Origin of the sequence: Nucisporomicrobium flavum (assembly GCF_016464385.1) — a bacterium.
In the GTDB taxonomy this organism is placed as follows: Bacteria; Actinomycetota; Actinomycetes; order Mycobacteriales; family Micromonosporaceae; genus Actinoplanes; species Actinoplanes flavus_A.
The window spans coordinates 113,136-159,430 of record NZ_JADMLH010000018.1 but is presented as its reverse complement, the minus strand read 5'-3'; the positions used below and the strand labels follow the sequence as shown (position 1 = coordinate 159,430).

The 46,295-nt window shown below is 68.0% G+C and carries 47 protein-coding genes (1 of these 47 only partly in view); 28 read left to right on the top strand and 19 right to left on the bottom strand.

Annotation, left to right across the window (positions count from 1 at the left end; all coding sequences use genetic code 11):
• Positions 1-432 precede the first annotated feature (432 nt).
• The 5 genes from IT780_RS32985 (at position 433) to IT780_RS32965 (ending at position 4,534) form a co-directional block, all read left to right on the top strand.
• On the top strand, positions 433-1,227 hold the full coding sequence (locus IT780_RS32985) for a hypothetical protein (protein WP_199515744.1): 795 nt from the start codon (positions 433-435) through the stop codon (positions 1,225-1,227).
• A 112-nt stretch (positions 1,228-1,339) separates the two neighbouring features.
• Complete coding sequence (locus IT780_RS32980) at positions 1,340-1,798, top strand: hypothetical protein (protein WP_199515743.1); 459 nt, start codon at positions 1,340-1,342, stop codon at positions 1,796-1,798.
• Positions 1,799-1,872: 74 nt separating this feature from the next.
• Positions 1,873-2,505 (top strand): hypothetical protein, encoded by a 633-nt coding sequence (locus IT780_RS32975; RefSeq protein WP_199515742.1) that lies wholly within the window; start codon positions 1,873-1,875, stop codon positions 2,503-2,505.
• A 192-nt stretch (positions 2,506-2,697) separates the two neighbouring features.
• Positions 2,698-3,843, top strand: a complete 1,146-nt coding sequence (locus tag IT780_RS32970; protein ID WP_199515741.1) for a DUF932 domain-containing protein — start codon at positions 2,698-2,700, stop codon at positions 3,841-3,843.
• A 145-nt stretch (positions 3,844-3,988) separates the two neighbouring features.
• The gene (locus IT780_RS32965) at positions 3,989-4,534 is read left to right on the top strand and encodes a hypothetical protein (RefSeq protein ID WP_199515740.1); all 546 of its coding nucleotides are present in this window, start codon (positions 3,989-3,991) and stop codon (positions 4,532-4,534) included.
• Positions 4,535-4,781: 247 nt separating this feature from the next.
• Here the strand turns inward: IT780_RS32965 and IT780_RS32960 are convergent, their stop codons facing one another.
• Complete coding sequence (locus IT780_RS32960) at positions 4,782-5,027, bottom strand: hypothetical protein (RefSeq protein WP_199515739.1); 246 nt, start codon at positions 5,025-5,027, stop codon at positions 4,782-4,784.
• A 299-nt stretch (positions 5,028-5,326) separates the two neighbouring features.
• Here IT780_RS32960 and IT780_RS32955 point away from each other — a divergent pair, with 299 nt between their 5' ends.
• From IT780_RS32955 to IT780_RS42880, 14 genes are all read left to right on the top strand, one after another.
• Positions 5,327-5,791: a hypothetical protein gene (locus tag IT780_RS32955; protein WP_199515738.1), complete on the top strand. Its 465-nt coding sequence runs from the start codon at positions 5,327-5,329 to the stop codon at positions 5,789-5,791.
• Between the two features lie 220 nt (positions 5,792-6,011).
• Positions 6,012-7,790 carry a ParB/RepB/Spo0J family partition protein gene (locus IT780_RS32950; RefSeq protein ID WP_199515737.1) on the top strand — a complete coding sequence of 593 codons (1,779 nt, stop codon included), beginning with the start codon at positions 6,012-6,014 and terminating at the stop codon, positions 7,788-7,790.
• 528 nt (positions 7,791-8,318) lie between these two features.
• Complete coding sequence (locus tag IT780_RS32945; RefSeq protein ID WP_199515736.1) at positions 8,319-8,522, top strand: hypothetical protein; 204 nt, start codon at positions 8,319-8,321, stop codon at positions 8,520-8,522.
• Between the two features lie 729 nt (positions 8,523-9,251).
• On the top strand, positions 9,252-10,172 hold the full coding sequence (locus tag IT780_RS42310) for a Mom family adenine methylcarbamoylation protein (RefSeq protein WP_233413888.1): 921 nt from the start codon (positions 9,252-9,254) through the stop codon (positions 10,170-10,172).
• A complete protein-coding gene (locus tag IT780_RS32940) occupies positions 10,100-10,480 on the top strand; it encodes a hypothetical protein (RefSeq protein ID WP_199515735.1) in 381 nt (126 codons plus the stop codon). Before IT780_RS42310 ends, IT780_RS32940 begins: the two co-directional genes overlap by 73 nt.
• Entirely contained in the window at positions 10,473-11,459 is a 987-nt protein-coding gene (locus IT780_RS32935) for a phosphoadenosine phosphosulfate reductase domain-containing protein (RefSeq protein WP_199515734.1), read from the top strand. The genes IT780_RS32940 and IT780_RS32935 overlap by 8 nt, the downstream gene beginning before the upstream one ends.
• 430 nt (positions 11,460-11,889) lie before the next feature.
• Positions 11,890-12,759 carry a hypothetical protein gene (locus tag IT780_RS32930; protein WP_199515733.1) on the top strand — a complete coding sequence of 290 codons (870 nt, stop codon included), beginning with the start codon at positions 11,890-11,892 and terminating at the stop codon, positions 12,757-12,759.
• A 696-nt stretch (positions 12,760-13,455) separates the two neighbouring features.
• Positions 13,456-13,866, top strand: a complete 411-nt coding sequence (locus IT780_RS32925; protein ID WP_199515732.1) for a hypothetical protein — start codon at positions 13,456-13,458, stop codon at positions 13,864-13,866.
• A gap of 56 nt (positions 13,867-13,922) precedes the next feature.
• Complete coding sequence (locus IT780_RS32920) at positions 13,923-14,273, top strand: hypothetical protein (protein ID WP_199515731.1); 351 nt, start codon at positions 13,923-13,925, stop codon at positions 14,271-14,273.
• 67 nt (positions 14,274-14,340) lie between these two features.
• Positions 14,341-15,003 (top strand): GGDEF domain-containing protein, encoded by a 663-nt coding sequence (locus tag IT780_RS32915; RefSeq protein WP_199515730.1) that lies wholly within the window; start codon positions 14,341-14,343, stop codon positions 15,001-15,003.
• A gap of 81 nt (positions 15,004-15,084) precedes the next feature.
• The gene (locus IT780_RS32910) at positions 15,085-15,663 is read left to right on the top strand and encodes a hypothetical protein (RefSeq protein WP_199515729.1); all 579 of its coding nucleotides are present in this window, start codon (positions 15,085-15,087) and stop codon (positions 15,661-15,663) included.
• A gap of 176 nt (positions 15,664-15,839) precedes the next feature.
• The gene (locus tag IT780_RS32905; RefSeq protein ID WP_199515728.1) at positions 15,840-16,202 is read left to right on the top strand and encodes a hypothetical protein; all 363 of its coding nucleotides are present in this window, start codon (positions 15,840-15,842) and stop codon (positions 16,200-16,202) included.
• A 54-nt stretch (positions 16,203-16,256) separates the two neighbouring features.
• Positions 16,257-16,898, top strand: a complete 642-nt coding sequence (locus IT780_RS32900) for a hypothetical protein (RefSeq protein WP_199515727.1) — start codon at positions 16,257-16,259, stop codon at positions 16,896-16,898.
• 39 nt (positions 16,899-16,937) lie between these two features.
• Positions 16,938-17,069 (top strand): hypothetical protein, encoded by a 132-nt coding sequence (locus IT780_RS42880; RefSeq protein ID WP_267910205.1) that lies wholly within the window; start codon positions 16,938-16,940, stop codon positions 17,067-17,069.
• On the opposite strand, the gene IT780_RS32895 is transcribed toward IT780_RS42880, so the two are convergent.
• Complete coding sequence (locus tag IT780_RS32895) at positions 17,053-17,547, bottom strand: hypothetical protein (RefSeq protein ID WP_199515726.1); 495 nt, start codon at positions 17,545-17,547, stop codon at positions 17,053-17,055. The two genes, IT780_RS42880 and IT780_RS32895, sit on opposite strands and share 17 nt — an antisense overlap.
• A 193-nt stretch (positions 17,548-17,740) precedes the next feature.
• On the opposite strand from IT780_RS32895, the gene mobF reads away from it, so the two are divergent.
• On the top strand, positions 17,741-22,054 hold the full coding sequence (gene mobF, locus IT780_RS32890) for a MobF family relaxase (protein ID WP_199515725.1): 4,314 nt from the start codon (positions 17,741-17,743) through the stop codon (positions 22,052-22,054).
• A gap of 69 nt (positions 22,055-22,123) precedes the next feature.
• Entirely contained in the window at positions 22,124-23,155 is a 1,032-nt protein-coding gene (locus IT780_RS32885) for a hypothetical protein (RefSeq protein WP_199515724.1), read from the top strand.
• Positions 23,156-23,187: 32 nt separating this feature from the next.
• On the opposite strand, the gene IT780_RS32880 is transcribed toward IT780_RS32885, so the two are convergent.
• Complete coding sequence (locus IT780_RS32880) at positions 23,188-24,204, bottom strand: DUF4238 domain-containing protein (RefSeq protein WP_199515723.1); 1,017 nt, start codon at positions 24,202-24,204, stop codon at positions 23,188-23,190.
• 323 nt (positions 24,205-24,527) lie between these two features.
• Here IT780_RS32880 and IT780_RS32875 point away from each other — a divergent pair, with 323 nt between their 5' ends.
• The 3 genes from IT780_RS32875 to IT780_RS32865 all read left to right on the top strand — a co-directional run bounded on the left by IT780_RS32875 (position 24,528) and on the right by IT780_RS32865 (position 26,174).
• Complete coding sequence (locus IT780_RS32875; protein ID WP_199515722.1) at positions 24,528-24,941, top strand: hypothetical protein; 414 nt, start codon at positions 24,528-24,530, stop codon at positions 24,939-24,941.
• Positions 24,942-25,059: 118 nt separating this feature from the next.
• Positions 25,060-25,383 (top strand): hypothetical protein, encoded by a 324-nt coding sequence (locus IT780_RS32870; RefSeq protein WP_199515721.1) that lies wholly within the window; start codon positions 25,060-25,062, stop codon positions 25,381-25,383.
• Between the two features lie 119 nt (positions 25,384-25,502).
• Complete coding sequence (locus IT780_RS32865; RefSeq protein ID WP_199515720.1) at positions 25,503-26,174, top strand: AbiTii domain-containing protein; 672 nt, start codon at positions 25,503-25,505, stop codon at positions 26,172-26,174.
• A 52-nt stretch (positions 26,175-26,226) separates the two neighbouring features.
• Here the strand turns inward: IT780_RS32865 and IT780_RS42305 are convergent, their stop codons facing one another.
• Positions 26,227-27,294 carry a hypothetical protein gene (locus IT780_RS42305; protein WP_233413887.1) on the bottom strand — a complete coding sequence of 356 codons (1,068 nt, stop codon included), beginning with the start codon at positions 27,292-27,294 and terminating at the stop codon, positions 26,227-26,229.
• Positions 27,295-27,411: 117 nt separating this feature from the next.
• Here IT780_RS42305 and IT780_RS32855 point away from each other — a divergent pair, with 117 nt between their 5' ends.
• Positions 27,412-27,633, top strand: a complete 222-nt coding sequence (locus IT780_RS32855) for a hypothetical protein (protein ID WP_199515719.1) — start codon at positions 27,412-27,414, stop codon at positions 27,631-27,633.
• Between the two features lie 468 nt (positions 27,634-28,101).
• Here IT780_RS32855 and IT780_RS32850 read toward each other — a convergent pair whose 3' ends face one another.
• The 4 genes from IT780_RS32850 to IT780_RS32835 form a co-directional block, all read right to left on the bottom strand.
• Positions 28,102-28,800, bottom strand: coding sequence for a DUF981 family protein (locus tag IT780_RS32850; protein WP_199515718.1), 699 nt, complete (start codon positions 28,798-28,800; stop codon positions 28,102-28,104).
• Positions 28,801-28,824: 24 nt separating this feature from the next.
• Entirely contained in the window at positions 28,825-29,328 is a 504-nt protein-coding gene (locus tag IT780_RS32845) for a MarR family winged helix-turn-helix transcriptional regulator (protein WP_199515717.1), read from the bottom strand.
• A 268-nt stretch (positions 29,329-29,596) separates the two neighbouring features.
• Entirely contained in the window at positions 29,597-30,715 is a 1,119-nt protein-coding gene (locus IT780_RS32840; RefSeq protein ID WP_199515716.1) for an alpha/beta hydrolase, read from the bottom strand.
• A gap of 730 nt (positions 30,716-31,445) precedes the next feature.
• Positions 31,446-31,679 (bottom strand): hypothetical protein, encoded by a 234-nt coding sequence (locus IT780_RS32835; protein WP_199515715.1) that lies wholly within the window; start codon positions 31,677-31,679, stop codon positions 31,446-31,448.
• A gap of 142 nt (positions 31,680-31,821) precedes the next feature.
• Between IT780_RS32835 and IT780_RS32830 the strand changes: the two genes are divergently transcribed.
• On the top strand, positions 31,822-32,928 hold the full coding sequence (locus IT780_RS32830; protein ID WP_199515714.1) for a hypothetical protein: 1,107 nt from the start codon (positions 31,822-31,824) through the stop codon (positions 32,926-32,928).
• Positions 32,929-32,995: 67 nt separating this feature from the next.
• A complete protein-coding gene (locus IT780_RS32825) occupies positions 32,996-33,424 on the top strand; it encodes a hypothetical protein (RefSeq protein WP_199515713.1) in 429 nt (142 codons plus the stop codon).
• A 51-nt stretch (positions 33,425-33,475) separates the two neighbouring features.
• Here IT780_RS32825 and IT780_RS32820 read toward each other — a convergent pair whose 3' ends face one another.
• From IT780_RS32820 to IT780_RS32775, 10 genes are all read right to left on the bottom strand, one after another.
• Positions 33,476-34,468, bottom strand: coding sequence for a VldE C-terminal domain-containing protein (locus tag IT780_RS32820; RefSeq protein ID WP_199515712.1), 993 nt, complete (start codon positions 34,466-34,468; stop codon positions 33,476-33,478).
• A gap of 528 nt (positions 34,469-34,996) precedes the next feature.
• Positions 34,997-35,275: a hypothetical protein gene (locus tag IT780_RS32815; RefSeq protein ID WP_199515711.1), complete on the bottom strand. Its 279-nt coding sequence runs from the start codon at positions 35,273-35,275 to the stop codon at positions 34,997-34,999.
• Positions 35,275-35,667, bottom strand: coding sequence for a hypothetical protein (locus IT780_RS32810; RefSeq protein ID WP_199515710.1), 393 nt, complete (start codon positions 35,665-35,667; stop codon positions 35,275-35,277). The genes IT780_RS32815 and IT780_RS32810 overlap by 1 nt, the downstream gene beginning before the upstream one ends.
• Positions 35,664-36,278 carry a hypothetical protein gene (locus IT780_RS32805; protein WP_233413886.1) on the bottom strand — a complete coding sequence of 205 codons (615 nt, stop codon included), beginning with the start codon at positions 36,276-36,278 and terminating at the stop codon, positions 35,664-35,666. Before IT780_RS32805 ends, IT780_RS32810 begins: the two co-directional genes overlap by 4 nt.
• A complete protein-coding gene (locus IT780_RS32800) occupies positions 36,278-38,134 on the bottom strand; it encodes a type IV secretory system conjugative DNA transfer family protein (RefSeq protein WP_199515708.1) in 1,857 nt (618 codons plus the stop codon). Before IT780_RS32800 ends, IT780_RS32805 begins: the two co-directional genes overlap by 1 nt.
• Positions 38,134-39,702 (bottom strand): putative type IV secretion/conjugal transfer ATPase, encoded by a 1,569-nt coding sequence (locus IT780_RS32795; protein WP_307831506.1) that lies wholly within the window; start codon positions 39,700-39,702, stop codon positions 38,134-38,136. The genes IT780_RS32800 and IT780_RS32795 overlap by 1 nt, the downstream gene beginning before the upstream one ends.
• Positions 39,699-41,216, bottom strand: coding sequence for an SCO6880 family protein (locus tag IT780_RS32790; RefSeq protein ID WP_199515707.1), 1,518 nt, complete (start codon positions 41,214-41,216; stop codon positions 39,699-39,701). Before IT780_RS32790 ends, IT780_RS32795 begins: the two co-directional genes overlap by 4 nt.
• 27 nt (positions 41,217-41,243) lie before the next feature.
• On the bottom strand, positions 41,244-43,322 hold the full coding sequence (locus IT780_RS32785; protein ID WP_199515706.1) for a hypothetical protein: 2,079 nt from the start codon (positions 43,320-43,322) through the stop codon (positions 41,244-41,246).
• Positions 43,319-43,690 (bottom strand): hypothetical protein, encoded by a 372-nt coding sequence (locus tag IT780_RS32780; protein WP_233413885.1) that lies wholly within the window; start codon positions 43,688-43,690, stop codon positions 43,319-43,321. Before IT780_RS32780 ends, IT780_RS32785 begins: the two co-directional genes overlap by 4 nt.
• A complete protein-coding gene (locus tag IT780_RS32775; protein WP_199515705.1) occupies positions 43,690-44,538 on the bottom strand; it encodes a MinD/ParA family ATP-binding protein in 849 nt (282 codons plus the stop codon). Before IT780_RS32775 ends, IT780_RS32780 begins: the two co-directional genes overlap by 1 nt.
• A 608-nt stretch (positions 44,539-45,146) precedes the next feature.
• On the opposite strand from IT780_RS32775, the gene IT780_RS32770 reads away from it, so the two are divergent.
• Positions 45,147-45,992, top strand: coding sequence for a hypothetical protein (locus IT780_RS32770; RefSeq protein WP_199515704.1), 846 nt, complete (start codon positions 45,147-45,149; stop codon positions 45,990-45,992).
• Positions 45,993-46,080: 88 nt separating this feature from the next.
• On the opposite strand, the gene IT780_RS42300 is transcribed toward IT780_RS32770, so the two are convergent.
• Positions 46,081-46,295: the end of a PLP-dependent aminotransferase family protein gene (locus IT780_RS42300; RefSeq protein WP_233413884.1), read on the bottom strand. 256 nt of this gene lie beyond the right edge of the window; 215 of the gene's 471 nt are visible here — the last part of the coding sequence; its start codon lies off the right edge, out of view; the stop codon is at positions 46,081-46,083.

The window sequence follows — 46,295 nt, the reverse complement described above, 5'->3', positions numbered from 1 at the left end:
CGGTTCAGGCTTTGATCGGTGCGGCCTGCGGCCGCGCTGTCCTTTGCCCTTTCCCGGCCACCGGGACGAGCCCGGCAGTGTGGGTCACGTGCGCCGTCAGTCAAATCCGGGCCGGGCAGGTAGAACATCATGCACACCCCGCATGATCTTCTACCCGAAACCCCCGGCCCGGATTGGACAGCCAACGCCCGCAACCGGTGCGAACAAGTTCGCCCCCGCCGGCCAAGAAAGGGCAGGACGCCTACCAGGGAGCGGCGCGACGGGCAGGACTGCGGCTCATGGCCGGAAGCAAAGGATCTTGAGAAAGACCTGTTCAGGGCGGGATCCGAGGTGGACACCCAACCCTGAGCAGTGTATATTTAGATGTGTCGGGGAGGTTGGGCAAAGGCCAACCCGACACCCACATCACCACCAGAGCTTGGGAGCTCCCTCATGCAACAAGTACGCCGAGGCGACCTGCTAGTCACACAATCAGTCGAGCCTAACGACGGGCTTCGCACCGTCGACCAGCGCAGCACCTACCACCTCGCGCTCGTCACGTCGGTGACTCGCGAGCGACAGCTCAGCAGGGCGCGCCGCATCACGGGGCAGGACACCGATTCGGTCTACCTCACCGCAGGCACTCTCGCGCCATCGTTCTGGACGATCCTGCCCGCCGCCACGCTGCATGTGGCCGACGCCATCGCCGCCATCACCGCGACCCGCAGCAGGCCGGGCGACGTGCTGCTGCCGCCGTACACCTCGCCGGTTGAACTCGCGCGCGACCTTGCGCCCTGGCGACGGGGCGATCACAACCTCGGCGAATTGCGTTCCACCGCGTACCGGTTCCTGCAGGAGGACGACGACAAGAGGTGCGCGCGGTGCGGCGTGACCTGCCGTGACCGCACCCGCATCGAGTTCGACTCCAACGACTGCCCTGTCGCCTTCTGCGACCCGGCTTGCCCCGTCGGCGTCGCCTTCGTGACCGACTACCCAGTCGGCACCCAGGTCCAGATCACCCATGGGTTCGCGGCCGGAGCGACAGTCGCCATCGAACGGGTGGCGGACTCGTTCGTCAACGAGCCGTTTCGCCCTCAAGATCCGCCGGAGTATGTCGGCCGCTCCTACGTCGTTGACCTTCCCTACTGGGGCCGTCGGCCGATGACCGAAGACATCGTGCGCCCTGTCGACGAAGCCCTCGTCGACCAGCACGCGGTACGCCGGCCCGCGCCTCGCGTCGAGAGCTGACCTGCCCTCCGCTCGACGAACCCCCTCGCGGCGATGAGCTGCCGCTCATCGCCCACCCCTTGCTCTAGCGGCCGCACACGAACACCCCGCCAGACATCCCATGGGAGACGACATGGACAACCCGCAAGCCAACATCATTCCCGCACTGTTCCAAGGCGACCTGGTGGTGATCACCGAGGAGCACCAGCGACCGGGCGATCGAGGACTCGTTTTCGAGATCACCAGGGTCAATCCGGTCAACTGGTCACTTTCCCCGATCAACGGCGACCGTCCACTGCGATGCCCGCCCGAGCTGCTGCGCAAGGCGACCGCCGAGGAGATCGCCGGCGCCCAGGCCGCGCCGCCCGTCGCGCCCGTGCACTGCGGCACGGTGGTCACCGTGCAGGGACACGGCTGGAAACAGCCAGCCGAACAGCTGTGGTGCGTACTGCGACTCAAGGGCCAGCACCACGCCGAACTCGGTCGCCTCGGCGGGTCCACCCGGATCTACCCGAAGGTGCCCCGCAGCTACCTCACCCCGCTGACCGACGACCAAGTCGCCGCCATGATCCAAGCCGTCGAAGCCGCCTGACCAAACCGACGACCCCCATCAGGAGACACCCGGCGCCTCGCGAGGCGCCGGGTGTCAGCAAGGAGCGCATTCCCGTGGACGCTTTGCGCCCTCAACTTCGCCTCGCCGATCCGCACGCAGCGACGGCCCTGATCGCCGACCCCGCATGCGCCCAGGAAGTCAACGCCGCGAACCAGTTGCATCACCGGATCGCGGTACGCCGAGCCGCCACCGCCGCCCGCCTGTTGCTGAGCCTGTTTCCGACCGCCGAGCACTTCACCGTGCATCGCCGAGACGACGGGGACGGCCTCGAATACACCCCCGCGTCGATCCGCGACGCGGACGGGCGGCTGCTGTGGTTCAACGCCAGCCATTTCGGCGACGAGCCACCGGAGCCCGACGACACTGGACGCGATGACCACACCCGCCCGGCTTCGGCAGCACTGGCCGGCCGTACGGACGCCCTGCCCTATGTCGAGCCGCAGACAATCGATGCGATCAGCACACTGATCGACGTCACGGATAGCTGGGATCCTGCGATTCTCGACCCAGCCGGTGAATACGTCCAAGACGATCTCATCGACGACGGGGATCTGCGCGTGCTGCGTATCCGAGAGACCTTGACAGCGGCTGCCCAGCTCGACGTATGCCCCGGCCGGCCTCCGGCACGGCTGCCGTTGGCCTCGCCCGCCGGACAGACCGACCGGCCGGACCAACAATCCGGCTAGCCAGACCGGCTGTGCACCCTCCGACCGGATCGCACTGCTTGCCGCACGAGCCGACTGCAGCGCAGAACGGGTTCCGATTTCAGCGTCCCGGATGGACATCCAACCAGTTACAGTGTATATTTAGATGTGCTGGGGGGGTTGGGCAAAGGCCAACCCGGCACTGACCATCACCACCGCAGAAAGGCATCAGCCATGACCAGCGCCATCGACGGCATTCAGCTCACCGCCCGCAACGTGGATCTGCCCACGCTGGGCGGAATTCTCGACCGTCAGCAGGCCCGCAAGTTCGATGTGGTCGTCCCGGCCTCCCGTGTCAGCGCCAGCCACGGCAACCTGCACGTGAGCGGCGCGCGTACAACCCTGTCGCTGGACGGCGTCACCACCAGCGACCAGATCTTCCGGCCCTCCGACATCTGTGACGGCGGCATCAGCGAGAAGCTCGGTATCCCGCGCCAGTACCTGCGCAAGATGCGCGAGCAGGCAGTTGACCTCTACGACGCCAACGTCAACGGCTGGTTGCGGCGCGCGGACGACAAGAAGTACCTGCTGCGCGGGTTCACCAGCGACAACGACGACGAGACCGGCGTCGGCCGGGCACTACTTTCGGACGGTTACCGGATCATCGACAACCTTGACGGGCTCACCGCGCTGCTGCGCGGGCTGCGCGACTCCGGTATGAAGGTCACCGTCAGTTGCGACCTCAGCGAGCGCCGCATGATCGTGCGTGTGCACTCCGAGGAGATCCGTTCTCTCGCGCCCGCCCTGCTGAGCAACTACAGGTCGCCGTTCACCGGGAAGACCGGCGCGGACAACCCGGTCGTCTTCGCCGGATTCGTCTTCACCAACGGCGAGACCGGCGGAGGTGCGCACACCTTCACCCCGCAGATCAAGATCCAGGTTTGCAACAACGGCATGACCCTGACCCGCGACGCCCTGCGCGCCGTGCACCTGGGCGCCCGCATGGATGAGGGCGTCATCCGCTGGGGCGAGGACACCAAGAAGGCGAACCTCGACCTGGTCAGCAAGCAGGCTCGCGACGCCGTGCGGACCTTCCTCGACGTCAAGTTCGTCGAGAGGAAGATCATCGAGATCGAGGAGAAGGCCGGCCGCAAGGTCAGCAAGCCGAAGGAAACCATCGAGTTCGTCACCAGCACGCTGCGCTTCACCGAAGCCGAGCGTGAGGCGATCTTCGAGCACTTCATTGTCGGCGGAGACCTCACCGCCGGGGGCGTGATGCACGCCGTGACCAGCGTCGCGCAGACGCTGCCCGACCCGGACGCCGCGTACGACATGGAGAGCGTCGGCATCCGCGCGATGGAACTGGCCGCCACAGCCTGACCGCGTCGGCGGCCCGGCGGCGCTACCGCTCCGCCGGGCCGCCCCCTGCTCGCAACCTTGCCCGGGGCGCATCGAACGCAACCGGGGCGTGAGTTACCGCGTACGGCCGCCGCGCCCTCGCCCACCAGCCAAGCGGAGAACCGACATGCTTGAGACCGTCCGACTGCCCCACGGCGTCACCCTGCCGCGCAACCTCGCCGAAGACGACGCCCGCGACCTGGTCGCCGCCCTGGCCACCGCCTACGGATGGGCCTACACCCTGCACGGCCGCGCCGAGGTCGAAGCCCACCTGAGCGCCAACACCTACCCCCGCCCGGCACAGGCACGGCGCCTGAACACCGACGAGTGGGATCGACTGCGGCTCACCGCCGCCTGGTCGACGCTGGCCGTCGCCAGTCGCCACTGGGTAGACCACGCCGCCATCATCCCCACCGCGATCACGCAAGGCACCCTGGAATGCGCCCGATGCACCGCTGCGCTGACCGGGCCGCCCACGGCCACCTGGGGACTCTGCCCGCCGTGCCTGAACACCGCCGAACTCGACGAGCTGCGCAACCGCCCATGCCCGGTCACCACCGACGCCACCGCGCACCTGTGGGCAGACACCAGCTGCGGCCGGTGCGGACTTCCCGCACCCACGCGCACCGACGTAGCGGCCAGCGTGCGAATGCCGGCCCGCCAAGCGGCCTGACACCGCTCGACACATACCTCACTCCCGTGGTGGTGAAACGGGCTGCCGGTCATTTGCCGGCTCCACCGATCGGCAGCCCGACCACCACCCCGACCCGCACACCCGGGAAGGAACACCCGATCATGACCGAGCACCCCGCGCCGGACGAACCAACGGCCTACCAGTGGAACAGCCACCACAACGCCCTCGACGACTGGTGCCCCTGGTCCCACGTAGCCGTGTCGGCGCGACGTGCCGCCGCCGATGTTCACTGCCCCGCGGATTGCCTGGACAGCACCATCGAAGCCCAGCCGCCGGCCAGCGCCGCGCCGAGCGCACCGGCCACGCAGCCGGACGCCACCATCGTCACCGCCCGAAGGTTGCGGTTCAGGCTTTGATCGGTGCGGCCTGCGGCCGCGCTGTCCTTTGCCCTTTCCCGGCCACCGGGACGAGCCCGGCAGTGTGGGTCACGTGCGCCGTCAGTCAAATCCGGGCCGGGCAGGTAGAACATCATGCACACCCCGCATGATCTTCTACCCGAAACCCCCGGCCCGGATTGGACAGCCAACGCCCGCAACCGGTGCGAACAAGTTCGCCCCCGCCGGCCAAGAAAGGGCAGGACGCCTACCAGGGAGCGGCGCGACGGGCAGGACTGCGGCTCATGGCCGGAAGCAAAGGATCTTGAGAAAGACCTGTTCAGGGCGGGATCCGAGGTGGACACCCAACCCTGAGCAGTGTATATTTAGATGTGTCGGGGAGGTTGGGCAAAGGCCAACCCGACACCCACATCACCACCACAGAAAGGCACCACACATGCACCACAGCGAACTCCCGGAACCGGGCGACCACATGTTTGTCATCCCCCTCCCGCTGGCCAACCTCGGCGGCTTGGGTATCCGCCCACTGGGCAAAAACGAGGCCCTGACCCTCATCGAGTCGACCCGCAAGCAAATGCTGCGGGCGTACCGCACGGTCGTACACGAGTCCGATGTTGACAGCACGGTCCTGTTCCAGCCGGTCACGACCTGGGAGCAGGTGCCGGACCTGCTGGCTCACGGCCTGGTCGATGTTCTCGCCTTCAACGCCACGGAGACCTGCCGGTACGCGCCGTTCGCCGCTGCCGCTGTCTCCGCATGGCGAGCGGTCCTCGTGCTCGCGCTCTGCTTTCGCGACGGCGAGATTCCTTTCGTCACGCTGGCCCGGCGCGCTGCCCTGACGGCACAGCTCTGCGAGTGGATCAGCGGCGGCGGGATCGCCGCCGCCCTCGACCCGCGCTGACACCAGTGGTGGGGGGGGGGGGGGGGGGGGCGGCGCCCCCCCCCCCCCCCCCCCCCCCCCCCCGGGGGGGGGGGCGCGGGGGGGGGCCCCCCCCCCCACCCCAGCACCCGCGTCGCGGCCCACAGCCGCACCGACGCGAACCCCGACCACCGGAGCAGGCCCGGAGGGCAAAGCCGGACCCGGACCGGAACACATCACCATCGATCCAAGGAGAGACACCGTGACGATCACGGCCGAACCACTCGACACCGAGCAGACCACCACCGAGCAGCCCGACGCCACCGCACCGGTCGCCTCCGCGCCGGTCGCCTCCGCGAGCCCCGCTGCGGCCGACACCGCAGCACCCGCGCTCCCGGGCGCGTACAAGATGCTGGCGATGGCACAGGTCATCGTCAACGAGAACAACATCCGTGACGACGCCGCCGCGATCCCCGGCATCACGCAGAACCTCATCGAGGACGGCACGGACGGCCTCATTCAGCCCATCACGGTCGCGCCGACCATCGAGCGGGCGCTCGCCGAAAGCACGCCGGTCGAAGAGCAGATCTTCGTCATCGTGGAAGGTGAACAGCGCTACTGGTCCGCCCAGGAGGCCGCGCAGGAGTTCATCCAGGCGATCATCCGCTGGGACTACGCGGGCGAGCGGGCGCAGCGCATCGTGATGCTGCGGCAGGTCCACCGCAAGGACCCGACCTCCGCGCAGCAGGCACGCGGCATCGAACAGCTCGCTCTCGACGGCTTGAGCGAAGCCGACATCGCCACCGCTACCGGTTTCCAGATCGAGGAGGTCCGCGCTGGCCGCGCGGTAGCGGCCCTCGATCCCGCCATGGCCGACCTGGTGCGCAAGTCAGATCTGAACCTGATCCAGCAGGCCATGCTGAAGGAGTTCCAGGAGGAAGACGACCGGGTTGTGAAGCGGCTGGTCGACGCGGCCACGCAGAGCCCGCACGCGTTCGCCCGAACCGTCGAGTACGAGCGCAACGAGCGGGCCACACGGCAGAAGGTTGCCGCGCGTACGGCCGAGCTGACCTCAGCCGGAGTCACGTTGCTCAAGGTGACGCCGTCGTACTACGAGAGCAAGGACATCCGCCAGCTCCGTGAGCTGCGCAACGCTGACGGCCCGCTGACCGTCGAGGGCCACACCGGCTGCCCCGGCCACCGGGTGTACCTCAGTAGCACCGGAAGCGAGTCGCACTACTGCACCGGCTGGCGCGGTCATGGCCACAAGGCCATCACCGCCGCCCGGACGGGGGCGATGAGCGAGCAGGAGAAGGCCGATCGCAAACGGATCATCGCCAACAACAAGGCGATGGAGGCGGCAAATCCTGTGCGTCGCAGTGAATTCATCGCCCCCATGCTGGCCGGTAAGAGCGTTCCCAAGGACACTGCCCAGTTCCTGGCCGAAATCCACGACCGTGACCCGGGTGCTCTCGGCGCACGCGCCAGCCAGGAGGGCCGGGCCATGTTCGACGAGCTGGTCCACCCGGGCAAGCGCCGCAAGCCCGGCAGCCGTAACGTCCCGGCCCGCATCAGCGAGGCCCGGTACCAGATCCTCACCCTGGCCAGCGTGGCCGCCGCCATCGAGTGCCGCATCACCCGGGAGTCGTGGCGTGCCTCGAATGCCACCGTCGCCCTGTGGCTGAGCTTCTGCGTCCACAACGGCTACGACCCCGACGAGGTCGAGCAGATCATCATCGACGCTCACCCCACCATGGCGTGGAACAGCGGGGCGCGCCGCCGTAAGCGCCCGGCAACCGAGACGGTCACGCACGTCGACACCACGGACGCACCCGAACTCGCCAACATCCCCGAACCCGTCAGCGACCAGACCGAGCCCGACGGCCCGACCGACGACAGCATCGCCGCCGAACCGCACAACGACGCCGAGCCCGCAACGACCGCCGCCGAGGAACTGGCGGAGCTGACTCTGCTGGTCACCGCACCGCAGTCCGACGCAGACGACGACGGCAGCGACCAAGCAGCTCCACTCGCCGCCTGATCCCAGGGTCGGGGGCCGCTACCGGCCCCCGACCCGCACCATCACCGCAGCCCGGCGCGGCGCGGCCGTGGGCCGGGTCCGCAGTGCATCGAGCACGCTGCCCCCGGACTGCCGCACTCATCGCCGCCAGGCCGAACCCAAGAACAACCCCGCCATCTCGGCACCGCGCCCGGGACAGCCAGCGAGCAACCCCGTGACGAGCCAGCCCACTGCTGCGGCGCCGGAATCCGGTTCGGGCGCATCGAGCGCCCGAACCGGAACAACCCCCGGCCCACCGAACCACGGCGGCCACCGCCACTGCGGGGCCCACCCGTGCACATCTCATCCAGCAACCCCGCTGGCCGAGCTACGGGAGAACGTCGTGACCGATTACCGGCAAACCGTGCGCTGCACCGCCGACGAGGAACAACGCGAGACCGAGGCGCTCCCCGTGCCAACCGAATCGGCCTGCCGGACGCCGAAACCGTCACCTGTACTGCCGGCGCGGCCTGACCCTCATGCCCTGACATCTGAACCGAGGAGAACACAATGGATGCGCTTCCCAACATCGACCTTTCCCACGTCGACATCAACATCTACATCGCCCGGCCTCACGACAACCTGCCCGCCGAACTCGTCGACGCGATCGGGCTTGACTCCTCCGGCTGCGACGGCGCCGAGCGATTCCCGTACACCTGGGCCAACCTCTCCGACGCCGAGAGAGCCCAGGTCCGTGCCCTGATTCCGTGGTGACACCCGCCGAAGGCCACGACCCAAGTTCGCAGAGGCGCAAGACGCTATGACGGGCCATACCTTCCAGGACCGCCGCCTCGATGACGCAAATCATCGAGGCGGCGCGGACCCACCCGGTAGCCGACCAGCTCGGGCTGTGGGTGCCGTGATGCTGGATCTTGACTCATTCGAAGGCGCGGTCGCCAACCCGGGCGACAGGTGTGAGCGACGATCCCCGAGTCGGGCTGCCGCACCGCTAGGCGCGCCACACCGGGATGCGAAGGCAACAACTACGGCGCGGCGGGCTCTGCATCCGCGCCGGCAAAGGCAGTGGGCGCGCCGCTCGCCATGTTGCCGACCGCTACGCCCACGCCGGAGCAGAAGAACACCGCTTCCGTGAGCAAATCGGCGATATCACCAATCTCACCGACCGGGTCCGCAGTGCATCGAGCACGCGGGCCCCGGGCTGCCGCACTCATCGCCGCCAGGCCAAGCCCAAGAACAACCCCGCCACCTCGGCACCGAGCCCCCGTGGCCCGCCTGCCCACCAGTCCACCCGGCACCGATCTATCGCAAACGCCGTCCACCCGCCGACGGCAACCCCGGGACGGGCCAGCCCGGTGCTGCGGCGCCGGGATCCGGTTGGGGCGCATCGAGCGCCCGAACCGGAGCAACCCCGAAGCCCACCGCACCACCGCGGCCACCGCCACCGCAGGGACAACCCGTCCACGATCGAAATGAGGTTCTGAGGTGCTCGACATACTCGCGGTCGAGACCGCGCTCTACGACTCCGGGTGGTGCCTGCGCACTACCGAACGAATCCCTTCCTGGCGGCACACCAGCGAAGGCGGCTTTAACCAGCGCCGCTACACCGTCCTGTCTATCCCGGAGGAGATCGCCAAGGCATTCGTACTGCAGCACCACTACTCCCGCTCGTACCCAGCCGGCCGGCTGGCATACGGGATGTTCGAGCGACACCACCTCGTCGGCGTCGCCGTGCTCGGCGAACCGATGCACCCGCGGGTCATCACCAAGCCGCTGCCGACGCTCACCAACCGCACCGGCGCAGAGCTGTCCAGAGTGGTGCTGCTCAACGAGGTACCCGCCAACGCAGAGAGCTGGTTCGTACGCCGCGTCCTGCGAGACGCAGCGACGCACGGCCTGCGCGGGGTGGTCGCGTTCTCCGATCCGATGCCCCGCCCGGCCGTCGGCATGCCCGGCCACATCGGGATCTTCTACCGCGCCCTCGGCCTGGACTACTGCAAAAGGGCCACCCGGCGCACGCTGACCTTCCTGCCCGACGGCACCGTGTTCTCCGACCGATCCGCCCAGAAAATCCGGGGCAGCGAGGCCGGCGCCGCCGGGCAGATCCGGCGGCTCATCGCTCTCGGCGCGACCCCGCCGCCGCCCGGCCCGGCAGACGCCAGCTGGCTCCGAGACGCCCTCGAAGAGGTGGGCGTACGGAAAGTCCGACACCCCCCGCAACCACCGCTTCGTCGCCCGCCTCGGCGGCCGGGTCACCCGCCGCCGCACACCCCTCGGCCTACCCAGCGAGCCCTACCCGCTGACCGCCGACCCGCAACCCAAGGAGCTACCCGATGTCTGAGAACACCGAAGACGCCAGGCTCCGCCAGGCGCTCGAACACATCCAGGCCCGAGCCGCCAAGCTAGGCAACATCGCCGGGGCATACGGCTTCGAGGAAATCGCCAGGCGAGCACTCGCCGGCGAGGACATCGCTCCGGAGCCGTGCCTGATGGACCAGCCCGACCTGCACACCAGCCTCACCACACAGCCACCCCCGTTCCTCCTCGTCAGCTTCCTGGTCACCCGCGACGCCGAGCAACAGCACCCGATGGACGTGTCTGTCGTGAAGCTCAACCTCAACGCCGACGGCGTGCCCGACGAGGCTTCCTTGACAGACCTCACCAACCGAGTCTCGCGTCACTGCGCGCTCAAGACGGGAGAGCGCGATGCTTGACCTAGATGCTGTCGGTCGTGAGGCCGAACAACAGCTAACCCTGTTCGACCCGGACATCCCGAAGATCAACCTGTGGGACTACGACGGCGGCATCATCAACGCATCGGCCGGCAAGGACTCACTCGCCATGATGATCGCCGTCTACCAACTGGCGCTCGAGCAGAGCTACCCGATCGACCGGCTCGTCGTGCAGTACAACGCGCTCGGCGACCGGGTGACGTGGCCCGGCACCGCCGACATAGGCCCGAGCGCCGAGGCCCTGGTCCAGGCGTTCGGGGTCCGGCCCGGCACCCGCCAGCTGGTGCAGGAGCACGCCGAGCGTCTCGGCCTGCGGCTGGTCGTCACGAGCCGCAACCCGGTCAAGTACCCCCACGAGAAGGACCTGCTCGACCACATCGAGCGCCGCGGCCGGTTCCCGAACAACGGCAACCGCTTCTGCACTTCGGAACACAAAACCGGGCCGGGCGGGACGACCATCACCTCCGAGTACAAGCGCCTCGGTGACCTCGGCCGGCCACCGCGGCTGCTCTACATGCTCGGGTTCCGGGCCGCCGAATCCGACGAGCGCGCCAAACGGACACCGTTCAACCTGAACCAGCGCAGCAACACCATGCGCCTGGTCGACGAGTGGTACCCAATCCACCACTGGTCGACCGAGCAGGTGTGGGCGGCAATCCGCGAATCAGGGCTGCCGCACCACTGGGCATACGACGCCGGGATGCGAAGGCTGAGCTGCTCCTTCTGCGTCCTGGCCGGATTCGACGACCTGGTCCTCGCCGCCGCCCTGCGGCCGGACGTCGCCGCCCAGTACCACACCCTCGAGCAATTAAATCTGGCCCGCGGGAAAGCTGCCACGGCCGCCGGCGCCAAAAACGCCATGACAGGCCGCACCTTCCAGGACCGCCGCACGATGACGCAAATCATCGAGGCGGCGCGAACCCACCCGATAGTCAAGAAGCTCGGGCTGTGTGTGCCGTGATGGCGCTGCGCGAACGTATCGCCGCTGCCGGCACACCGTGAACCCCCGGCATCAACGGGCTCGCGGCCCGCCGCAAGGACCACCGCCATGATCGAGGAAGGCCTTTAGCGTCGGCCGGCGTTCAGCCCCGAAGGGAGAAACATTCCCGAAGGAATTAACCGGCAAAGTTCACCGGCCGACTTAACATCACCACCATCGAAAGGAACCCCTAAAGGAACCGGCCGCTGGCAGACTGTCACCGCCAATGCTACCCACCGCGGACAGCATCGCTCAACACAGCCCGCGACCGCAGCACACACGCCGCCCCAACACCGCGCAGAACGGAAAGGCCACCGTGACCACCACCACACGGAGCGCGACGGACCGACGCGCCGTGGCCCGGACACCCGGCGCGGTGCACGCACGAGCCCGAATACGGCACTATCAGAGCATGCCCAGCCCCGTAGCCGACCACCCGACCGTCGACCGCACCGGCGACCCCGACGAACTCGTCGGCGCCACCGAGGCAGCCCGCGTGCTCGGCTACAGCCGGCCGGAGAAACTACCGCCGACATTGATCGACCGAGCCGACGTCCCACGCGGGAAAGGCACCACCCGCCGGTGGAAGCGGCGAACCCTGTGGGAATTCCACGACACCGTGCGCGCCGCCGGCACCACCAGCATCGGCGGGCGCACCGCGCTCGACCGCGCCGGCATCATCGCCCACACCGGCGCCGCGGTCCCCACGGTCGCGAACTGGCTAACCAACCGCGCCGACAACGGCTTCCCCGACCCCGTCCACGATCGCTGGTACTACCAGGACGAGGTCGACACTTGGCTCGCCGACCGGGCCGCGGCCAGCCGCGCCCAGCTCACCGAGGTCGACCGCACCGGAGACCCCGACGAGCTCGTCACGAAAACCCAGGCAGCGAAGATCCTCGGCTACCAGGACGTCAGCCACCTCAACAACTCCACGGTGTGGAGCAACCTGCAACAGCTGCACGACCCCGCCGACGATCAGCTTCTGCCCGCCGGAGGCACGCGGCAGTTCTTCCGTCGAAGCACGGTCTGGCAGGCCGCCGACATGCGCCCGGCCCGCCGCGGCCGCCGTAAAGACGCCGAGCCCCGTACCGTCGACCGCGCCGGCGACGCCGATGAACTCGTCGGCGCCACCGAAGCCGCCCGGGTACTCGGCTACCGCCACCCCTCCGGCCTCACCCCGGCCATCCTCGAGCGCGCCGACGTGCCACTCACTGCGTCGACCACCCGCAAGTGGAAACGCCGCACACTCTGGACCATCGCCGACGAGGCCGAGCAGTAAAGGCAACGAGCTCGGTCAAAAGCAAAGCCGATCAACATCATCCTTGCCCCGGTCCATCGGAGTACAGACCGCAGCTCCCGCGGCAGCCGGTCGGTCCCGGCGGCTCGCTAGCGCTCGCACCCACACCGGGACCAACCTTCACCTGCCTGTGTGGTCACCCACGCCAGCCAACAGCATGGCCCGGCTACCGGACGCGCCGCACGGCGCATAGCCGGGCCGGCAGACCGGCCCGGGAAAACGGAAACGGCCTACGGCCGCCGACGCTTTCCCAAACCCAACCCCCGCGTTCCGCCGGCACGGGCCCAGGAGGCTACCGACGTGCTCGCTCCGGTCAAGGCCGGCCACGACAATGACGAAAACATCACGGGAAAACCACCCATGATCTTTTCCCCATTCCCGCGTCCAACCTTGACCTCCACTGCGCGCGCCAAAGCGAACAAGTTCGCCCGCGCCGCCGAAAAACGGGGGTAACCCCGCGCAGGCGTGCTGCAACTCCGGCACCGCGCGCGCCTCTCGCCTCAGGGCACAAAACCCGCCCGCCCCACGGAATCAGCAAGCCCAGAAACGCGCCGTACTCACAGAAACAATTTTCGGGAATAGACACTACACGTTTCACAGTGTATATTTAGACGTGTCGGGGAGGTTAGGCAAAGGCCGAACCGGCACGCATCACCACCACAACCCGAAAGGCACGACGTGACCGCCAACAATGCGGACCCTTCCCGCGACTGGTCCGAACTCGGCGAAGAATTCATCCGCAAAGCTTTCGCCGACGGACGCCGCTTCCACGGCGACTACGACCGCGACCGCGAGCGAGCCCGCATCGCCGCCGCCATCGACGAGATGAGTTGGCGGGAGCCTGACGGCACGATGCCGCTCTCGCCCGGACTGTTCCTGCAAGCGGTCTACCCACAACTTGCGATCAGGCCCACCGCCGCCGCGATCAACTCTTTCATCGAACTGCCCGACGGCCCCGAGACCGGCACCTACACCATCTACGGCATCGAGGGCATCCACAACGGCATGCGCGTCCGCATGTACCTCATCGACACCGGCAGCAACGGAATTCCGATCGCCATCGACGTCAACGCCCCACCAGCCCTCTGACCACGCGGGGTGCGCCCACCCACCGGGCGCACCCCCCTCAACACGAGGCGGCATCAATGGCGACCATCCTTGCCAACATTTGGGCTTGCATCGACTGCACGCACGCCCACGCGAACGGCGAATACAACCCCGACCGGCCCGACAGCGAACCCACGCCCCTCAACCTCATCGAGCGCGGCGAAACCGTCACCCTCGGACTCCTCAGCGAAGAACACGCCGACACCTGCACTCCCGAAGACCGCGCCGAGGGATGCGACTGCGACCACGACACTTTTTCCACCACCGCGTGCGGCGCGTGCGGATCCACACTGCACGGCGAGCGCTACGCAATGACCATCTGGCAAGAAGAAAGTCCGAACCGTCAGGCCAACAGCATTCCCTCACAATCAATAGCAGTGTATATTTAGATGTGTCGGGGAGGTTGGGCAAAGGCCAACCCGGCACACATCACCACCACTACCGAAAGGACCCGCAGTGGCCGTCACCGCCCTGCTCGCGCTCGCAGTCCTGCTGCAAATCGCCACCGTCACCGGCGGATACATCGTCTTCGTGCAGCTGCGCTTCACGATCGCCGCCCTGCTCTACCGGGCGACCACCGACAAGCTCACCGGCGTACCCAACCGGGAGGCAGCCGACAACCGCATCAAAGCCCGACTCGCCGACGGCACCCACCTCAGCGTGGCGTTCGTCGACATCGTCGACTTCAAAGCCATCAACGACACCTACGGCCACGCCGCCGGAGACGCCGCCCTGCGCTACGTCGCCGACCGCCTCAACCAAGCCGTGCAGCCCCACAACCACATGGTTGCGCGTTACTCCGGCGACGAATTCCTCATCATCGTCGAAGGCGGCGGCCTCGGCTTCGCCGCCCTGGTCGCCCGCACGGCACTGCGCTACATGTCGGAAGTCCCGTTCGTCTACTTCGCCGAGACCATCCCCGTAGAGATCAGCATCGGGGTAGCAGTTGCCGACGACACCAACGACCCCGACGAACTCATCCGCCGCGCCGACCACGCCATGTTCCACGCCAAGCACAGCGACGGCCCGAACCCCGCTGTCTGGATGCCCGGCATGACCATGCCGCAACCGAGCACCACCACCGGCCGCCGCTCCTTCCGCGACGCCGCGCCGCGCTGACCCGGTGCGCCCGCCCCACCCCCCGGGGCGGGCGCACCACCTCCCCCAGCGCCGCCCGATCGCCGAAGGAGAGCCACCCCCATGACCACCACCCTGCCCGTTGACCGGCGCTTTAACGCCCGCACCGGCTACGCCGTCAAGCTCCTCCACGAAGCCATCCACGACGTACACCGCGCCGTCAACACCCTCGACCTCTGCGCCGACGCACCGCACTGGCCCGCCGCCCGCCACCTGAGCACGTGGGACGCGCCCCGATGGGTCGCCATCGTCCACCAGTTCCGCAGCCACGCCGAAAACCCGTGCGCGTGCAACCCGCACGACCGTCGCCAGGCCGCCGACCTCACCGGGGAATGGCTGCACCTGTGGACCCAGGCCCTGTGCCACATCGAGCGCCCCGACCGCTACGACAAATACACCGCCCTGCGCGCCCTGTACGTCGTGCGTGACTTCGCCGAACACCTCGCGACCGCCGAAGCGTTCCCGATCCTCGCCTACGACCCGCTCGCCGCCGTCGAGATCAGTAGCGACGATCTCCCGATCTGGCACCAGGTCGAGCACGACAACCAACCCGACAACATCCCACCGGCCGAAGACACCCACGACAGCGACCAGACCGAACCGCTACCGGCCCACCACGGTCACGGCGACCCGCCGTTCTGAACCCGAACGGCCGCCCGGTGATCCCCGGGCGGCCGCCCCGGCTGCATCTGCGCAGGCCGCGTCTCGGGCGCATCGAGCACCCGATCCACGGACTGCCCCGGTCACCCAGCGCGTGACACCACCGCCGGCCGCGCCACTCGCTTACCCAAGAACAACGACCTTCACGGAGCCATGCCATGAGCTACCACGAACTCACCCCGAAATCCCGCTACGCCAAGTACCGGATCGTCGTCGGTTGGGACCGCCCGCTCGGAAGCTATTTCGCTCAGGTCATCAACCACAACACCGAAACCGCCGACGGACCAGCATCCCGCGCCATGAGCGCCGCTCTGCGCCACCTCGCGGCGATCCTGCTCGTGCCCGCACGCTGGCGCCCGGCCGAACCGGTGTTCATCTGGCTCGGCGCCGACCGCGTCGCGATCCTCGATCCCGCCGAGGTGATCACGGCCGTCGCACCGTACGCGGTCATCCCACCTGACCTAGAAAACACCCTCACCCGCGATCGACGGCGTGAAGGAAGTCGCCACTACCGCCCCTGACCATCACCAACGACGTGGGGTGCCCGCACGGGCATCCCACCGGGAAGGCTTGTCATGACCACAACACTCCGCACCATCACGACGGCGACCACGCTCGACCACGTCACCGTCTGGCGACAACTCGCCATCCCCGGCCGCCGCCCGATCGACATCCGCGAACGCGCATCGGCCGGCAGCACCGTCACCTACCGATTCACCGGACCCCGCGCAGCTGGGGCACTCACCATCACGCCCGCCTACGCCAACGACCTCGAGGCCATCCCCACCCGCATCCGCTTGCGACTCGGCATACACGGCCCGACCACCGACTACCGCAGCGAAACCCGCAACGAACTACCCACCATCAACACCGTCACCCTCCACGGCGAAATACCCGCCCTCGACCCAGGCGAATACCTCACCCGCACCCGCCCCGGCCTGCACTTCGCGCGCACCGGCCAACGCGAAGTCTCGGCCCGGACGAACGACTACTTCTGCCAGATCCTCACCGCCATCATCGGCAGCTACCTCGCCCGACCACAGACCAAACACGAACAACACGCCACCGCCATCCGGCACGCCGCCGCCCGCCTGCACAACCTCAACCACCGGCACATCCAGCCAGCCCGCACCACCCTCGACCAAATGCTCGACCAGCTCGCCGCCCTCGACGCCGCCGCCACCCACCTACGCCACCTCGCCGACGAGAACGTCTAACCGCCGATACTGAACCCACCCGGACAAGCAGGAGACGCAATGCCACTGATCAACAACGACCCCGCCGGCCGCCGCACCGTTCGAACCGGCCACCTCATCGCCGCAGCCGGCATCACCGCCGCCATCATCGCCGCAGCGCTGCTCCTCTTCGCCCTCATCTTCCTTCGCTGAACGCCGCCGCTCCGCCCACACCCGCAGCGGCAGGATCACCCGAGCCACCCGAACTGCTCGCGGCCCCAGCGACCGGCGCCGACCCGGCGGACGCCGTCCCGCCGCCGGACCGGCCACTCCCACGCGGACGCCCCCGACGCCGCGCCGGGGGAGCGCCGTCGCTCAACTCGCTCACCCGCGCGTTGACCTCCTCCACCGGCGCCCGCTGCTGACCCAACCGCACCCGCGCCGGGGTCTCCTGCATCAGCACCGCAGCGACATCCGCCGCCATCAGCGACGCCAGCACCGCCAACGCCACGTCCGCACCCCGCTCCGCATCCGCCACCACTTCATCGAGTCGCGCGAGCTCCGCCGCGCGCCGCTCCTGCGCCCGGCGGACCACCGCACCCGCATCCGTCGCCGCTTTCAACGCGGCACGCTCCGCCGTGTGCCGCCGCTCCAACGCTTCAATTGCACTGTTCGTCGTCTTACTAGCCATACCATCGACGCTACCTATTCCACACGCTCGCCCTCCACACCTAGCAATCGTTGAATGTTAGTTGTAAATGGTCACCCAATCGTTCAACATTGTTCACACCATCTCTGATCAGCACAGATATCAGGTCACTCCCTAACCCCTTCCCAGAACTAGCACACCCCCTGGCATTCCAATGTCGAAAAGGCGCCCGCTGGTGCCTACGCTCGGCGGCATGCTCTCGGTAACCCGCATCTCGCCAGGCGCCGGGATCGCCTACCTCACCCAGCAGGTAGCCACCGGCCGACACGACTTCCGGCCCACCGGCCCCAGCGTCGCAGTGGCCTACCACGCCGACCCGCGCGCACACGGTGAGGCGCCCGGCTGGTGGGCCGGCCAAAGTCCGGCGCTGTTCGGCGCGCACGGACAGGTCACCGAGAAACAGTTGCAGAACCTCATCGGCGAAGGGCGGCACCCGGACACCGGCGAACAACTCGGCCGGCTGTGGCGCAAATTCGAGGCGCTCGACGACGACGCCCGCCAAGCCGCCGTCGAAAAAGCGTGGAAAGCACTACCCGAAGACGCCACCTACGAACAGATCGCCCAGGTCTGGCTACGGATTTGGACCGCCCCGGAACGACACCCCGTCGCCGGATTCGACGTCACCGTTTCCCCGGTAAAAAGCGTCAGCCTGCTGTGGGCATTCGGCGACGACCGGGTCAAACGCGAGGTGATGGCATCACACCACGACGGCGTACGAGCCGCCCTGGAACACCTGCGGGCACACGGGGCGTTCACCCGGCTGGGCACCAACGGCATCGTCCAGGTCGACACCGACGGCCTCGCCGCCGCCGTCTACGACCACCGCATGTCCCGAGAAAAAGACCCGCAACTGCACTCCCACATCATCGTCAGCTCCAAGGTCCGCGTCGTCCGCGACGGCCGCGAAACCTGGCTCGCACTCGACAGCAAAGCGTTCTACCAAGCCACCATCGGCGCCCGAATCGCCTACGAACGCGCTGTGGAACACCAACTCGGCCGACGCCTCGGCGTCCGGTTCGCCGCCCGCACCGGCTCCCCGATCCGCGAGATCGTCGGATTCGGCACCCGCGCGATCCAGCAATACTCCAAGCGGCGCACCGCCGTCGAGTCCGAGCTCGACGCCCGCCACAGCGACCCCAGCACCGGCCGCGAATGGATCCCGGCCAGCCGGTGGCGGCGCTCCGCGCAAGACGCCACGCTACGCACCCGCCGCCCCAAAGACGGCCCCGAATCCACCAACGAAGCCGTCGCCAGATGGCGACGCGAAGACCAGCAAGCCGGCTTCAACACCGCCGCTGCGGTACGCCAGATCGCCGCAGGCCGGGCGCTCGACGCCGTCGACCAGCAGGCACGACAGGTCATTCGGCTCGCGCAGCGCCACCGCGCTGGCCGGCCGGTCCGTGTGGAAGACCTGCACACCGCCGCCGTCCAGGTCGGTCTGGAACACGAGAAGCAGCGGCTGCCGGTCGTCACCGCCGCGATCCGGCGGCTGCCGCACCTGGCCGTCGAACGCGCCGTCGACGAGCTCAGCGCCGAACGCGCCGTGTTCAGCATCGACCATCTTGAACTGGCTATCGGCCGTCAGCTGCACGTCAGCCCGACCACAGACCGCCGCTCGGACTGGCAGCAAGTGCAGCGATACGCCGCCCACGCCGTCCAGACCCGGGCCGGCGGGCTACGTGTGCTGACCCCGCCCGCGTTGCTCGAGTGGGGCGAAACCCTGATCCGCGGATCCGATCGGCAAAGCATCTACAGCCGCCACCGGGACCTCAAGCTGTCCACCGAACCGGTCCTGGCCGCCGAAAAGGAACTCATCGCCTACGCCACCGGCCACGGAGCCACCGCGGCACCCCGGGCGCTGCTCGACGCGGTCGCCGACCGGCTCGACCTATCGGATGAGAAAAGCGCCGCGCTGCACTTCGCCGTCGGCGATACCCGCCGCGTGACCGGGATCGTCGGCCCGGCCGGCACCGGCAAGACCTACCTGCAACGTGCTGTCGGCGTCGCCGCACGCCAGGCCGGAATACCCGTGCTCGGCCTGACGGTCGGGCAGAACGCCGCGTTCGTCCTGGCCGACGCCACCCGAGACGCAGACCAGCCCGGCATCCGGACCGAGAACATCGCCATGTGGCTGCACGCCCAGACGATGCCACCCGAAGGCACCACCCCGGCCGACTGGGCGTTCCAGCCCGGCCAGTGGGTCATCATCGACGAGGCGTCACAAGCCTCCACCCTCGACCTCGTGCGCCTCAGCCAACTCCTCGCACCCGTCGGCGGGAAACTCATCCTGGTCGGCGACCCCGAACAGATCTCCGCAATCGGGCCCGGCGGCATGTTCCGCTACCTCGCCTCCCTCGGCACCACCACCCAGCTACGCGAGGTCCGCCGCTTCGCCGACCCCTGGGAAGGCCCCGCCTCACTACGGCTGCGCGAGGGCGACACCACCGTGCTCGCCGAGTACGACCGCCGCGGCCGGATCATCGCCGGACACCGCACCGAACTCATCCACCACGTTCTCGACGGGTGGGCCGCCGACATCCTGCAAGACCGGACCAGCCTCATCCTCGTCGAAACCCAAGCCGAAGCCGCCGACATCGCCACCCAAGCCCGGCGCCTGCTCATCCGGGCCGGCATCGTGCAACCCGGCCCGGCCGTCGCCCTCGCCGACGGCACCCACGCCGGCGTCGGCGACCTGATCGTCACCCGCCGCAACAACCGCACCCTGCAAGCCGGCGACGCGTTCGTCGCCAACCGCACCCAATGGCGCATCCTCCAACTCGGCCCCGACGGCGCCCTGCTCGTCGAAAACCCGACCAGCCAAGCCACCACCGCACTACCCGCCGACTACGTCGCCGAGCACGTCCAGCTCGCCTACGCCGCCACCGTCGACTCCGCCCAAGGCCGCACCGTCGACGTCTCCCGCGCCATCATCGACCAAGCCACCACCCGCGCCCGGCTCTACGTCATGGCCACCCGCGGCCGGCTGTCCAACCAACTCGCCGTCGTCACCGCCGACGAACCCCCCGAACCACACCCACCCGCGCCGGCCACCGCCGGGATCACCGTGCTCGCCGAGGTTCTGCGCGGAGACGGCACCGACCGCTCCGGCACCGAAACCGAACAAACCCTGTGGGCCGACGCCGACACCCTGCGGCAATGGGGACCTGTCTACGACGACCTCACCGCCCGCGCCAGCATCGACCGGTACACCGCCGTCGTCCGCGGCGTCGCCGGGCGCACGGTCGCGGACAATCTTGCCGCCGACCCCGCCATGCCCGCACTCGCCGCCCGCCTGCACGCCCTCTCCGCCGCCGGATACGACCCTGAACACGTCCTCAGCGCGGTCGCCTCCGAGCGGGAACTGCACAGTGCCCGCGACACCGCCGCCGTGCTCGCCTGGCGCATCGACCAGGCGTATCGCGACCTTCAACCCGATCCCGCTGTGGCGCTCAGCCCCGCCCAGGCCGGCACCTACACCCAGCGCACGCCCGCCGTCGACGGCGATATCGGCGACGCGCTGCGCCAGATCGCGGCCATCTGCGACACCCGCATCGGCGCCCTCGCCCAGCAAGCCGCCGCCGAACAACCCGGCTGGACCACCGCGCTGGGACCGCTGCCCGCCGACGACCCGGGACGGCGTCAGTGGGCCGGCCGTGCCGCCGTCATCGCCGCCTACCGCGACCGCTACGCCCTCACTGGCGACGACCCGATCGGTCCTGAACCCTCGCCCCGCGACGTCGGCCGGTGGGGCGCCTGGCAGCGCGCGCAGACCGTGCTCGGGGTCGCCACGCTCGCCGGGAAGATCAGCACCGCCACCGACGGCCAGCTCCGCGCGCTCATCGCCGCGCAACGCGACGCCGACCAAAACGCTCCCATCTACGTGGCCGGGCAGCTCCGTGTGGCCCACACTCAGCTCGTCGGCGCCGAAAATCACCTGCGCGACGCCCGCGTTGACCTGGCCACCGCCCAGACCGCCGCTGCTTCCGCCGACCGCCACGCCGACGCCATGAAGCCGCGATGGTGGCACGCCGGACCCCTGCACACCCGCGCTGCGATCCGCCACCAGCATGCCAAGACCGATGCGCTCCGTGCCGACACCACCGTCGACGAGCTGCAAGGCCGGCTCGCCTCCACGCGCGGGCGCATCGACACCGCCCGCGACCGCGTTCACCAACTCGAAGACCAGCACCAGACGTGGGCCGGCTGGTACACCGAGGCGCTACCCACCCGATACGCCGGACTCGCCGCCGCCGCCGAGGCCGCACGCCGCGCGCAAAACCTCGCCGACGACGCCAGCTCTCTCGCCGACACTGTTCGCGCCACCGCGGCCCGCGCCCGCGCCGTCGACGCCACCCGCCCGCAACCTCACACACGGCCCGTGCCCGACAGCCTCACCGCGCATGCCGAGGCAGCGCGGCAGCGCGTCCTCGAGGATACCGAACTCGACTCACTGCCCGACCGCTCCGAGCCGGAGGCAGGCCATGCCTGAAACGCACATGGTTGGCCGCGCAACCTGCTTGATCACGGAGTTTGTCGGCCGGCGGAACGGGATCCGGCCATGACCACACACCCGGTTGCGTTCGTCGACGAAGCGTTCATCCGCCTGCACCAGCACCCCGGAGCGTACCTGTTCGCTGCCGTCCTGGTCGACGCCGACGACCTGGCGGACGTCATCGACGCCGCCCGCCACGCCGCCGGCCACCACGAACAATTTCATGCCAGCCACCTCTACCGCCGCGGCCATATCCAACCCATCGAAGACATGCTCGACACCACCGAAGCCCACGCCGGCTGGACCCTCATGATCGCCCAAGCACCCCTCGGCGATCACCAGGAAACCGCCCGGCAAGCGGCACTCACCCAGCTGCTGCGCCAGCTCAACGACCAGAAAGTCCGCGACGTCGTCCTCGACACCCGCGCCAGCCCACGCGAACAACTCGACACCCAGCTCCAAGGCCGCAAGATCAACCCAAGCGACCTGCCCGACATCACCACCTACCGGCGGCTTGTCCGCAGCCAGCAGATCAACGCCCGGATGCGGTTGCAACACGTCGACGACCGGCACCAACCCGCACTCTGGCTGCCCGACGTCACCGCCTGGGCCTTCCAACGCGCGCTCGTGTTCGACGAACCACAATGGTGGAGCAGAGTCGCGAGCGTCGCCACCATCCACGACGCTGCCACGGGCCGAGAACTCTCCCTGACAAACGACAGGACCGCTCCACCCACAGGCGAACGCGGTCCCCAAATCCAGAGCCCAAGTGCTCAGAACTCGTTGTCATCGTCATTCTATACGCTCAACGGCGGCACCACGAACCGCACACAAGGACCCGGATACCTCTACAACACCCTGCTCACCCAAGCAATGGAAGCAAGTTCTGCGTCTTCCGGAATCGCGCTTCAGGCCAGCATCGCCACCCTCTCGGCGAACGTCGACCGACTGGCAACCGCGATCTCCGCGACCACCCAAGACTGTGCACTGCCGGATCCGTCTCACCCTGGCGACGCGGATGCCGGGAGTCTCGACGCGGGCAGCCGGGTCGAGGCACCCACCACGCACCGAGATCCGAGCGAGCCCGAGCTCGGCTAACGACGTTCTCCACCTGCAGGCGCAGGACGCAGCTACCACCCCTTGCGTTCACCGGCGATGTCCGCGCACGTCGGAGACGGGAGAGGCGCCGGCGGCATCCCGTCCGGAAAGACGAAGTCCGCGATGCGGTCACCGGCGTTGGTGATCGTGCTGCGAGCTGGTGGCAGGGGGAACCCAGCGAGTGGATCATCCTCAGGATGGTGGAACACCGCCCGGTGAGCATTCATCACAATGTGGCCGTTGAAGGCTTCGGCAACCATCGTGCTCGTCGGCAAGACCTCGTCCACCCCACCCGGCTCCGCCATCACGAGCGCTACCCGACGGTCGAGAGGCAGAAGAATCATGCCCGCATTCCCCACCCCGACACCTCGCCCGGTGGGGTGATCAGGTGCCGCGATCAAGGTCACTGGGTTATCGCAGGTTACTAACGCCTTTCGGTCGAAGCGGAAGATTTGCCAGCCACGCATGAGCAGGAGTGCCGTCATGTCGGGCCACGCGCCGAGCATCGAAGACACGTGGGCGTTGCGACTCTTCTGAATTCGGTACGAGTCGAAATCGCTCAACGTCGCCCAGAGGGAGTCCACCTTTTCGTCCGTCGGCTCTCTGCCGTCCCGCCGACGAAGCATCGTCCGTAGTTGTGGCTTCCCGCCGGCACCGATTTGGAGTTTCAGCAAGACATCGGCGATCTCGTCGCTTACTTGCCGCTGGAATGAGGTACGGAGTAACTGGAGCGCAGCCCAGAGCACGATCGCCATTCGGGTGTCTTGGTCGATCGGCCACAGCGCTTGATTAACGACTCGACCAACTGCCGTAGAGGCGTCGCTTTCCACATCGCTGAGGAGCTTCTCGACGTCGTCATGTTGCTGCCCGTCCACGTCCTGGACAAGGTAGAAGTCCCGCTCCACCGTGGCATCGTTGATTGAGACGAGATGTCCCTCACCGCCAGCCAAAGGAACGCGTCTGAGCATGTCTCGCGTATTGGCGAACCGCCGGAGGTGGAACTTCGGCACGATGTGATGCCGCCGACGCAACCTTTCGTCCCTAGCCACTCCACCCACGGTACGGGGATCGCCAAACTCTTTTTCTGGCCCTGTCTCCGTCGCATCGTCGGGGAAGCAGAAGCTGGCAGCCGTCGCCACTCGGAGTAGGTCGTGGAGGACCGCTAGGTCGAGCGGTCGGCAGAACTCGTCAAATCTTCGGCTCGGATCGCCATCTGGCCATCATGTTCGACGCCACAGGGTTGCTAGCGGCGTAGGTGATCGCAGGTGTCGACACCTTGAATGCAACAGAAGTATCAGTGGCTCTACTGAAGGAGGAAGAGGTCGGTGCGTGTCTCAACTCGTGCTCCCGGCCGGTCCTCTACCGTCGCGGCATGACGAAACGCGCGGATCTGGTGTTGCTCGGTGACCGGATCTGGTACCTGCCCGACGGGGTACACGACCTGCAGTGTGTCGCCCGAACTCGCCGGGGACCGCGCTGCCGCAACTATATCGAGAACGGTCAGATCGCTAGCTGGACCCAGTTGCGCTCGGCTCGGGGACTGATCACGGTGTACGACCTAAGCGGGCACGCGGACGCGACGGTGCAGCGCTGGCGGGAGCAGCACTGCGAGGTGCATGACAGCCTCGACGTGGTCGACTTCGGCTCGCCGGAGTGGGAGCCGTTCGATCCGGCCCGTAATGCCGCGATGGTGACCTCCCTTGAGGAGCAGATCGCGGAGTTCGCGCGCCGGCTGCGCGAGGGCGTCACCGAGGACTGGCGTCCCTGGCATCCGGTGCCGATGTAGCGACCGGAGGTGGAGGTGCACCTCCATCTGCTGCCGCACCCCTCCGTTCGGGTGAATGACCGGACCGGGTTGCGTCAATGGCTCCAGAGCTTCGTGGTGGCCACTAAGGTGACCGCTCGTGAAGAGCAGCATCATCGGGGTGGAGCAGGCGCAGGCGGCGGTGGAGACCGAGGAGCCGGGGACGACGTTCGCCTTCGAGGACGACTACGTGGTGGCCCTGCGAGTGCACCGCGAATACCGGTACATGGAGCCGGGCGGGACCCCGATTGTCACGATGGGCCTGGTCATCGGCACAGATGACGACACGTCGCCGCCGGTGCAGATCCGCCTGCCGCGGCTGCTGCTCGACGCCCCGACGGCGCGAGGCTTCGCCAAGGCGCTGATCGCCGCGGTCGAGCAGGCGGAGCGCATCGCCGACGGTTTAGAACCCGGACCCGGCTGACTACGGCGCCCCGGTAGCTCCGCAAGCGCTCGTCGGTCCTCCTTCCAAGAGTTGATAGTCGCGGTGACCGATTAAAGAGGTGAGCCCGTCCGCAGTTCGACCACGAGGAGAGGTGTCCCGTGACTCCTGAGTCCCGCACCCAGGTCCAGACGCATTTGCTCGACCCCGTCACCCCGGTCTCCACCGGGCTGCGCGCATTGGTCGCGCTCGCCGATGCTATCGGCGAGCGCGTCACCGCAACCTGGGCCCGCCAGGAGCTCGACGGTCATCCCGCCGATCGCCTACCGGACTATCGCAGGGTCACTGCGCCGATCTACGGCATGGCGATGCGCGCAGGCGCTCCGGTCTACCAACGAGTCGACCTCGCGGACCTGCCCGCTTCGCACCGTGAGGAGATCAGCCGCCGTCACGCGGCGCTGGGTCTGCATCAAGGCGTCGTCACACTCGAGCGGGCATTAGTGCCGCAACCCGAATACGCCTTGAGCCCTGACCCGATCCTGCATCCCGACCTGCCCGCAGACGTCGAACTGATCAGGCTCATGCCACCACGCGACGACGACCTGCGGTTCGCCAAGCTGTACTGGGCGATCAAGCCCGATGACGTCCGTGGCGTACTCGACGCTATTCGCGCTGCCGCCGAGACTAAGGTGCGCGCCCTGAACCTTCCGGATCCGGCGGGCAGCGATGAGACGCGCAAGCAGACCTGGTGGACCAAGTTTAGTGGCCTCGCCACCGCGATTGGACTTGTGATCGCCCTCGTCGCGATCGCTGTCACAGTCGCCATGGGTTGAACCCGTCATCGAGCCGAAGGCCGACCCCGACTGGGGTCGGTTCCTCGGCGTGTCAAGGCGTTGGCTGTTCTCCCGATCCCGGTAACGGCTGAGTGAGCTGGTGGGGTTGTTCATCGTTCCACTCAACTAGCGCCACGGCGATGAAGTGATCCACCACGGGTCTAAACGCGTCCGGTGGAACATCGCTGATCTCGAGGCGAATGAGCAGCGAGTCGTACATCGAACGAAGCCGTGCTTCTCGTTCTTCCGGCGTGTCGGCCGCGCCGACACCGGCGAGGTAGGCACGAGTCGCGCGCGCCTCATTTAGCATGGCCACGATGCCCGACCACCGGAGTTGGCGGCCCATTCCTTTGCCGATGGTGGCCAGCAGAGGTGGCAGGACCCGCTTGGCATGGTCTTCGCCATACTGGACGAACAGCTCCCCCGGCACCTCGAGGTCGTTCGCGATAGCGCCGGCCAAGACTCCCACGCAAGCGTCAACCAGGCGCACCGGTGCGCGGCGCACCCACGAGTTGGCCGGCCGGGACTTGTATCCGTAGTCCGTGGTGACATGCCGACGTAGCGCCGAGTTGGTCGCATGGGTGAAGTATTGCGACGCAGGCCGGTACGCCACGTCATACAGGTGAATGGCCAGCGTGGCGGAGGTCTTCTTGTCGATCTGCTCGGTCATCGTCCGTACCCCTGGAAGGCTCTGTGGTTCGCCAAGAGCGCCCACGGCCTGCCGAATGAGCTGCTGGGAGATGAGTCCGGTGCCCGACAGGAAGGTCAGCATGGCTGCCCCAGTCTTGAACTCGGACGCCCGGAGTTTGGCTGCAGCGCCGGGAATGAGTAGACACCACAGGCCGAGGATGCAGGTCTCGATGCCGGTCCGTGCAAGCAGGGCCGCCGCTTCTCGCTGACGCATCCGGACCGCGCGCCGCGTCTCCCGTTGCAGGAACAGCAGCCGCAGTAGGGCCAACCGGGCGAAGTGTTCACCGGTGACCTGTTCCTCGTCGCGCGGCAAGAGGCTGCTGGTCGCGAGGGTGCGCGCGGTGCGTCGAACGCGGATGCGGCGCGGAAGGTCCGGGTAAGGCAACACGCCACGAAGGACCGAACGGGCGAGCGCCGAAAGGATGGCCATCACAACACGGCATCATCGCAACAATCCGGTCGAACCGCGTCACCTTTTCGGCACGGCGGAAGGCGCGGCCGAACCTGCCAGCCTCGGCCGCTCCGGGAAGGTGCGTCGGAACGGCCGATGCTGCCTCTATGGCTGGCGCAGTTCGGTGAGGACATCTCGCGCGCAGGCAACGAGCAATTGTTGAATGTTCACCTGCTCGGTGACAGCGCTGCTCACCGGGATGAGGGCGACGCTCATTCAGAGATTGCCGTCAAACGCCAGCAGGTGCGGGCCGGTCGTGGGGTCGGTGTAGACGGCGGCCTGCTGGCCGAGTCCCGGCACATCGGCAACCTCGGTTGACCTCTGCTGGGTGCGTCGCTCACCTCCGTAAAATGCCTGCGCGCCGATCCCAACTTGCTGATCATGACCTCCAGCGAGATCAAACTACGCATCCCACCAGGGCCGTATTGGTGACTGCAGTTTGCGATCGACGAGGCATTGGTGTCGCTAAATCGCGGCTGGCCGGAGTTGCCACCATCGACGCCGAGCTCGCGGGTGAGACGCATGTGGTTCAGTGCGCTGCATACGTCACGCCGATTGACGTAGCGACCTGCGGTGTTGTCTTTCAGTGCCGAGCCGCCGGTGTGCACAGCGGCAGACGCCGATGCGCTGATTGTGGGCTGGGTGGTGCTGCCTGTGTCACGGCAAGCGCTTGTTACAAACGCGAGAAGCACGGCCACGACCGCGCAAGCGGCACGGGCAGTCGCGGTGGTCCGTGAGATGGACATGAGTCGCCCCCTTCCGAGTGCGTGTGCACGGTCACGGGGCCTACCACTGGTAACCGCTGCCGTCGGTCAGATTCACGACCATGCCGGTGTGCCTGTAGAACTTCATCGCCGAGAACAGCGCGAAGCCGATGCCGGCGACTGTCCACGCCCAATACAGGATCTGCCAGCTTCGACGGCTGCCGGGCCGGGCCGCGACGGGAAAGAGCAGGCAGCCCAGCGCGGACGGGCCGTATAGAACGGCCGCGAAGAAGGTCTTCTCGACGGCGGGGTGATGATGCAGCAGCCCTGTGATGGGTTCCTCGGCAGATGCGGCGCTGATGACGTCGAAGCGCAGGATCGCCAGGGTGCACCAGGTCATGACAAGCCCGAGGATGAAGACGATGACGCCCACGGGACCCAGCGCGTCCGGTAGCCGGTCGGGGGCGAACGCCGGCGTGGTCCGGCTGATCCGCCAAGCGGCGGCCAGCAGAAGCACGCCGAGCAGGAGAGCTGGTTCGTCGAAGATCGTGTCGACGTAGGGCGTGGCCTCGGCGTGCGGGTGGCTGAAGATCATGGCGAAGCTCAGGCCGGTCAGCAGGATGCCGAGGACGCCGAACGCGGCGGCCCAGCCGCTGTGGTCGGCCGGTGCCCGAACCAGGGGCAGAGGCATGCGTTCATTACGCAGCCAGGCCCAGTAGCGCGGGACGAGGATGAGCGCCGCGCCAGCGGCGACGCCGATGAGCGCGTTGTACATGATCATGAACTGGCTCCTGGCCGGTGGAGGTCACCGATGGTGTGCGGCGATGAGGTGCCGCAGGACGTCAATGTCGTGCCGGCCGGCGCCGGCTCCAGTGCCGAGCAGGGCGTTCAGCTCACCGATGAGCTGGCCACGTAGGTGCTGGTTCAGCGCCCACCCTTCAGCGGTGGGCGCGAGCAGGGACCGTCGGCGATCCTGAGCGGGGATGCTGCGGCGCAGCAGCCCGCGTCTGATGAGGGTGGCAGCCGAGCGGGTCACGGAGCCTTTGGAGACGTGGGCCAGTGCGGCGACGACGCCGGTATCGACGGGTCGGTGCATGACGGTCAGGTGCAGCACGTCGTAGCCGGTCCAGGTCAGGTTGGCGTCGTAGAGGACGGTGACCTCGAGGTGGTGGCGCGCGAAGTTGGCGGTGCGGCACAGCACCGCGACATGGTCGAGCCAGCCGGCTCCGGCGTCACCAACCGGGCTGCTCGGCGCCGCTGGCACCGCCAGTACGGGGACGTCAGCAGTGACCGAGGGGTGTTCGCTCATGGCGTGGTTCCGGTGTCAGGCTTGCGTGATGCTCGCGGGCTGGGCCGTGCGCGTGATCGGCGCTGGCGGCGGTGGTCGCCGCGGACAAGAAGTTTCACGAACTTCTCGACGGGCCAGAGCCGGTAGGCGTCGCGGTACAGGCCGTTGGTGTCGATGCGGCGTTGGTTGCGCTGGGCAGGTCGGTCACCCGAGGTTGGAACAGGCACGGTCGTGGTCCTTTCGATGAGCGATGAGCTGACTTCGCGGTCTCGGTCGTTGGCGGGGGTTGTCACCGACACGGCGACGCCAGTGCCGTGGCTGGGGCGTTATGCACGCCGTGGAGCCAGGCGGCGGTGGTGGCGAACGCCAACGGCGCCATGCGGTGCAGGTTGATTGAATGGCCGGTTTGCGGGATGGTCGCCGCGGTCACGGCGGTGCCGGAAGGGAAGGCGGTGTGTTCGCGCTGGCAGATGTCGGCCGGTGTGGTGCAGGGCTGACCGGTGCTGCAGAACAGGGTGTCGGTGGTGCCCATGACGAACAAGACGGGCACGGTGATGGCGCGGCTGTAAGCCAGTTCGTCGTCGGGGGTGAAGGTGAGTTCGCTGGTCGTGGCGGTCGTCTTGGTCTGCTCGTCCCAGCCGGCGGCGCCGCGTACGGCGGTGTTCGGGTCGAGGAAGTATCGGGGCCGGCTGCCGGGCCGGGTGGTCAGGTAGCCGTCCGGCGGTGCGGTGTCGGTGAACTTGGGGTCGGCGGAGGCCGGGTACAGGTCGGCGGTGAAGCGGGTCACTTCGTCGATGCGGATGTCGTGCAGCAGGCCGGTGAGCACGAGCGCGTCGACATCGTGGTAGGTGGCGGCTTCGGCCATTGCGATGATCGAGCCGTAGGAGTGTCCGACCCCGACGACGCGGGTGAACCGGCCGAGGGTGCCGTCGCGCAGCGCGCGGACGGCCTGGTGAGTGACGGTTGCTTCGGTGGTGGTGGTGACCTGGTCTGCGGGTGGCCGGTCGCTGGCGCCGGTGCTAATGCGGTCGACGAGGTAGACGGCGTCACCGGCGGCTCGCGCTGCGGCGGTGTAGTCGGTGCGCTGGTCAATGCCGGTCCAGTAGCGGTGGGTGTAGGTGAGCCCGGGGACTAGCAGCTGCACGGTCGTGGTCGTGCGGGCCGGCTGGCACAGCCATCCTGCGAGCCGGTACTGCGATGCTCCGGGGCTGGGGGTCAGCGTGACGCTCAGGTCGTGCCGGGTGCATCCCGGCAGTGCCTTCGATGGCGGTTGCGCGTGCGCCGCGGGCATGACCAGCGCCAGGCCGGCCAGGATGAGGGCCATCGCCACGGTGAGAGGCGTCAGGAGGTGACGAGCTCGCGGCCTCCGGAAGTCCTGGTTGATGGCCGGGATGGTGTTGGACAGCATGCGCTGCTCCTTCGGGGTCGTTCGGTGAAGGCGGTCGAGGGACGGCGATTTGCCGGGAAGTGCGAATATTCCAACGGTCTGAGCGAGTCGAGCCGTGTGGCCGATCCCTCGTGGCGTCGGACTTCTCCGTCGCCGCAAGCAAGCTGTCGGTGGCGGAGCCAAGACTGCAAGGCCGCTGCCCCCGGACCAGCTCCGCACCCGACGAGGCGACGAGGGCTGCGTCGCTGCCAGGAACCGGCGCTACTAGAGAGGTCAGGTATTCCCACGCTCGTCCGGGACCTAGGCAATCCGAGTCGTCAGTCCGAGCAACCACAGCAACGACCCTGCCGGTGGGACAACGCCTCGGAGTAGCTGTCTCCAGCTGTCCCCAGTTGTCCCTTGGCCCGTAGGTTGGCGGCGGTACCAGGCCCAACGTCTCCGCTAACCGAAGAGGGTGGTCGTGAAGGCCGGAAGCCAGCGGACATCGATCGTCCTGCTACTTGTGCTCGGTACCGTTGCCGCCGCCGTCCGATACTTAATGAATGGCCGGCGAATATGACGATCAAATCCCGGGCTCTGGCTGCTCGTGCCGCTGCGGAGGAAGTCTGTGCCGCTACTTGGTTTGCGGGACCGGCTGGGGCTCTAGCCGGGCGACGGTGACCCTGTGCTCGCTCGTGCCTTCGTATGTCTGGACAAGCGGTTCCTTCCAGCAGCGAATGGTCAACGCCGCCGAGAACCTCGCTGACGCGGCTCAGGCGGCCAGCGCCGAGGAGGACGAGTTCGAGATGTTCGTCGAAAAGCTCGCCCGCGATGAACAGCATCTAAAACTCTTGGCACGAGTGCTGAGCGACGCGCAGGACAGCTCCATGCGCGACAAGCGCGAGCCCACGGCCGTGTCTTGGCCAACGCAGCCGATGAGACCGGGACCAAGGTCGACAGCGAACTCGCTGACGCACATGTCATCGCCGATCTCGACGCTGTCCATGTCCGCGTCCCGAGCGCGGGAGGCAAGGATGAAACGAGCGCGCGGCACCAGCCGACGGATGTCCTAATGATGTGAGGGGTTGGGCCTGCGCAACAGGCCAGCAAGTCGAAAGAGCCGGCCAGTGTGTGCGAGCCTGTTAGGCGTGACAACCACTGTGCGCTACGACGCAGATCCCTACGCCTGGTACTTCGGCGAAGAACGGCGGCGGCACAACGGCGGCGACTCGATCATCATCAAACGAAACGATCTCCGGGCAACGACCGCAACAGATCTTGCCCGTGCTTTCAGATGGTCACTTGAGGTCCAAGGCTGGCCTGAATCAGTGTTGATTGATACGGCTCCCGACGATATTTACGAGCCGAAGGAGTCAATTGTCGAGGCGATCTCCTTCTGCATGCCCGATGGCCAGCGTCTCGCCGTGCAATGCGACGTTGTAACGGACGACTATCTTGAGGATGACGCCGCCCTTCACGCTCGCATTGCCTCCCTAATTGAGCCGCTTCTAAAGCGTCACAACGCGATGCTGGTGAGTGCGAAGATTGGACACCGCACGACACCTCCGTTCATCCACGAGGTGCTGCTCACAACATCGACGCGAGGCAAGACCCTTGAGACCCTCTTTCAGATCGGTGAAAACGTAACGACATTGATCGATGCAGCCAGAGCCGGTCTGATTGCGAGAGATACAGTCCTAGACCTGGTACTGGGCGGGCGCGCTGATCTTCTCGTAGGGCAGCCGGAGGGGCCTTGGCTTGATGTCAAGTCGCATCACTATGACTTGACGACACCACACGGGAAGATTTCGCTCGCCGAGTCCGTCGCTCGCTTCGCGAACGCGGAAGAGGGCGGTGTAGTGATCGTCGGGATGAACACTTCGAAGGTATCCGGTGGAGAAGTCATCAAGGCCGTCAAGCCCGTACCCATCAACGCAGGAGACGTACGACGCTATCGTCAAGCCATCGAGAACCGACTCTTCCCATTTCCTACCGGCCTAAGAGTCGAGCCCGTCGAGATTAGCAATGAAAGTGGTCTGGTGATCATTGCCATCCCCCCGCAGGAAGAAGAACTCAAGCCATTCCTCGTGCATGGCGCAATCGTTGGTGGCCGGGTTGAGGGCGCGTACATCAGCATCGTTCGACGCAGCGGCGAAGATTCGATCCCAATCACTGCGCAGCAGATCCACAGCACCTTGGCAGCCGGTCGCGCACTCCTGCGGCGCGGGGTCCTGCCGCCATCTAAAGGTGAGTAGCTGAAGCCTCCTCTTTACGTTTGCCATTCCGGGCAGCACCCATCCTGTAGACCAGTATTCTACGAACATGAAATCAGTCAGCACGCCCGGATGGCGGAACTCAAGCGAGTTAACCGCTCGACGAGTGGCCGCGTCGTTGTCAACAGCAAAAAACGAAGCGCTGATTCAAGATTTAACATTGGATGAAGTCTATCGATTGCTTGCAGATGACGACGCCAAAGAAATATTCGACGAAGTCGAATCGGAAGAGTCGGCCCCTGAGAGGCTACGGTCGGCAATACAACTGAGTAGAGACACCTCCCCAGGTGCGCCTTCGGAGTTGGCAATCGAAGCGCACAAGACAGTTCTAGTTGAACGCGTACGGACGTTCTTCGAGGATCATCGATTCCCTGCCCCCTTGGCTGCCGATCTACTCCCAGCAGTCAAGACAGGCGCACCGCTTGAGTGGGCGCTGGATTCGCTAAGTAATGTGGTCATCCCAGAAGAAAGTCAATGATGTCCAGTCATCGATCAGAATGCATCATCATTAGAGAATATTTTGCTGTCTTTACTCGACGCTGATGTGGACATGGTTTGTGTGCCATCCGGAGGGATCGTCGCCGCCGAAGGGGTTGTTGTAGGCGTGCCAGCCTTCAGAGCGGGTCCAGATGCGGCGGAACCAGATGACGTACTTGACGCCGAGGCGATCGGCGTTGGCGACGGCCCAAGCAGCCATAGCATCGCCCCGGGCTTTCTGGGCTCCGGATGCTTCGCCGCCGGAGGTCATCATGAAATCGCAGGCGCGGCCCTTGGGGTGTTCGCCGTGGTCATCGACGCGGTAACAGCCCGGTTCCGGAAACCCCGCGGCTTTGGCCTGTTGCACGAGGTGCAACGTCCGTGGCGTCAGGCAGCCGGAGCCGGTGGTCGGGTCGGGGCGGATGGTGCAGCCCTCGTCCGGCCATGAGCCGTCGGGGTTGCGCGTGACCGCATCCGCCGCGCCGGCCGTCGTGGCGGAGCACTCCGCCGTGCTGCCGGGATCTGCTCCGAGTTGTTGGCCGAGTGCGGTGGCGTCGTCTTCCCACTTCGCGTAGGCGTTCGGGAGAGCGGAGCCTTGGACGGCTTGCGCGGCCCCGGTCAGCGGCATTGTCTGCCAGTCGCGGACGGTGGCGAGTTTGTCGTAGAACTTGCCGGCGGCGTAGACCGGGTCGCTGATTTGAGCCGACGTTCCCCAGCCCTGGCTGGGACGTTGCTGGAACAGGCCGATGGAGTCGCGGTCCCCTCCGGGCAGGTTGTGCAGCCCGGACTCCTGCATGGCGGTCGCGAGCGCGATGATCTGGCCGCGCGCCGGGATGCGCCGTTCGGCGCCGACACTGACAATCGTGCGCGCGTTGACCAGCTGCTCGGCGTCCCATTGCCCCGCGGGCTGGCTGCTCGCTACCGACATCGCCGGGGCGGGGACGCACTCGTCGTTGACGGCGGTCAGCACCAACAACGGCCCGCCGAGGCAGCAGCCGACCAGCAGCAAGGCGGCCACCACCAGGGCAACAGCGCGGTTGGTCATGGCCGCCGCCGGGGTGTGCGGGCAGCAGTGCCTGATGACGCGACTCGAGGGCCAGCGGTATCGGTCATCCGGTTCTGCTGCGTCATGGTGTGGGCGCCGGACGTGCGTCGTCGATGAGCCACCGCCCGCTGGTGCTGGTGACGGTGACGCGGATGAGTCCTGCGTCGGTCGGCACGTCCGCGACCACCGTGGTTGTGTCCGCCGACACCAGGAGCGGGCTGCCGGTCACAGCGTGGGCGGGCACCCGTGTCGGGTCAGTGTGTGCGAGTAGCTGCGCGTAGGTCGGTGTCGCCATCGGCTGTACGCCGCTATGCCAAGCCTTGGGGTCGAGCGTTGGCCGGGCCCACAACCGGACGTAGGTGAAGGCGGCGAGCAAAGCGGCATTGCGGCGTGGCCCGCTGACCGCAGCAGCATGACCGCTGCTTGCGGTTGCCGCTGGCTCGACCGGTGCGGTGGAGCTGCCGGCCGGGCTGCACCCTGCCATCACGGCCAGGGCGAGACCGCAGACGGCGGTCGGTCGCCGGCGGCTCATGTCGGTAGGTCGCCGTGTTCGGGCCAGCTGCCGAGGGCGTCGTTGGCGGTGGCGGCCATGTCACGCAGCCGGGTGTGCAGCGTGGTCAGCGCGGCCTGGCGTTGCTGGGCGGTGCCGGCGGTGTGCGCCTCGAGTAACGCGCTGTTGACGGCGGCGCCTTGGTCGTCGAGCGCGCGCAGGATGTCGAGGTAGCGCAGATAGTCACCAGCGGCTGGGCCGAGGGCCGCATCATGCGTGACGTCGTCGCTGTGGGCGAGGGTGGTGTGGCCGGGCATCAGTCCTCCAGGCCGGGCTCGTCATAGGCGTCGGTGTCGTAGTCGCCGTCGAGGCGGCCGTCGGTTTCGGCGTCGAGGCGTGCGCGTTCCTCGTCGGCGTATTCGGCGGCGCGGTCGTCGGCTTCGGCCTCGGAGCGCGCAGGTTCCTGTCCGCGTAGATACAGCAAGCTGGAAATGAGATTGGACGCAACCGACAACGCCTCTGCTTCGGTCTGGTGTTCGGCGTCTACGTCGCTCACGGTTTCGGTCTCCTCTGGTTGCGGTGTTTGTTCGTCGGTTTCGGGTTCGGTGATGCGCTGGTAGAGCTCGTCGGCGTCGCGGTGCATGGCCCGCAGGACGGTGGTGAGGCGGTCCCAGGCGTTGTCCGAGGTGACTTCGGCGGGCATGGTCATGACGTCGGCTTCTGCGGGCTGCCGGCCGGCGCGGTACTCGGCCGGTCGGTGAGGTCGGCGTCGGCGACCAGCACTGCGGCCTCGCGCCACTCGTCGGGCCAGTCGAGGTCGAGGTGCCGGTCGTCGTGGGTGCCGTTGCGGCAGCGGGTGTAGTCGTCCCAGTCGCGCAGCCGCAGGCGGGCGCGGGCGAAGCGTTCGTGCCACAGCAGCGGCCCGTCTGCCGGCGCGGCGTCGTCGTAGGCGGTGTGCCAGGCGGCGGCGAGCCCAGTCAGTTCCTCGATCAGTGGCGGGTGCTGGTACCAGCAGGCCGGGATTTCTTCGACGAGCTGGTAGCGGTCGACGGCCCAGCCGACCCAGTCGATCAGCCAGGCCCACGCCTGCGCGGCAGCGTCGCGGTCGAGTTCGGCCCAGCGCAGTGGCCACGGGATGCTCAGCGGGGCTTTGCGCGGTCCGGTGTTCTGGCCTCGGCTGACGGTGTCGGCAAGGGCGAGGTGTTGCTGGTGCAGGGTGTCGACGGCCTCGGTGAGCCGGGCTACGGTGGCGGCGAGCTGGGCGACGGCGACCATGTCCGCGGGTGGGTCGTCGGGCAGTTGGAAGTCGAAGGCGTCCATCACGCGGCCTCGGCGAGTCGTTTGCGGAAAGCGTCGCGCCCTGCGGTCAGTTCGCCGGCGTCGGGGCGTTCCCACCACGCCGGTACGGCGAGCTCGACCGGTGGGAGGTTGCCGACCAGGGCCAGTGCGCGGCCTTCGGGCAGGGTGCGCAGGTCGGCCAGATCGAGCAGGTTCTCCCGGCGGGTGCTTTCGTTGACCGAGGCTCGGCCGCTGCCCCAGGAGTGGCTGGAGGTGATGTCGGTGACCTGCCCGGCCAGGGCTTGGGCGTCGCGCATGCCGGTGACGTCGCTGCTGCCGCCGATGAGCAGTCGGGCGCTGGCGGAGTCGGCGATGGCCCGGCCGCCCTTGTCGCCCCAGCGTTCGCGCAGCTGGTGCAGGTTCTGCGCGAAAATGCTGACGGCAATGCCGGAGCCGCCGCCCTCGTTCATCAGCGAGGGTAGTGAGGGTAGCGGGGCGATGTTGGTGATCTCGTCGCCGATGAAGTACAGCGTCGGTTCGATCCGCCCGCCTGGCGCGGTCAGGGCGAGACGTTTCGCCTGGTAGAGGATGTCCTCGCTCAGGGCGGCGAGCAGCGGCGCGATCAGCGCTTGGGCGTCGCGGGTGCCAACCAGGTAGATGGTGCCGGACTCGCGCAGCCAGTCGACCGGCTTGAACTGAGTCCCGCGCGGCGGCGAGCAGGCGGTCAGGACGCGGGGGTCGTTGAACGCATCCAGGGCGCCGGAGACGACTGTTTGGATAGTGTCGCGGGCCCTACCGCTGGTTTCGCGGTGCCGGGCGAGCCGGTCGGCCCACGAGTCGACGCCGTGCGCCCGCAGGATCCGCTCGGGCCGCGAGTTCGCCGGGTTCTGCGACCAGGCCAGGACGTCGAGCATGGTGGCGTGCTCGTCGAGGGCGGCGGCGTGCAGCAGCCCGCGCAGGATGGTGGCGGCCTGGTCGCGGAACCACTTGCCGTTCTCCACGCTTTCGTCGCCGATGCCGGAGCCGGCGGCGAAGCCGTTGGCCCTGAGCATGGCGACGATCTGGTCGTCGGCGCCTTCGATCGGGGACCACGCCATGCGGGGCACGCCGCGGATCTCGCCCTGCGGCTCGAAGATGTGGGTGGGGCCGATCGCGGCCCGGTGGTCGTAGGTGATCTCCGCGACGTCCAGGCGGGTCGAGGTGGTGATGACCGCACCCCGGGCGTCGGCGACCGCCGGGATCACGTACCGGGTGGTCTTGTTACCGAAGCGCGGCACTGCGGCGGCGAGCAGGGTGTATTCGTTGGCCAGGTACAGCGGCCGGCCGCTGGTGGCGTCGTTACCCAGGAACCGGGCGACCTCGAGGGGATCACGGCGGCGGGCGGTCTTCGCGGCACGGGTGAGCTCGTCGTCGATGTCGACGATCGTGAGGCCGGGGCGCACGACGTCGGCCCGCTTGCTGACCGCGTCAGCGGTCAGCGTCCGGTGCAGATCGGCATTCGTGGCGAACCCGTGGCGCCGCATCCTGGTCTTGGCCACGTGCAGCGCCGGTGCGCCGATCCCGGCGAGGATGCCGAAGAACGTGAGCGCCCACAGCGGATACAACAACCACGGCCCGCCGATATCGGGGCGGGCGTTGGCCGGCCATGCGTCGGCGGGCTGGTCCAGGTGCGCGGTGAGGCGGACCACGACCCCGGGTGTCTGCCCGATGGTGGTGTCCGCCCAATGGTGGTGGGTCAGCAGGGCGGACAGCTGACCGGCCGTCCACAGCGACACCACGCCGACCACGGCCATCACGGCGAACAGCACGAGCAGGATGAGCCGGCCGAGGATGTCGGCGCGGGCCCGGCCCTGGCGGGGCGGGCGGTGCCCGGGTGAGGACAACGGCGGGCGGGCCATCACGCGGCCGTTGCGTCGGTGGCGGCGGCCAGGCGGGCGTCGTAGTCGGCGCCGTCGACCGGTGCGGCCGGCTCGTCGGCTTCCATGCGGCTGTCGGTGTGCACCATCGCCGTCTCCAGCCGGGACAGCTGGTGTTTGACGACGAAGGAGCGGGTGCCGATCTTCCACAGGCCGACGCCTTGGCGCAGGTAGCGCATCAGGTCGGTCTCGACGTCGGAGGTGCCGAGGAATTCGCGGGCCTGTTCCAGGCTGCCGGTGGCCTGGCGGTAGGACACGCGTACACCGGAGTCCTCGATCAGGCCCCGGGCGATGCGGACCTGTTCGGACTCCGCCGACCCGGACGCCGCGAGATCGGAGAAGCGATGGAAGGCCAGGACGTTGGCGATGCCGAGCGCCCGGGCCAGCTTCAGCTGTTCGCGCATGCGGCGGATCAGCGGCAGGTGCCGGGCGATGAGCGCGAACTCGTCGTAAAAGCACACCCGCGGTGGGGCGTCCGGCGCGGACAGCTCGGTCTCCAGCCAGGACTGGGCGCAGGTCATCGCCATCGCGGTCATCTGATCGGAGGCGCGGATGGTGCGCAGGTCCAGGATCGCCCCGGGCTGGGTGAAGTCCAGGCGGGCGTTGGACTCGACCGGGCCGTCGAACACCCCGCCCAGCGCTCCGGAGATGAGCCGTTCGAGGGCCAGGCGGACCCGGCGGGAGTCGGTGACGAAGGTGTCGACGGGGTAGGCGAGCTGGTCGAGGCGGTGCTGCCACAAGGTGGGGTCGCCGGTCGCGGCGAGCACTGCGGACAGGGTGGGGGTGGCCAGCCGGCCGGCGGAGGCGTCGTGTTCGCGGGTGACCGCGTCGACGGCGTACTCCAGCAGCGAGCGTTCGGCTTCCTGCAGCGGGCCGCCGAGCTGGATCTCGAGGAGTCCTTCGAGCAGCAGCAGCCGGCGCGAGCGCTGCAACTGCCGCCACTGGGCCTCGGTCTGCTGCGGGTAGCGGCGAATCCCGGCCAGGGGGTTCATGATCACGCCCAGGCCGGGGCCGATCCGCACCGGTGCGATGCCGGCAGCGGCGGCGAGCTGTTCGTATTCGCCCTTGTAATCGGTGCCATAAAATCGGGTCCCGAACGGAATTCCGCGGAACGCCAGGGTCTTGAGCAGCGACGACTTGGCCGAGCCGATCTCGCCGGTCACGACCATGTTCGGGGCGGTGATGACCTTCGCCCGGTACAGCTCGTGCAGGCTGAAAGTGAATGCGCTGCGGCTGTAAACCTCCAGGCCGATCAGCGGCCCGTCGACCGGCAAGCCTGGGTCGGACACGAACGGATAAACGCTGCACAGCTGGGCGGAGGTGGTGGTCAGCGGCGGTAGTTGCATCTGCCAGAACACCCGCCCTGCCGCGCGGCCGTAGGCACCGCGCGGGCCGACCGGCACCGGCCCGAGCAGCCGGTCCTCCTGCCGCGCCAGCGTGCGCTGTTCCCGCTCCAGTGCGGCCTGCGCGCGGGCGAGGTCGCGGGCGGCGGCCCGCTGCTCGATGCGGTCGGCGAGGGAGCCTTCGCGGGGCAGGACTCGGCGGCTCACGCGGACCACCCCCGGGCCGGCTTCAACCCGCGCGCCAAGGGCAGCGCTCCGGCGGCGAACGCCTGGTCCTGCTCCCCGGCCAGGACGATGGCCTCGCACCCGGCCCGCGACAGGATCCGTTTGACCGAGCGGACATCGCGGTCGAGGTCGGGCACGGTGGTGGCGGTGACGGTGACCAGCAGGGCGTAGCGGTAGCGCACGTGTCCGGCGGCCTGCTCCCGGTCGATCTGCTCGACCGCGCGGGCCTCGTCGTCCTCCCGCGCGGTGCGGACCAGCCGTAGTTTGCGTTTGGTGACCTCGTCGCCGGCGCGGGACACCTTCTCCCTGCGGGTGGCCAGCTGCGCCACCGCGGCCGGGACCGGCTGCGCGACCAGGGTGACGGTGCGCCGGCACGTGGTGCGCATGTAGAGCGGGCTCAGCCACGTCGCCGCGACCAGCTGACGGGGCATCTGCGCCACCCACAGCGTTCGCGAGAACGCCGAGTCGTGCTGGTAGGTGGTCCAGCCGACGGTGCAGGCGGCGACCGGCCCGGCCAGCCGCGGCTCAACTCCCGCCGCCGTCGGACCGTTATCGGTCGGCATGGTGCTGGCACGCAGGTCAACGACTTCCTGATCGTCAGGGTCGAACTGAGTGCGGATGATGCCGGCGTACGCACGCGGCGACAGCCACCCGCCGGTGGTGATCCCGGCTTCCATGACGGCGGACTCGATACCGGTCAGCCGGTCCAGCACCACCGCGGCGATCGCCGCGTCCGTCCCACCGGCCTGGGCGATCTCGCCCGAGAGCCGGGCGATGTCGAACACCGCCGACAGGTAGATCTCGTGGCGTTGCGCCGCCGGTGCCGCCGCCGCGGTCAGCTGTGCCAGCGACCGGTAGGCGTCGCTGCTGGTGTCGACGGCCCGGTTGACCAGAAAGCGCTGGGCGGCGTTGCCGGTGTCCGGCACCGCGCGGGAGGTCACCGACCAGCGGATCAGGCCGGCGTCGGCGTACTCACTGCCGAGGATGTTGAGCAGCTGCGCCCAGTCGGTCAGCCGCTGCGCCTGCGTGTCGCGGTCGGCCAGGATGAGGTTCGTGCCGTAGCAGGTCAGGGCCGCGGTCACCGTCTTCTCACGGCGGTGGTGCAGCAACCCGATCTGCGTGGTGCCGTCGGCGGCGGTCGCCTCGAGCCACACGTAGGCGGCGGCCGGGCCGGGCAGATCCATCCACTGCTCGACGCTGTTCGGCGCGTACGGGCCACCGCGGTAGTCGCTTTGCCCGGACCGGCGTTGCAGCAGAGCTCCGGCGACGACCGGCGCCCACTCGGTCACCCGGCGGCCCTTGAACCGCAGCAGCCCGAGCGTCACCAGCAGCACGCAGCCCGCCAGCGCGCCGACCGCTGCGCCGCGATGGCCAGCGACCAGCAGGTTGAGAGCTACGACGGCGGCGATGACGCCGGCCATGACCAGGGCGATCTGGGACCAGGCGAACCCGAGGACCGCTCCGCGCGTCGAGCGCGGCGGGAACTGGAATTTCATCGGTTCATCTCTTTCGTCAGGCTCGGGCTAGATCGGCACGATGGGCACTTCGGAGGCGGCGGCAGCAGCACCATCGCCGCTGCTTGCTGCGGCGCCCGGGCGGCCACCGGACTGCTCACCGTCAGCCGATGAGTTCTGCTGCGACGGGCTGTCCGCCCCCATGCCGCTGTCGCCGGCTCCGCCACCGCCGCCGGCTGGGTTGCCGGTGAGGTCGCTGGTGGCGCCACCGGTTGGGTCAGCGGTCTGCGCCCCGCCCGGGGTGATCGGCAGCGACCCTTGCGAGCCGGTGGCATCGCCGGGAGCGGTGAGCTGCCCGGACGCCATGTCGTGCTGCGCGCTGTGCGCGCCTGACTGGATGCCGTCGGCTTCCTCGCCGTTCGGGGTCTCGCCGGCTCCGTCGTTGCCCTGTTCCTCGCTGCCGGCGTCCTTGGCGGTTTCGCCGACCTGCCCACCGTCGGCGCCGGTCGACGCCGCGTCGGCCACCTGCCGGCCTTTGCCGTCACCGATCCCGGTAGCACTCTCGGCGGCCTCGACCGGGCTGGTCGGCATGTTGGCGGCGTTCTCATTCATGACGCCGGCGGCACCGGAGGCCGGACTTCCAATACCGCTGGCGTCGGCGGCACCGGCGCGGAACCCTTCGACGGCGTCGGCGCCTACCTGCAGCGGGCCTCCGGCGCTCGACAGGATGCCGTGGGCGTTGACGTCGGACAGGTAGCCGTCCCACAGCGTTGTCAGCCGCAGCAGGATCCAGGGCGCGACCACCATCAGCCAGATCAGCAGCACTCCGCGCAGCGCGTTCATCAGGTCGTCCGACCCGTACGCGGCCCGGGAGCCGTAGATCCACAGTTCGGCGATGAAGAACTTCGACGACGCGAGGGCGTTGACGGTCCAGAACCAGCGGCGTCCCCAGTGCCGGGTCTCGTGCATCGCTTGCCCGGACATCGCGACGGCGCCGAACAAGGCGGCGCCGGTGGCGAGCAAACCGCGGAAGAGCATGATCACGAACAGCAGGAGCAGGCCGATGATCGCCAGCACTGCCAGCAGCAGCGCGATGAACATCGTTCCGGCGCCGCCGGTGAGGTTGCTGAAGCTGGTCACCAGGGTCGACGGGTCGTACGGGGTACGGGCGTTCGCGTCGATGACCGCGTTGGTGGCTTGGTCCCAGGCAGCGACGATCGTGTAGGCCAGCCCGCCGGCGAAGGTGACACCGAGCACCGCCCGCACGAGCCCGCCCAAAGATGCGACCGGGCTGGGCCCGGCGGTGGTGCGCAACCCGTTGATGATCGTGGAGATCACGAAGAAGATGAAGATCAGCCCGACCATCACGCCGGCGAGGGAGTTGTAGGTGGAGTAGAACGCGGTGTCCGGTGACGAGATCGCGGTGACCTTGAAAACCCAGCCGGCCAGTTTGGACAGCAGGAACACCACGCCCTGCACCGCCATGTCCACCAGCCCTTGAATGCCGCTGCGCACACCGGACGCCAGAGCCTCATCCGCGTTGCGCTGCACCTTGCAGCGGACGTCAGCGACCGGGCAGTCCGGCGGTTTGGGGTCCGGGTCGTACATCTGCGTCGCCCACGTGGAGATCTGCTGCTGGCAGAGGTTGTATTTGAGGTCGTGGGCCGGCTGCGTGTGGAGGCTGGGGTTGTAGCCGACGGGCAGCTGGGCGGCGCAGTTGATCAGCCCTTTCGGCCCGGCGCCGGTGCTCGGGCCGTCCATCAGCACCGAAGCGGTCCCGTCGCGCGGGCTGTTGCTCAGGCTGATCGACGCGGCGGCGCACGACTGTTTGTCGGCGCCGCTGATCGCCTTGCTGCACTGAGTGATCCAGTGCGAGCGGCCTGGGCCGGTGGGCTTGTCGACGTGCACCGCCCACGGCATGCACCACGCGACCGACCCGGGCGCTTTCGCTGCGCACGCCGCATCCACGACCGGGCTCGACGGGGCGGGGCTCGGGGCGGGGGCCGCCTCGACGCGGACCGCGCCGCCGAGCAGCACCGCAGTACAGACAGCGACCAGGAGCAGTCCGCGCGCGATCCCCGCCCGACGAGAGGTGCGATGCTCTGAGCCCGCCTGGGCGGCCTGGATCGCGTGCATCGCCGCGGTCACAGCACCAGCAGCCCGGCGATGATGGCGGTGGCCGAACCCACGATGATCGCCACCAGGCCGTTGCGCCACATCATGCTCTTGCCGCGATCGGAGACGATGTGGGCGCCGAAAATGGGTCCGACGCCGAACGCGATGGCTCCGGCGACCAGACCGCAGAACGCGGCCACGCCGCCGAGCCACATGACGGCGTTCATGATCGTGTAGAAGATCCCCGACTTGGGGATCGCTGAGCCGTCGGGGTGCACGCGACCCCAGTCGAACCCGCCGGGGCCGTTCGACGGCGTCGGCGCCGGCCCGGGCGCTGCCAACAGGTGCTGGGCTTCGGTGGGTAGCCGCACGGCGAGCCAAGCAGTCAGCGTGGAGATCATCAGGCGCGCTCCTTCCGGGCGGCGACGGGTAAGGCGACCCGGGGATCGGCGCACCGCCCGATGACGGCGTCGGCCAGCCGCACCAGCGCGGTCCGCGTCTGCTTCTTCAGGCGCCGCGCGTCGACCGGCTCGGGCCGGGCGAGCTGCGGGTCGTAAGGGATCGAGACGACGTCGGGAACGACCGTGGCTGCTTGCTGCAGGACGGCACGCACCGTGCGGCCGGTAGCCGGAGAGGCGGCGACGACGGCCAGCACTGTTCGGTCGACCACGGCACTGTTTCCGGCCGCCCGAAGGTGGGTGAGCAGCCTCATCGTGTGGTGCAGGCTGTCGGCGGTCGCTCGCGCCACCAGCACCGGCGCAAATGCGGCGGCCAGGGTGCGCCACACGCCGGCGATCAGGGCGGGCATGACGTCGCAGATCGTGAGCGGGTAGAGCCGGCGCACCGCCTCGACGACCGCCGCGGCTTCGTCGTGACGTGGCGGTCGCCGGCCCTGCCCTTCGGTTTCCCCGACCAGCGCCAGCAGCCCCGAAGGGCTGCGCTGGGTCCACCGCTCGACCTCGTGGCGGCTGGTCAGGGTATGCAGGTCGCGAACCGCGTCCCACATAGTCCCGGCGTTCGACCGGCCGATGCGTTCGCCCAGGCCTCCCCAGGGCACGGGGTGCATGTCGACGGCGACGACCGGTCCAGGCACAGCGAGGGCCAGCAGATCGCCGAGCGCGGCGACGAGCGTGGAGCGGCCGACTCCGCCGTCGGCGGACGACACCGCGATTATCGCGGCAGGACGCAGCGCGGCGGCTCCTAACCATGCCCGTTCCGCGATGTCTGCCGGTCCGAGCTCGCTGGGCACTGCACGCGCTCGTACGACGAGCGGCTGGTTCACCGGGCGTGCGTGGCCGGCCGCTACCGTCTCGTCAGCGGGTGACGCATCCGGCGCGGCGATCGAGAGCACCATCCATCCCCTCGGATTGGGTTCGGGTGTCGTCACGTTGTTGGCTGACCACGTGCGATTGATGGGGGCAATCGCACGTGGTCAGCGAAAGGCAGCCGATACCGGCCGGTGACCCGAGCAGCGCGGGGAATTCGCCCGACAACGTTCTTCAGCGCATCGGTGAATCAATACCCGAGGCGACGAACGACGCCCCCCTCGGACGCATATCCATCGTTCGTCGCCCGACCGCAAATGTTTTCGCGGAAATGCGGATCGGTCACGCCATCCACCCTGCCTTGGCCGCGGTAACGACGTCAGTTGTCCGGGGCTGTCCAGCGCTGTCCTGGGCTAACCCAACCAACGTTCTCTGTGGATGGCCGGGCAGGTAACTGCTGTCCGAGGGCTTGGCAGCAGGGGTCCATGGCCGGCCGAGATGGGGCCGGGCTCAGTGGAGGTGTTGCTACCGAGTCAGGGGTACTGCGGCGATAGCGTTGGACCGGCTTGCCGGTGACGGTTAGCCTCGGCCAGTGGCCTTCTGGCGGCGCCGAGAAGCGTCTTTCCCCGCTGAAGTGCGGCTGCGCCGCCGTGTCAAGGACTGTGTGGACCGCCGGGACGCGGGTCCCGCACTCGAAGGCCAAGCGCTCGTCGACACCTCACAGGCAGTCGATGCGATCCTGCTGCGGCGCAGTCAGGGTGCCGCGCTGCCGGTCGGTGTGTTGGCCGACGTCATCGCGGTGCATCGCCTGCGCGTGTCGGAATTGGCGAGTCCGCAGGACGCGCACGCGTACGTTGCTCTCGCCGTGTGGATGCATGCGGCGAACGGGGGTGATGTCGCACCCGAGCTGCGCCGAGAGGTCGATGACGCCATCGCGGGCGGCGCCGAGACGGACGAGCCGACGGCTTTGCTGCGTGCCCTGCAAGGTCAGGCGTCAGCTGTTCGCGCGCAGTGGCTGAAGACACAGGATCCTGCCCTGGCACATACCGTTGTCGCCGTTTTCGTGCGGCTGCTCGACCATACGACGGCCGAAGACCCCGCCTACCCGATGAGGCTGCTCGATCTAGCAGGCGTCACGGCGTCGCGTAGTCGATTCATGCCCTCCGCGGCTGGGTCTGACGTCGATGACGCCATCGATTCGGCCGAACGCGCTCTGCGTCATCCGAGGATTACTAGCCCCGGCATCCGGAGGGCTCATCAACTGCTCGGGCCGCTGCTTGTCACACGCCTTGAACGCGACGGTGCACGCGCGGACTTCGACCGGGCGGAGAAATCGTTTAGCGCCCTCGTTGGTCTTGCGTCGGATGAGGGAGAACGGGAAGAGTGCCAACGGGACCTGATCATCTTGCGTTCACAGTACGAACAAAATGGTCGGTAAATTCGTAGCGGAATGCAGCGCACAGCGATTCCAGTGGTTCCTCACCCTCGCCCTCGCCGGAACGTGACGCATAGCGACTCGGGACCTTCTAATCTGAGTTGCTGCTCGACGCGGCCAGCGTGGCGACGAGTTGGTCGATGTGCGATGTCTCGACGCCGGGCATGCAGATGATGCGGGACCAGTCACCGTCATTCGGCAGGGGCCAGTTGGTTGCCATGTCGGCGGGAAGTCGCCTGAGCAGCACGGTGAATGACAGGGGGTAGTGCCAGGCCGGCCATCCGATGTGGTGCAGTCGTTGGACGG

Bases quoted from the DNA above. Each gene is read 5' to 3' on its own strand.
- IT780_RS32985 (WP_199515744.1), top strand. From the start codon at position 433: ATGCAACAAGTACGCCGAGGCGACCTGCTAGTCACACAATCAGTCGAG.
- IT780_RS32980 (WP_199515743.1), top strand. From the start codon at position 1,340: ATGGACAACCCGCAAGCCAACATCATTCCCGCACTGTTCCAAGGCGAC.
- IT780_RS32970 (WP_199515741.1), top strand. From the start codon at position 2,698: ATGACCAGCGCCATCGACGGCATTCAGCTCACCGCCCGCAACGTGGAT.
- IT780_RS32965 (WP_199515740.1), top strand. From the start codon at position 3,989: ATGCTTGAGACCGTCCGACTGCCCCACGGCGTCACCCTGCCGCGCAAC.
- IT780_RS32960 (WP_199515739.1), bottom strand. From the start codon at position 5,027: ATGATGTTCTACCTGCCCGGCCCGGATTTGACTGACGGCGCACGTGAC.
- IT780_RS32955 (WP_199515738.1), top strand. From the start codon at position 5,327: ATGCACCACAGCGAACTCCCGGAACCGGGCGACCACATGTTTGTCATC.
- IT780_RS32945 (WP_199515736.1), top strand. From the start codon at position 8,319: ATGGATGCGCTTCCCAACATCGACCTTTCCCACGTCGACATCAACATC.
- IT780_RS32940 (WP_199515735.1), top strand. From the start codon at position 10,100: ATGTCTGAGAACACCGAAGACGCCAGGCTCCGCCAGGCGCTCGAACAC.
- IT780_RS32935 (WP_199515734.1), top strand. From the start codon at position 10,473: ATGCTTGACCTAGATGCTGTCGGTCGTGAGGCCGAACAACAGCTAACC.
- IT780_RS32930 (WP_199515733.1), top strand. From the start codon at position 11,890: ATGCCCAGCCCCGTAGCCGACCACCCGACCGTCGACCGCACCGGCGAC.
- IT780_RS32920 (WP_199515731.1), top strand. From the start codon at position 13,923: ATGGCGACCATCCTTGCCAACATTTGGGCTTGCATCGACTGCACGCAC.
- IT780_RS32910 (WP_199515729.1), top strand. From the start codon at position 15,085: ATGACCACCACCCTGCCCGTTGACCGGCGCTTTAACGCCCGCACCGGC.
- IT780_RS32905 (WP_199515728.1), top strand. From the start codon at position 15,840: ATGAGCTACCACGAACTCACCCCGAAATCCCGCTACGCCAAGTACCGG.
- IT780_RS32900 (WP_199515727.1), top strand. From the start codon at position 16,257: ATGACCACAACACTCCGCACCATCACGACGGCGACCACGCTCGACCAC.
- IT780_RS42880 (WP_267910205.1), top strand. From the start codon at position 16,938: ATGCCACTGATCAACAACGACCCCGCCGGCCGCCGCACCGTTCGAACC.
- IT780_RS32895 (WP_199515726.1), bottom strand. From the start codon at position 17,547: ATGGCTAGTAAGACGACGAACAGTGCAATTGAAGCGTTGGAGCGGCGG.
- IT780_RS32885 (WP_199515724.1), top strand. From the start codon at position 22,124: ATGACCACACACCCGGTTGCGTTCGTCGACGAAGCGTTCATCCGCCTG.
- IT780_RS32875 (WP_199515722.1), top strand. From the start codon at position 24,528: ATGACGAAACGCGCGGATCTGGTGTTGCTCGGTGACCGGATCTGGTAC.
- IT780_RS42305 (WP_233413887.1), bottom strand. From the start codon at position 27,294: ATGGCCATCCTTTCGGCGCTCGCCCGTTCGGTCCTTCGTGGCGTGTTG.
- IT780_RS32855 (WP_199515719.1), top strand. From the start codon at position 27,412: ATGCTGCCTCTATGGCTGGCGCAGTTCGGTGAGGACATCTCGCGCGCA.
- IT780_RS32850 (WP_199515718.1), bottom strand. From the start codon at position 28,800: ATGATCATGTACAACGCGCTCATCGGCGTCGCCGCTGGCGCGGCGCTC.
- IT780_RS32845 (WP_199515717.1), bottom strand. From the start codon at position 29,328: ATGAGCGAACACCCCTCGGTCACTGCTGACGTCCCCGTACTGGCGGTG.
- IT780_RS32840 (WP_199515716.1), bottom strand. From the start codon at position 30,715: ATGCTGTCCAACACCATCCCGGCCATCAACCAGGACTTCCGGAGGCCG.
- IT780_RS32835 (WP_199515715.1), bottom strand. From the start codon at position 31,679: ATGGACAGCGTCGAGATCGGCGATGACATGTGCGTCAGCGAGTTCGCT.
- IT780_RS32825 (WP_199515713.1), top strand. From the start codon at position 32,996: ATGAAATCAGTCAGCACGCCCGGATGGCGGAACTCAAGCGAGTTAACC.
- IT780_RS32820 (WP_199515712.1), bottom strand. From the start codon at position 34,468: ATGACCAACCGCGCTGTTGCCCTGGTGGTGGCCGCCTTGCTGCTGGTC.
- IT780_RS32815 (WP_199515711.1), bottom strand. From the start codon at position 35,275: ATGCCCGGCCACACCACCCTCGCCCACAGCGACGACGTCACGCATGAT.
- IT780_RS32810 (WP_199515710.1), bottom strand. From the start codon at position 35,667: ATGACCATGCCCGCCGAAGTCACCTCGGACAACGCCTGGGACCGCCTC.
- IT780_RS32805 (WP_233413886.1), bottom strand. From the start codon at position 36,278: ATGGACGCCTTCGACTTCCAACTGCCCGACGACCCACCCGCGGACATG.
- IT780_RS32800 (WP_199515708.1), bottom strand. From the start codon at position 38,134: ATGGCCCGCCCGCCGTTGTCCTCACCCGGGCACCGCCCGCCCCGCCAG.
- IT780_RS32790 (WP_199515707.1), bottom strand. From the start codon at position 41,216: ATGAAATTCCAGTTCCCGCCGCGCTCGACGCGCGGAGCGGTCCTCGGG.
- IT780_RS32780 (WP_233413885.1), bottom strand. From the start codon at position 43,690: ATGATCTCCACGCTGACTGCTTGGCTCGCCGTGCGGCTACCCACCGAA.